At 45.0% G+C, this 57,671-nt stretch carries 57 protein-coding genes (2 of these 57 cut by a window edge); 20 read left to right on the top strand and 37 right to left on the bottom strand.

Annotated elements, in window-relative coordinates; translation table 11 throughout:
- Positions 1-32, top strand: partial view of a M15 family metallopeptidase gene (locus tag J4N40_RS04390; RefSeq protein WP_239939073.1) — the final stretch only. The gene continues 667 nt to the left of window position 1, outside the view; 32 of the gene's 699 nt are visible here — the last part of the coding sequence; its start codon lies off the left edge, out of view; the stop codon is at positions 30-32.
- Complete coding sequence (locus J4N40_RS04385) at positions 29-232, top strand: DUF2897 family protein (protein ID WP_005380425.1); 204 nt, start codon at positions 29-31, stop codon at positions 230-232. The genes J4N40_RS04390 and J4N40_RS04385 overlap by 4 nt, the downstream gene beginning before the upstream one ends.
- A gap of 106 nt (positions 233-338) precedes the next feature.
- On the opposite strand, the gene bamC is transcribed toward J4N40_RS04385, so the two are convergent.
- Positions 339-1,358 (bottom strand): outer membrane protein assembly factor BamC, encoded by a 1,020-nt coding sequence (gene bamC, locus J4N40_RS04380; protein ID WP_005380424.1) that lies wholly within the window; start codon positions 1,356-1,358, stop codon positions 339-341.
- An 80-nt stretch (positions 1,359-1,438) separates the two neighbouring features.
- Positions 1,439-2,317 carry a 4-hydroxy-tetrahydrodipicolinate synthase gene (dapA, locus tag J4N40_RS04375; RefSeq protein ID WP_047102853.1) on the bottom strand — a complete coding sequence of 293 codons (879 nt, stop codon included), beginning with the start codon at positions 2,315-2,317 and terminating at the stop codon, positions 1,439-1,441.
- Between the two features lie 474 nt (positions 2,318-2,791).
- Between dapA and J4N40_RS04370 the strand changes: the two genes are divergently transcribed.
- Together J4N40_RS04370 and bcp are read left to right on the top strand one after the other, a co-directional pair.
- On the top strand, positions 2,792-3,334 hold the full coding sequence (locus tag J4N40_RS04370) for a glycine cleavage system transcriptional repressor (RefSeq protein WP_005380420.1): 543 nt from the start codon (positions 2,792-2,794) through the stop codon (positions 3,332-3,334).
- 16 nt (positions 3,335-3,350) lie between these two features.
- The gene (gene bcp, locus J4N40_RS04365; RefSeq protein WP_005380418.1) at positions 3,351-3,821 is read left to right on the top strand and encodes a thioredoxin-dependent thiol peroxidase; all 471 of its coding nucleotides are present in this window, start codon (positions 3,351-3,353) and stop codon (positions 3,819-3,821) included.
- 77 nt (positions 3,822-3,898) lie between these two features.
- On the opposite strand, the gene J4N40_RS04360 is transcribed toward bcp, so the two are convergent.
- The gene (locus tag J4N40_RS04360; protein WP_005380416.1) at positions 3,899-4,972 is read right to left on the bottom strand and encodes an AI-2E family transporter; all 1,074 of its coding nucleotides are present in this window, start codon (positions 4,970-4,972) and stop codon (positions 3,899-3,901) included.
- Position 4,973: 1 nt separating this feature from the next.
- Positions 4,974-5,210: a sulfurtransferase TusA family protein gene (locus J4N40_RS04355; protein ID WP_005380414.1), complete on the bottom strand. Its 237-nt coding sequence runs from the start codon at positions 5,208-5,210 to the stop codon at positions 4,974-4,976.
- Positions 5,211-5,467: 257 nt separating this feature from the next.
- On the opposite strand from J4N40_RS04355, the gene bepA reads away from it, so the two are divergent.
- From bepA to J4N40_RS04335, 4 genes are read left to right on the top strand one after another with little or no spacing between them, the layout of a single operon-like run.
- The gene (gene bepA / locus J4N40_RS04350; protein ID WP_250654382.1) at positions 5,468-6,919 is read left to right on the top strand and encodes a beta-barrel assembly-enhancing protease; all 1,452 of its coding nucleotides are present in this window, start codon (positions 5,468-5,470) and stop codon (positions 6,917-6,919) included.
- 16 nt (positions 6,920-6,935) lie between these two features.
- Positions 6,936-7,286 (top strand): arsenate reductase (glutaredoxin), encoded by a 351-nt coding sequence (gene arsC / locus J4N40_RS04345; protein ID WP_005380410.1) that lies wholly within the window; start codon positions 6,936-6,938, stop codon positions 7,284-7,286.
- Positions 7,287-7,856 (top strand): NAD(P)H:quinone oxidoreductase, encoded by a 570-nt coding sequence (gene wrbA / locus J4N40_RS04340; protein ID WP_005380409.1) that lies wholly within the window; start codon positions 7,287-7,289, stop codon positions 7,854-7,856.
- Positions 7,857-7,878: 22 nt separating this feature from the next.
- Entirely contained in the window at positions 7,879-8,319 is a 441-nt protein-coding gene (locus tag J4N40_RS04335; RefSeq protein ID WP_005380407.1) for a DUF2069 domain-containing protein, read from the top strand.
- Positions 8,320-8,459: 140 nt separating this feature from the next.
- On the opposite strand, the gene J4N40_RS04330 is transcribed toward J4N40_RS04335, so the two are convergent.
- Positions 8,460-9,668 (bottom strand): DUF2066 domain-containing protein, encoded by a 1,209-nt coding sequence (locus J4N40_RS04330; protein WP_171346123.1) that lies wholly within the window; start codon positions 9,666-9,668, stop codon positions 8,460-8,462.
- A gap of 365 nt (positions 9,669-10,033) precedes the next feature.
- On the opposite strand from J4N40_RS04330, the gene J4N40_RS04325 reads away from it, so the two are divergent.
- A complete protein-coding gene (locus J4N40_RS04325) occupies positions 10,034-11,287 on the top strand; it encodes a uracil-xanthine permease family protein (RefSeq protein ID WP_005389855.1) in 1,254 nt (417 codons plus the stop codon).
- A gap of 116 nt (positions 11,288-11,403) precedes the next feature.
- On the opposite strand, the gene upp is transcribed toward J4N40_RS04325, so the two are convergent.
- Positions 11,404-12,030, bottom strand: coding sequence for a uracil phosphoribosyltransferase (upp, locus tag J4N40_RS04320; protein ID WP_005380401.1), 627 nt, complete (start codon positions 12,028-12,030; stop codon positions 11,404-11,406).
- Between the two features lie 179 nt (positions 12,031-12,209).
- Here upp and purM point away from each other — a divergent pair, with 179 nt between their 5' ends.
- Complete coding sequence (gene purM, locus J4N40_RS04315) at positions 12,210-13,250, top strand: phosphoribosylformylglycinamidine cyclo-ligase (RefSeq protein ID WP_005389861.1); 1,041 nt, start codon at positions 12,210-12,212, stop codon at positions 13,248-13,250.
- A 151-nt stretch (positions 13,251-13,401) separates the two neighbouring features.
- Positions 13,402-14,058: a phosphoribosylglycinamide formyltransferase gene (gene purN / locus J4N40_RS04310; protein ID WP_005394347.1), complete on the top strand. Its 657-nt coding sequence runs from the start codon at positions 13,402-13,404 to the stop codon at positions 14,056-14,058.
- A gap of 389 nt (positions 14,059-14,447) precedes the next feature.
- Here purN and J4N40_RS04305 read toward each other — a convergent pair whose 3' ends face one another.
- Positions 14,448-15,293 (bottom strand): class II glutamine amidotransferase, encoded by an 846-nt coding sequence (locus tag J4N40_RS04305; protein WP_005380394.1) that lies wholly within the window; start codon positions 15,291-15,293, stop codon positions 14,448-14,450.
- A gap of 50 nt (positions 15,294-15,343) precedes the next feature.
- Positions 15,344-15,919, bottom strand: coding sequence for a D-sedoheptulose 7-phosphate isomerase (lpcA, locus tag J4N40_RS04300; RefSeq protein WP_005380392.1), 576 nt, complete (start codon positions 15,917-15,919; stop codon positions 15,344-15,346).
- A gap of 376 nt (positions 15,920-16,295) precedes the next feature.
- Between lpcA and fadE the strand changes: the two genes are divergently transcribed.
- Both fadE and J4N40_RS04290 read left to right on the top strand, forming a co-directional pair.
- Positions 16,296-18,740, top strand: a complete 2,445-nt coding sequence (fadE, locus tag J4N40_RS04295; RefSeq protein ID WP_005385392.1) for an acyl-CoA dehydrogenase FadE — start codon at positions 16,296-16,298, stop codon at positions 18,738-18,740.
- Between the two features lie 202 nt (positions 18,741-18,942).
- The gene (locus tag J4N40_RS04290) at positions 18,943-20,718 is read left to right on the top strand and encodes a SulP family inorganic anion transporter (RefSeq protein ID WP_005380390.1); all 1,776 of its coding nucleotides are present in this window, start codon (positions 18,943-18,945) and stop codon (positions 20,716-20,718) included.
- Between the two features lie 73 nt (positions 20,719-20,791).
- Here the strand turns inward: J4N40_RS04290 and J4N40_RS04285 are convergent, their stop codons facing one another.
- The 5 genes from J4N40_RS04285 to dnaQ all read right to left on the bottom strand — a co-directional run bounded on the left by J4N40_RS04285 (position 20,792) and on the right by dnaQ (position 24,605).
- The gene (locus J4N40_RS04285; RefSeq protein ID WP_017633770.1) at positions 20,792-21,202 is read right to left on the bottom strand and encodes a GNAT family N-acetyltransferase; all 411 of its coding nucleotides are present in this window, start codon (positions 21,200-21,202) and stop codon (positions 20,792-20,794) included.
- Between the two features lie 84 nt (positions 21,203-21,286).
- Positions 21,287-21,679 carry a DUF1353 domain-containing protein gene (locus J4N40_RS04280; RefSeq protein WP_137282304.1) on the bottom strand — a complete coding sequence of 131 codons (393 nt, stop codon included), beginning with the start codon at positions 21,677-21,679 and terminating at the stop codon, positions 21,287-21,289.
- 191 nt (positions 21,680-21,870) lie between these two features.
- Positions 21,871-22,401: a hypothetical protein gene (locus tag J4N40_RS04275; protein ID WP_005380387.1), complete on the bottom strand. Its 531-nt coding sequence runs from the start codon at positions 22,399-22,401 to the stop codon at positions 21,871-21,873.
- A 222-nt stretch (positions 22,402-22,623) separates the two neighbouring features.
- Entirely contained in the window at positions 22,624-23,874 is a 1,251-nt protein-coding gene (locus J4N40_RS04270) for a TIGR03503 family protein (RefSeq protein ID WP_250654381.1), read from the bottom strand.
- An 8-nt stretch (positions 23,875-23,882) separates the two neighbouring features.
- Positions 23,883-24,605, bottom strand: a complete 723-nt coding sequence (gene dnaQ, locus J4N40_RS04265) for a DNA polymerase III subunit epsilon (RefSeq protein ID WP_005380385.1) — start codon at positions 24,603-24,605, stop codon at positions 23,883-23,885.
- 59 nt (positions 24,606-24,664) lie between these two features.
- Here dnaQ and rnhA point away from each other — a divergent pair, with 59 nt between their 5' ends.
- Positions 24,665-25,129: a ribonuclease HI gene (gene rnhA / locus J4N40_RS04260; protein WP_005380384.1), complete on the top strand. Its 465-nt coding sequence runs from the start codon at positions 24,665-24,667 to the stop codon at positions 25,127-25,129.
- On the opposite strand, the gene J4N40_RS04255 is transcribed toward rnhA, so the two are convergent.
- Entirely contained in the window at positions 25,126-25,872 is a 747-nt protein-coding gene (locus J4N40_RS04255; RefSeq protein ID WP_017636046.1) for a class I SAM-dependent methyltransferase, read from the bottom strand. The genes rnhA and J4N40_RS04255 overlap by 4 nt on opposite strands.
- 37 nt (positions 25,873-25,909) lie before the next feature.
- On the opposite strand from J4N40_RS04255, the gene gloB reads away from it, so the two are divergent.
- The 3 genes from gloB (at position 25,910) to J4N40_RS04240 (ending at position 29,189) form a co-directional block, all read left to right on the top strand.
- Positions 25,910-26,668, top strand: a complete 759-nt coding sequence (gloB, locus tag J4N40_RS04250; RefSeq protein ID WP_017636045.1) for a hydroxyacylglutathione hydrolase — start codon at positions 25,910-25,912, stop codon at positions 26,666-26,668.
- A 254-nt stretch (positions 26,669-26,922) separates the two neighbouring features.
- The gene (locus tag J4N40_RS04245) at positions 26,923-28,506 is read left to right on the top strand and encodes a lytic transglycosylase (protein WP_017820746.1); all 1,584 of its coding nucleotides are present in this window, start codon (positions 26,923-26,925) and stop codon (positions 28,504-28,506) included.
- Positions 28,503-29,189, top strand: a complete 687-nt coding sequence (locus J4N40_RS04240) for a YIP1 family protein (RefSeq protein ID WP_005380375.1) — start codon at positions 28,503-28,505, stop codon at positions 29,187-29,189. Before J4N40_RS04245 ends, J4N40_RS04240 begins: the two co-directional genes overlap by 4 nt.
- 1 nt (position 29,190) lies before the next feature.
- On the opposite strand, the gene J4N40_RS04235 is transcribed toward J4N40_RS04240, so the two are convergent.
- The 21 genes from J4N40_RS04235 to rpsB form a co-directional block, all read right to left on the bottom strand.
- Positions 29,191-30,036: an endonuclease/exonuclease/phosphatase family protein gene (locus J4N40_RS04235; protein WP_017636044.1), complete on the bottom strand. Its 846-nt coding sequence runs from the start codon at positions 30,034-30,036 to the stop codon at positions 29,191-29,193.
- A gap of 140 nt (positions 30,037-30,176) precedes the next feature.
- The gene (gene glnB / locus J4N40_RS04230; protein ID WP_005380372.1) at positions 30,177-30,515 is read right to left on the bottom strand and encodes a nitrogen regulatory protein P-II; all 339 of its coding nucleotides are present in this window, start codon (positions 30,513-30,515) and stop codon (positions 30,177-30,179) included.
- 189 nt (positions 30,516-30,704) lie between these two features.
- Positions 30,705-31,019 (bottom strand): c-type cytochrome, encoded by a 315-nt coding sequence (locus tag J4N40_RS04225; protein ID WP_033905507.1) that lies wholly within the window; start codon positions 31,017-31,019, stop codon positions 30,705-30,707.
- A gap of 70 nt (positions 31,020-31,089) precedes the next feature.
- Positions 31,090-32,400, bottom strand: coding sequence for a tRNA lysidine(34) synthetase TilS (gene tilS, locus J4N40_RS04220; RefSeq protein WP_053349817.1), 1,311 nt, complete (start codon positions 32,398-32,400; stop codon positions 31,090-31,092).
- A 107-nt stretch (positions 32,401-32,507) separates the two neighbouring features.
- The gene (gene accA, locus J4N40_RS04215; protein WP_005380365.1) at positions 32,508-33,467 is read right to left on the bottom strand and encodes an acetyl-CoA carboxylase carboxyl transferase subunit alpha; all 960 of its coding nucleotides are present in this window, start codon (positions 33,465-33,467) and stop codon (positions 32,508-32,510) included.
- Positions 33,468-33,513: 46 nt separating this feature from the next.
- On the bottom strand, positions 33,514-36,993 hold the full coding sequence (gene dnaE / locus J4N40_RS04210) for a DNA polymerase III subunit alpha (protein WP_005391811.1): 3,480 nt from the start codon (positions 36,991-36,993) through the stop codon (positions 33,514-33,516).
- A gap of 81 nt (positions 36,994-37,074) precedes the next feature.
- On the bottom strand, positions 37,075-37,710 hold the full coding sequence (gene rnhB, locus J4N40_RS04205) for a ribonuclease HII (protein WP_033905509.1): 636 nt from the start codon (positions 37,708-37,710) through the stop codon (positions 37,075-37,077).
- Positions 37,711-37,719: 9 nt separating this feature from the next.
- A complete protein-coding gene (gene lpxB, locus J4N40_RS04200) occupies positions 37,720-38,859 on the bottom strand; it encodes a lipid-A-disaccharide synthase (protein WP_033905511.1) in 1,140 nt (379 codons plus the stop codon).
- Positions 38,860-38,978: 119 nt separating this feature from the next.
- On the bottom strand, positions 38,979-39,767 hold the full coding sequence (gene lpxA, locus J4N40_RS04195) for an acyl-ACP--UDP-N-acetylglucosamine O-acyltransferase (protein ID WP_005380357.1): 789 nt from the start codon (positions 39,765-39,767) through the stop codon (positions 38,979-38,981).
- A gap of 1 nt (position 39,768) precedes the next feature.
- Positions 39,769-40,221 (bottom strand): 3-hydroxyacyl-ACP dehydratase FabZ, encoded by a 453-nt coding sequence (fabZ, locus tag J4N40_RS04190; RefSeq protein ID WP_005380349.1) that lies wholly within the window; start codon positions 40,219-40,221, stop codon positions 39,769-39,771.
- A gap of 232 nt (positions 40,222-40,453) precedes the next feature.
- A complete protein-coding gene (gene lpxD, locus J4N40_RS04185; RefSeq protein WP_171343218.1) occupies positions 40,454-41,485 on the bottom strand; it encodes a UDP-3-O-(3-hydroxymyristoyl)glucosamine N-acyltransferase in 1,032 nt (343 codons plus the stop codon).
- 6 nt (positions 41,486-41,491) lie between these two features.
- Entirely contained in the window at positions 41,492-42,001 is a 510-nt protein-coding gene (locus J4N40_RS04180) for an OmpH family outer membrane protein (protein ID WP_005391804.1), read from the bottom strand.
- Positions 42,002-42,014: 13 nt separating this feature from the next.
- On the bottom strand, positions 42,015-44,429 hold the full coding sequence (gene bamA, locus J4N40_RS04175; RefSeq protein WP_042521413.1) for an outer membrane protein assembly factor BamA: 2,415 nt from the start codon (positions 44,427-44,429) through the stop codon (positions 42,015-42,017).
- A gap of 44 nt (positions 44,430-44,473) precedes the next feature.
- Positions 44,474-45,832, bottom strand: coding sequence for a sigma E protease regulator RseP (gene rseP, locus J4N40_RS04170; RefSeq protein ID WP_005380334.1), 1,359 nt, complete (start codon positions 45,830-45,832; stop codon positions 44,474-44,476).
- The gene (ispC, locus tag J4N40_RS04165) at positions 45,832-47,037 is read right to left on the bottom strand and encodes a 1-deoxy-D-xylulose-5-phosphate reductoisomerase (protein WP_005385353.1); all 1,206 of its coding nucleotides are present in this window, start codon (positions 47,035-47,037) and stop codon (positions 45,832-45,834) included. The genes rseP and ispC overlap by 1 nt, the downstream gene beginning before the upstream one ends.
- Before the next feature lie 50 nt (positions 47,038-47,087).
- On the bottom strand, positions 47,088-47,930 hold the full coding sequence (locus J4N40_RS04160; protein WP_005385351.1) for a phosphatidate cytidylyltransferase: 843 nt from the start codon (positions 47,928-47,930) through the stop codon (positions 47,088-47,090).
- A gap of 12 nt (positions 47,931-47,942) precedes the next feature.
- The gene (uppS, locus tag J4N40_RS04155; RefSeq protein ID WP_005380331.1) at positions 47,943-48,698 is read right to left on the bottom strand and encodes an undecaprenyl pyrophosphate synthase; all 756 of its coding nucleotides are present in this window, start codon (positions 48,696-48,698) and stop codon (positions 47,943-47,945) included.
- A 96-nt stretch (positions 48,699-48,794) separates the two neighbouring features.
- Positions 48,795-49,352, bottom strand: coding sequence for a ribosome recycling factor (gene frr / locus J4N40_RS04150; protein ID WP_005380330.1), 558 nt, complete (start codon positions 49,350-49,352; stop codon positions 48,795-48,797).
- Between the two features lie 100 nt (positions 49,353-49,452).
- Positions 49,453-50,178, bottom strand: coding sequence for a UMP kinase (pyrH, locus tag J4N40_RS04145; RefSeq protein WP_005380329.1), 726 nt, complete (start codon positions 50,176-50,178; stop codon positions 49,453-49,455).
- 147 nt (positions 50,179-50,325) lie between these two features.
- A complete protein-coding gene (gene tsf, locus J4N40_RS04140) occupies positions 50,326-51,171 on the bottom strand; it encodes a translation elongation factor Ts (RefSeq protein ID WP_005380328.1) in 846 nt (281 codons plus the stop codon).
- 132 nt (positions 51,172-51,303) lie between these two features.
- Complete coding sequence (gene rpsB / locus J4N40_RS04135) at positions 51,304-52,032, bottom strand: 30S ribosomal protein S2 (protein WP_005380327.1); 729 nt, start codon at positions 52,030-52,032, stop codon at positions 51,304-51,306.
- Positions 52,033-52,416: 384 nt separating this feature from the next.
- On the opposite strand from rpsB, the gene map reads away from it, so the two are divergent.
- From map to J4N40_RS04120, 3 genes are all read left to right on the top strand, one after another.
- A complete protein-coding gene (map, locus tag J4N40_RS04130) occupies positions 52,417-53,295 on the top strand; it encodes a type I methionyl aminopeptidase (RefSeq protein ID WP_005380326.1) in 879 nt (292 codons plus the stop codon).
- A gap of 108 nt (positions 53,296-53,403) precedes the next feature.
- Entirely contained in the window at positions 53,404-56,028 is a 2,625-nt protein-coding gene (glnD, locus tag J4N40_RS04125) for a bifunctional uridylyltransferase/uridylyl-removing protein GlnD (protein ID WP_005380324.1), read from the top strand.
- Positions 56,029-56,170: 142 nt separating this feature from the next.
- The gene (locus J4N40_RS04120; protein ID WP_005380322.1) at positions 56,171-56,554 is read left to right on the top strand and encodes a DUF3461 family protein; all 384 of its coding nucleotides are present in this window, start codon (positions 56,171-56,173) and stop codon (positions 56,552-56,554) included.
- Between the two features lie 67 nt (positions 56,555-56,621).
- Here J4N40_RS04120 and truC read toward each other — a convergent pair whose 3' ends face one another.
- Both truC and J4N40_RS04110 read right to left on the bottom strand, forming a co-directional pair.
- Complete coding sequence (truC, locus tag J4N40_RS04115; protein ID WP_115386245.1) at positions 56,622-57,404, bottom strand: tRNA pseudouridine(65) synthase TruC; 783 nt, start codon at positions 57,402-57,404, stop codon at positions 56,622-56,624.
- A gap of 4 nt (positions 57,405-57,408) precedes the next feature.
- Positions 57,409-57,671: the 3' portion of a YqcC family protein gene (locus tag J4N40_RS04110; protein WP_042521408.1), read on the bottom strand. It continues 52 nt past the right edge of the window; 263 of the gene's 315 nt are visible here — the last part of the coding sequence; its start codon lies off the right edge, out of view — the gene reads right to left on this strand; the stop codon is at positions 57,409-57,411.

Here is a 57,671-nt window from a genome sequence, read left to right as displayed (position 1 = left end):
TTCACAATATCACGCCGCCGGAGGCTCTATGATAGAAATACTAACCAATCCTTGGGTCATTATTATTGTAGTGTTGAGCGTGGTCATTGGTAATATTGCCGCACTCAAATATACCGCAAAAATGAAGTTTGGTCAGATGGATAAAAGCCGTAAGAACGATTTAGATAAGCTGAACACATTGGATAAACAGCGCTACGCTGAAGAAGATAAAAACAAAAACGAGCCTCGTTAGTTACTCACCAGCTTCATCTCGACACATTTAATCTAAACATCAAAAAAGGGACCACTAGGTCCCTTTTCTATCATTAAGTAAACACGCCGCGTTAAGCTCGCTTTGTTTACTGCTTCACTGTTGCAGCCAATACAGGCGCTAGTGATTTCAAAAACTCTTCTTCTACTGGCTTGCCAGAGGAGTCGGTGATATTGATAGACGTACGGTTGCCTAAATCACCAAGTAAGAATGTGTACTTACCAGCGGCTAACTCCACTGGTTTAACGCCGATATCGTTCCAGAATTCATCATCCGGAGATGCATATTTCGCAGTGATTGTGCCCTGAGACTGGCTACGCTCTTCAATCTTAAAGCCCATCTTAGGTAGAATATTAGGCAGACGTTGCCAAAGCATGTTGTATTGCGCACGCGCGATAATCACTGGAAGTCCGCTGCGGTCTTTACCCATTGTGATTGGGATCTGTTTAACCAACTCTTGCGCTTTACGCTGTGCTTCTTCACGCACTTCTTGATCGTAGCGAGCGGTGACCAAGTTCGTCATGAACACATTGTAGCGCTCACGGTTGGTCGCCGTTACTTCTTTCACTTGATTGCCTTCACGCCAGTCAATAAGGCTCACCTTAAAGCCGTGTCGACCGTTTGCTTCAGCGCGTACGATTTCATATCGGCTGCCAATTTCTAGCTCTTCATCTGGCGAATCCCAAGTCACCCACCCTGTCTCGATGCGAGAGTCTGTTTGGCTTTCAACTGGAATCTCGTTAGCCGCGACCATGTTTTGCACCGTTTGCCAAACTTTATCTAGTTCATCTTTACGAAGTAGCCAAAGTGTCACTTCACCATCACTGCTGCGGTCCAAACGTGCACCGGGAATAAGCTCTAGGACTTGTTGAGGTGGACGAATGTCGACATCTTTACCGACACCACCAGCGTAGTTACCCTGAGGGATCTCGTAGTTAGGGTAAAACTGAGGCTGTGCACCCTGTGGGACATTCCACTCACCCAAATTTGGGGAGTTCAAATACTCGAAGTCATCTTTTGCTTGACGACGTTGATTGGCACCACCTGAACAGGCAGTCAATACGAATACAGCTAATGAACTTAACACTAACTGGCTTGAAAGCTTCATCTATACTCCTAAAACACCGAGGGCGCTTTGGCCCCCAGTATGAACTTCAATCCTAGTAACTCAATCTTAATAGCTCAATCTTAATAAATATGGGCGTCTGTTAGCGACTGCTCGACGATCGGCTGCGATTTTTCAGAAAGCGTAGTTAAAGGAAGACGCAAACCACCTTCTTCAATCAAACCAAGCTTTTGCGCTGCCCATTTTACTGGGATAGGGCTTGCTTCGATGAAAAGGTTTTTGTGTAGAGTCATCAAGCGTTGGTTAATCGCTTCTGCTTCTTCGTACTTACCTTCACTTGCCAAATGGAACATGTCTGCCATGTCTTTAGCTGCAATATTGTTCGTTACCGAGATAACACCATTGCCGCCAAGTTTCACAAAATCCAGCCCTGTCGCATCATCGCCACTTAGTAAGATAAAATCTTCGCCACAAAGTTCACGATGAATTGCAATTCGTTCCAAATCGCCCGTTGCATCTTTTAGAGCTACGATATTATCAAGCTTTGACAAGCGTGCCACTGTTTCTGGCTGCATATCAACAGCAGTACGGCCTGGTACGTTGTACAAAATTAGAGGCACATCACTCGCTTCGGCAATTGCCTTGTAATGTAGAAACAAACCCTCTTGAGTTGGTTTGTTGTAATACGGTGTCACACTCAGGAAGCCAGCAATACCAGAATCAGCCAGTAATTTGCTAAATGTTACTGCCTCATGGGTTGCATTTGCACCCGTGCCAGCAATCACAGGGATGCGACCGTCGGCAAACTCAACAGTTTTATTAACGACCTTTACATGCTCTTCAATGGTCAGTGTCGCTGACTCACCTGTTGTGCCTACTGCCACAATACCGTCTGTACCCGCTTCAACGTGGTACTCTACTAGCTTTTGCAGACCGTCAAAGTCTACTTCGCCATCTGCTTTGAATGGCGTAATCAGCGCTACGATACTTCCTGAAAACATGTTTATCTCCCTCATTTAACTCTTTCTGCATGGTACTGTAATGCGATTGAAAAACACAAGAGCGTAAACTCGCTTACAAAGTACAAATGAATGAATAATTACCAGTTGTTAGAGGTCTAGCAACTTAATTGCTCTATTTGGTTTGATTAACGGCAATATTGATAATCGTGTTGGGCTTTCGAGTGACTTTAGAATCTATCAGTGATTTGGAAAATACTGAAGAGCACAAGCAAGGAAAATATACTCTTTGGTCTTGTTAGCCAAGTCAGATCTAAGTGAATAAAACGGCCAGACAATAGGCAAGCACATCATGCAAACGTTTTGTTTATCCTACAGCCTGCATTTACTGTTTATTTCCCACCACTCCCCTCAACATCCTCCTGCTTTTTATAGACTAAAAAGAACTGGCTCGATATTTCTTCGCAATATCTGTGCTAACATCTCTCTATTGAAGAAAGGACAAGAAGCTCATTTATGAAGCAACATCTGGTACTTACAGCAGTTGGAACGGACCGTCCAGGCATTTGTAACCAAGTCGTACAGCTCGTTACTCAAGCTGGTTGTAACATAGTCGATAGCCGTATCGCTATCTTTGGCAGCGAATTTACGCTGATCATGCTCCTGACTGGGAACGCCAGCAGCGTGACTCGAGTTGAAACGCAATTGCCCCTGCTTGGCCAAGAACATGACCTTATTACGATCATGAAACGCACAGCGGCGCACGAACTGCTCGATAACAGCTACACCATGGAAGTGTTTATTGAGTCTGAAGACCGCCCTGGGCTAACTGAAAAATTTACTAAGTTCTTCGCTGATCAGCAGATTGGTTTAGACTCTCTTAGCGCGCAAACCATCAGCAAGTCGAAAATTCAACTCGATTCTGACCAGTTTCATATTGCGATTACTGCATCTGTAAGCGCGGATTTTAATTTGATGCAGTTACAAGAAGACTTCGATGAACTTTGTAAGTCGCTCAACGTACAAGGTTCTCTGAATTTCATTAAAAACACACTATAAAGTAAAGGAAATCAAAATGAATACGCTGACAGCAGGCTCGCCAGCGCCAGCCTTCTCTTTGCTCGACCAAGACGGAAATACCGTTTCTCTTGAAGACTTTAAAGGCAAGAAAGTACTTTTCTACTTTTACCCTAAGGCGATGACGCCGGGTTGTACTACACAAGCAAAAGGCCTTCGTGACATCAAAGCTGAACTCGATGCACATAACGTGGTGGTACTCGGCGTAAGCATCGACCCTGTAAAGCGCCTAGGCAAGTTCATCGAGCGCGATGATTTAAACTTCACTCTGCTTTCAGATGAAGATCATGCCGTTGCAGACCAGTTCGGCGTTTGGGGCGAAAAGAAATTCATGGGCAAAGTATACGACGGTCTTCACCGCATTAGCTTTCTGATCAATGAAGAAGGCGTGATCGAACATGTGTTCAACAAGTTCAAAACCAAAGATCACCACGAAGTCGTATTAAACTACTTAAACGAAAACGCTTAAACGCTATTGTTTTTCTACAAACAAAAAGCCCAGCAAACTGCTGGGCTTTCTTTTAACCATCGTACCTTTGGTAACAACTACTCTTGTTCGACAGGTTCGTTTTCTTCCGTGCTTGGTAATGCATGCCATACGGCTTTGACTAATGTCGCTAAAGGAATGGCGAAGAACACCCCCCAAAAGCCCCAGAGCCCACCAAAGACTAATACAGCCACAATGATAGCAACTGGGTGTAAGTTTACTGCCTCGGAAAACAGAACAGGAACCAAGACGTTACCATCAAGCGCCTGGATAATACCGTAAGCAAGCAACAACCAATAAAACGGAGGCGTTAAACCCCATTGGAACAAACCAACGATAGCAACAGGTACAGTAACAGCCGCCGCACCGATATAAGGAATCAAAACCGACAGACCAACGGCTACGGCAAGCAATGCCGAGTAACGAAGGTCTAGAAGGGCAAAAGTCACGTAGCTCACACCGCCCACGATTAAAATCTCTAACACTTTACCGCGAATGTAATTTGATATCTGCTCGTTCATCTCATGCCAAACTTTATTCGCCAATTTACGGTTTTTCGGCAGAATACCGCTTGCGATTCGCAGCATTTCTTCTTTGTCTTTAAGCAAAAAGAAGATCAGAAGTGGCACTAAGATCAAATATACCGCTAGCGTTGCAATGCTAACTAATGAAGCAAGCGACCCTTTGACGACACTTTCACCCAGCCCCAATGCTTGGTTTTTGGCGTTCGTCACCACGGTTTCTACTATTTCTAAATTGGCTAGTTCAGGGTGGCGCTCTGGCAATGTGACAATAAACTTTTGTAGCCCGTTGTACATGTTCGGAATATCGTTAATTAGATTACCGACCTGAGTCCAAATCGTCGGAACCAAGCCAAACAAAGCAATTAACATCAACCCGACAAAGACCAAGATCACGATAATAACCGACAAGGTGCGCGGCACGCCTATACGACACATTTTGACAACTGGCCATTCAAGTAGATAAGCCAAAACGATCGCGACAAGTAATGGCGCAATCAAGTGTCCAAAGAAGTAAATGGTGATAAAGCCAAACAGCAAGATCGCGACGAGACTTACTGCGTGAGGGTCAGAGAAACGTCGTTTATACCAACGACTAACCATTTCAAACATCTTATGCGGATTCCTTATTGAAGACAGTCAATGTGTAGTGCTCTGATGTAGATTGGCAATCAACCGAGTACCCTTGGGCACTAAGATAGTTCACAATGTCTCGTTTAGAGCTGTTGTCCACCACTTGAATGACAAGTTGATGATACTGCTTTGCTTCTCCTTGAAAGACCTCAGCAGCATGACGCTTTGCAAGTAACAGTGCCATAGGACAACGTTGCTCACGCAAATCAAGTAACATGGATTCCATTGTATTGCTCTGCACTTATGATAGGGTTGTATTGTAACGGCTTTTTGAGCTGGTGCTAGCACTTCTGACATGATTTAACCACATGCTGAAATAGCTCGGATATAAAATAATTTACGAAACCAATTCATTTATTTCCGGTCTTACTGTTAGCTTATATCCTCACGGATAACCAAAACGTATGTGGCGCTGTTAATAGGCTCTCGACCTGTAACCACATGCTTATGTATTTTGGAGAACCTTTTAAACGTATGTTAAAACGCACTCGCTCGCTAGTTTGCTTATGTCTTGCTGCTGCCATCAGTTCGCCGACAACTTATGCCAATAGCATTGACTTGCCAGACATTGGCACAGCTGCTGGTGGCACGCTTTCAATAGACCAAGAGTTGATTTATGGCGACGCCTATATGCGTATGCTCAGAGCCAGTAAACCTATCGTTAATGACCCTGTCATCAATGAATATATTGACTCTCTTGGGCACAAATTAGTGGCCAATGCGAATGATGTAAAAACGCCGTTCCACTTCTTTATGATTCGCGACCGTAATATCAACGCGTTCGCGTTTTTTGGTGGCTATGTAGCGCTGCATTCTGGGTTGTTTCTTCATGCTCGTTCAGAAAGTGAGCTGGCCTCTGTTGTCGCTCACGAGATAGCGCACGTCACACAACGTCATCTTGCTCGGAGTATGGAAGAACAAGCACGCCGCTCTCCGGCCACATTAGCCGCACTTGCGGGGGCACTACTGCTTTCAATTGCCTCACCCGAAGCGGGGATGGCTGCAATTACAGCAGCAACCGCGGGCAACATGCAAAGTCAAATCAACTACACTCGTGCAAACGAAAAAGAAGCGGATCGCTTTGGTATTTCGACACTAGCAAAAGCCGGTTTTGATGTTCAAGCAATGCCAAGGTTTTTTGGCCGTCTTGCTGATGAGTATCGTTACGCGAGTAAACCGCCACCAATGCTCCTGACTCACCCTCTGCCTGAAGATCGAATTACCGATAGCCGTGCGCGAGCAAGAACCTATCCTCCAATGCGTGTTGTGCCTTCAATAGACTATCATCTAGCTCGCGCGCGCATTGTGGCTCGTTACGCTGGCATTGATGGACAAGCCGCCCTGAGCTGGTTTGAGAGAACCCAAAAGAAAGCCTCTGCGGACATTACACCTGCTTTTGATTATGGTCGAGCACTCGTGCATTTAGACAATAAACGCTTATCTCAAGCGGAACCAATTTTGAAAAAGTTACTGGAACAAGACCCAAGTAACCCGTTTTACTTGGACGCTATGACGGATTTATACATCGAGAAGAAGCAGCCAGAAAAAGCAACCGAGATGCTCCGCAAAGCGTTATCTCGTAACCCTAAAAATAAAGTATTGACCATTAACTACGCCAATGCGCTACTTGAGGACAATAAAAACGATCAAGCCACGCGAGTTCTTCAAAGATACACTCATGACTATCCTGAAGATACAAATGGCTGGCACCTAATATCGAAGAGCTACCACGCGCTGGGGCGTAGCGATGAAGAGTTGGCTGCTCGAGCAGAAATTTTGGCATTGCGAGCAAATTGGAATAAAGCGATTCAATATTATAGTGAAGCAAGTAAAATGGCCAAGTTGGGCAGCTTAGAGCAAGCACGATACGATGCCCGTATCGACCAACTCATGATCCAAAGAGATCGATTCATGGCATTACAATAACGAAATGGAGAAAACCATGTCAGTCGTGATTTATCACAACCCTCGTTGCTCAAAGAGCCGTCAAACACTTGAACTGCTTGAGCAAAATGGTGTTACACCGGAAGTCGTCAAATACCTAGACACACCACTTAACGTGGATGAACTAAAAGCGCTGTACGCCCAGCTTGGCTTTTCATCTGTACGTGAAATGATGCGCACTAAAGAAAGTGAATATAAAGAGCTTGGCTTAGGCGAAGACTCCGTCAGCGATGAGCAATTATTCGAAGCAATGGCGAAGAATCCAAAGTTGTTTGAGCGTCCGGTTGTCGTTGCTAACGGCAAAGCAAAAATTGGTCGCCCACCAGAGCAAGTGTTGGATATTTTATAAATGGATTGCCAGATCCTTATTTTGTATTTCAGCCGTCATGGCTCGACAAAACAACTGGCAAGACAAATAGCAAGAGGAGTCGAATCGACTCCTCAATGCCAAGCAATTTTGCGTACAGTTGAAGAATTGTCACCTCACTCACACTCCCCTTCTGATCCAATTGTTACTCTAGAGGAACTAAAAACGTGCGACGGTCTAGCGTTTGGCAGTCCCGTCTGGTTTGGCAACATGGCTGCGCCTTTAAAGCACTTCTGGGATCAGACTACATCTTTATGGGTCAGTGGTGACTTAATCGATAAGCCTGCTTGTGTCTTTACCTCTTCGTCCTCGATGCATGGTGGTCAAGAAACAACGTTACAAAGCATGATGACCCCTTTATTGCATCACGGGATGATGGTTTTGGGCATTCCTTATTCCGAGCCAGAGTTACACACTACGCAGTCCGGAGGCACTCCGTATGGCGCCAGCAGTGTAGGCCATGAGGCAACCCTAAGCAGTGAAGAGATTCGCCTGGCACAACAATTAGGCAAAAGGCTGGCAACTGCAGCGTTAAAACTAAAAGTCTGTTAGTAAAATCAAGGATAGTTAATCGATGTCTGACTCTTTAGACCAAACACCACTCGGTACACAGGCTAAAACCTATCGTTACCTGGCTTTATTTGGCAACTTAGCCTTATTAGCCTGGGTCGCTATTTGGCAGCTTGCGTTATCCCCTCATCCCCACCTCAGCAGCACAACACTTGCTATTGCTTGGTGTATTCCGCTACTACTTCCGTTGCCTGGTATTTTAGCTGGTAAGCCTTACACTCATGCTTGGGCTAACTTTGTTCTTATGCTGTATTTCTTGCATGCGCTGACCATCCTTTATGTGGATGGGGGTGAACGCTGGCTTGCGGCAGTGGAACTGATACTGACTTCACTCGGTTTCGCTGGCAATATTTTGTTTGCTAGAGCGAGAGGCAAAGAGCTAGGTCTTAAGTTGAAACGCCTCTCTCAAGTAGAAAAAGAAGAAAAAGCGAAATTCAATAAATAACGCCAATTGCAGTCAATCACTGATCATTGGTTCGAATACGAATTTAGAAAACAAAAAGAGTCGCTATTGCGACTCTTTTTTATGCTTACCACATTGGTCTTTGATCCTTGCGTTTCACGCCTGGAACGCTACCAAGGAGATTACGATGCCGAGCGCCACTCGTAGATCAAGTCATACTGTTCTCGGGCAGGCTCCATAATCATCGGCTGAGTTGGCTGTGTTTCGTCACTTGCTTCTGCCACAATATCTACTGGTACTTCAGGCTGCGCTTCTTTTGGCGTCGCGGCGTCTTTTGCTTCATTACTCTGAACCAATGGCTCTTCTTCTTGAGTTGAAGCTGGGGCATCAACTTCACCTAAAGGATCTTCAAAAACCATTAATTGAGAAATAGAAGAAGCTTCTTTCTCAAAAGCTTGTTGTGATGCCAAAAGGTGGATGTTGAGCGTTAACTCGTCCCCTTGAACACGCTTAATCTCTGTACCCGCAACCGAATTAAGTTGTTTTAACGCATTCTCTAAACGGAAGAAGTCCGTGGCAGAGGTTACATTAAGGACTTTCACTGCTAGCGCTTTTGAAGACTTTCCTGAAACCACAACTGCACTCTTACTTGCATAGTAGTCTGCGATGCCATCCACCATTTCTGCAATAGCATTAGCACCTGATACAGACCCGCTACGCGGAGAACGTTGCGCTTCTACAATTCTCGTTGGCGACTGGTCGTAGAGTGTCCAACGAATTTGTTCACCTTGAGCCCGTACAACCAAAACGGCGTCAGCTGGGTAGCGCTGGCTGGCTTGACCAATTGGCTCAATAAAGCCGCCCCAAAGATCAGAGACATTAACACCGGTTACATCATCAAAATCCCCAACCGGGATAGTGATTGGTAGGCCTCTTAATTTCGCTGCGCTACGAAGTGCTGCAACATTTGAAGATTCAGAATGTTCCCACGCAATGTTACGATCGTAACCCTGTTCTTCAACCATCCAAACTAAAATATTGGCACGATTTGGCGACCAAGATGGCAATTGTGCTTGTGTTAAAAGAGAGCTGATTTGGTCGTTGTTAAACAACATTTTTAAGCTCGCTTTTCCATCAACCTGCCCATAGCTTAGTTGAGAAATGTAACGCGCACTTGAGCTAAGTGCCTTTTTAATCACTGGATTGCTTAAAGAGGATTGAGAACCGGTCGCTCGAACAATCACATCCTGCATACCTTGTTGACGAGCCAAAGACTCACCGTCGTTCTGCTCACTGTCGATAACCACTTCGGCACGATAGATATCCACCTGAGTTAATGCATATACTGGTAGGGACAACCAACCTATCAGTAAGAGAGCTAAATAGCGCATAGTTTTTATAATCCTCTGAACAAGAACCCGAATAATAAGCAACTATCAAATCTTGAGCAAGGCAAGTACTGAGTAAATTGTCTGTATTATGACCAGCTTTGTTAACTCGGGCCTCAACCAGCACTTCAGTGCTATTTTTTATAATAAACTCATTGCTTATTAAGCTATCTCAACAAGTTAGGCTGTCCATTTTTCATCTTCACGCAAGACACGTAAAAGAGGACAATTTGCAAGCAAGCAACTCTCAAAAGTGCTATTTATGGGAAAAATTCAATCGAAAGTTTGATCTATGCAACATTGCAAACGATTGCAGGATGATAGTATTCGCCGGATTTGTCTGCGTATCTTGAAAATAGGGAATTATTATGAAAAACGCGTTACAAGGCGCTCAAATGCTCTTTGTCGCTTTTGGTGCTTTGGTGCTTGTGCCGCTCCTAACTGGCCTTGATCCAAACGTAGCCCTCTTTGGTGCCGGTGTCGGTACCCTCCTCTTCCAATTAATGACTAAACGTTCTGTTCCCATCTTCCTTGCCTCTTCTTTTGCGTTTATTGCTCCTATTATGTTCGGTATCCAAACTTGGGGTATCGGTGCAACGATGGGCGGCTTGATGGCAGCTGGCTTAGTTTATGTGGCTCTAGGGGCGATGATCAAAGTGCGTGGTGTTGGATTTATCCATAAAATTCTCCCGCCCGTTGTCGTTGGCCCTGTGATCATGGTTATCGGCCTTGGCCTTGCCCCAACGGCAGTGAACATGGCGGTAGGTAAAACTGGTGATGGAGCTGCACAGCTAGTTAATGGTGATGCTGCGATCATTATCTCGGCGGTCTCACTGCTCACAACCATTGTACTCAGCGTTTTTGCAAAAGGCTTTTTGAAGCTCGTTCCTATTGTTGGTGGTATTCTTGCTGGTTACTCTGTTTCTCTATTCTACGGTGTGGTTGATTTCACTCCCGTAGAGCAAGCGGCTTGGCTAGCCATGCCAAACTTCACCGCGCCAGAGTTCAATATCAACGCAATTTTGTTCATGATTCCTGTCGCTATCGCACCTGCGGTTGAGCACGTAGGTGACATGCTTGCTATCTCAAACGTTACAGGAAAAAACTACCTGAAAAAACCAGGCCTTCACCGCACAATCGCAGGTGACGGGGTGGCAACTATCGCAGCTTCAATGGTGGGTGCTCCACCAAACACCACTTACAGTGAAGTAACAGGAGCGGTAATGCTAACCAAAGCATTTAACCCTGTGATCATGACTTGGGCAGCAATCACCGCAATCGTACTTGCATTGGTAGGTAAGCTAGGTGCGGTTCTTCAAACGATTCCAGTTCCTGTTATGGGCGGCATCATGATTCTGCTGTTCGGCTCCATCGCAACGGTAGGCCTCAACACACTGATCAAGAATAACGTTGATTTACATAAGTCTCGTAACCTAGTGATTGTTGCCGTAACACTTGTGTTTGGCATTGGTGGTATGGCTTTCGGTATTGGTGAGTTCAGTCTACAAGGTGTGAGCCTATGCGGTATCGTGGCAATTATTCTTAACCTTGTGCTACCAAACGATTTAGGTGAAAACCACGTTGTGGATAACGCACAAATGGAAGAAGAAAGCGCGAAATAGTTCGTTTGCGCCGCTTTATTAGTTGGCGTGTCTTACTCTTCTCCTCTTGTAGATACAAAAAAGGCTTGGTTTTCACCAAGCCTTTTTCTGTTCAGTCATAGTAATACATCAAAGAATTACTTAGTACCGAAGATCTTATCACCTGCATCGCCTAGACCCGGAACGATGTAGCCTTTGTCATTAAGCTTCTCATCGATTGCCGCAGTGTATAGCTCAACATCTGGGTGTGCTTTTTCTAGCGCTTCAATACCTTCTGGTGCAGCAACAAGTACCAGCACTTTGATTTGGTTACAACCTTTCTCTTTTAGGAGATCGATCGTAGCAATCATAGAACCACCTGTTGCAAGCATTGGGTCAACAACAAGCGCAATACGCTCCTCGATGTTTGAAGCAAGCTTGTTGAAGTAAGGAACTGGCTCAAGCGTTTCTTCATCACGGTAAATACCCACAACACTGATACGTGCGCTTGGCATGTGCTCAAGAACTCCATCCATCATGCCTAGACCTGCACGTAGGATTGGCACTACGGTTACTTTTTTACCTTTAATCTGGTCTACTTCTACCGGACCGTTCCAACCATCAATGGTCACTTTTTCTGTTTCAAAGTCTGACGTTGCTTCGTAAGTAAGTAGGCTACCGACCTCAGTCGCTAACTCACGAAAACGTTTTGTGCTGATGTCACCTTCTCTCATTAGACCAATTTTATGTTTTACTAGAGGGTGCTTTACTTCAACAACTTTCATGTCCATCTCCGGCTATAGTTGGCAATATTTAAACAAACCTTCAGATTATACATGATTTTCACAGGGATATCAGGATAAATCACTAAAGAAAAAAACAGACGCAAACGTTTGCTATCTATGTTTAAGCACTGTTAGAATAGCGCCGTTTTCATATCCAACTTAATACCGAGGACTTCCCTGTGAGTGGTAACAACTCTTCTCTTAGCTATAAAGACGCTGGTGTAGATATTGATGCAGGCAACGCGCTTGTGGATCGTATTAAGGGTGCGGTAAAACGTACTCGTCGCCCTGAAGTTATGGGTGGTATCGGTGGTTTTGGCGCGCTATGCGAATTGCCAACTAAATACAAACAACCTGTACTGGTTTCTGGTACTGATGGCGTTGGCACAAAACTTCGCCTAGCACTGGATATGAACAAGCACGACACGATTGGCATCGACCTAGTGGCAATGTGTGTAAATGATCTTATCGTGCAAGGCGCAGAGCCACTGTTTTTCCTAGATTACTACGCAACAGGCAAACTAGACGTTGATACCGCAGCGGATGTTGTTTCAGGTATCGCAGAAGGGTGTGTTCAAGCAGGTTGTGCCCTAATTGGTGGCGAAACTGCGGAGATGCCTGGCATGTATGAAGGCGAAGACTACGACGTAGCTGGTTTCTGTGTTGGCGTAGTAGAAAAAGAAGACGTGATTGACGGCACGAAAGTCGCTGCTGGTGATGCACTTATCGCTGTTGGTTCAAGCGGCCCACACTCAAACGGTTACTCCCTTATCCGTAAGATCCTAGAAGTATCTGGTGCAGATAAGAGCGAAGAGCTAGCAGGCCGCACTATTGGTGAGCACCTACTAGAACCAACAAAAATTTACATCAAGTCAGCACTTAAGATGATTGAGAAACACGACATCCATGCGATTTCTCATATCACTGGTGGTGGTTTCTGGGAAAACATCCCACGCGTACTGCCTGAAGGCACGAAAGCAGTTATCGATGGTAACAGTTGGGAATGGCCAGTTATCTTCAAGTGGCTACAAGAGAAAGGCAACGTCGACACACACGAAATGTACCGCACATTCAACTGTGGTGTAGGTCTAATCGTCGCACTACCGAAAGACCAGGCAGATGCAGCAGTTGCTCTTCTTAAAGAAGAAGGCGAAAACGCGTGGGTGATTGGTCAAATCGCACAAGCAGACGCGAACGAAGAGCAAGTTGAAATCCAATAATTTGCAAATCGAGCTCAAAAGATAAGAAGAATGAGGACACTAGATGACTAGGTCCTCATTTTGCTATCTAGAACACTAAAAACCATTCTATTAGTAGGTAGTTTAGAAACTACATAACTCCAACCTACAATACCAAGGCGCTCTCGACATCATGAAAAACCATACCCTAAAAAACATTGTGGTCCTCATCTCGGGTAACGGAAGTAACCTGCAAGCTATCTTGGAAGCTTGCGAAGACAGCATGCCAAACGCACGAGTGGCAGCCGTGTTCTCTAACAAAGCAGATGCTTTTGGTTTAGAACGTGCAAAAAAGTTTGATGTGGACGGTCACTTTGTCGACCCTAAAGCATTCAGCTCGCGTGAAAGCTTTGATGCAGAGCTAATGAGTCAAATAGATGAATACCAACCAGACGTGATTATTCTTGCTGGTTACATGCGCATTCTGAGCAGCGCATTTGTTTCTCATTACATGGGTAAGATGATCAATATCCACCCTTCTCTTCTACCAAAATATCCTGGGCTACACACACACCAGAGAGCAATTGATGCTGGCGATAAAGAACATGGTACGAGTGTGCACTTTGTAACGGAAGAGCTTGATGGTGGCCCTGTCATACTGCAAGCAAAAGTTCCTGTGTTCGAAGACGATGATGCTAGTGTACTTGCGGCACGTGTTCAGGCGCAGGAGCACCGAATCTACCCTATGGTGGCTAAGTGGCTGGTAGACGAGCGGTTGATCATGAAGGATGGTAAAGCCTATTTAGATGGCGCAGAGCTTGGCGTACATGGGTACGCCTCAGATGAGTAGCCCTGAATAATAAACTCCAAGCACAAAAGAGCAGCCTGAGGGCTGCTCTTGGTTGTTTTAATACTTATAAACTTGATTCAAGAAAACCATGGTGAGACTAGAAACCTAAAACCCAACATTCTAAAAAATCCCATAACCACTTGAGTAACATAACACTCGGAAAGTAGATTCTGAATCTGGTTCGTTCTTCACCGTTCAGACTGACGAGGTGTTTTATGAGAAATTTCTATCAGTTACGTCTTTACAGCAAGCCTTAGCGAGACTAGGACTCTACTACCAGCACTCTAGAAAGTAAGAATGCTCATCCGTATCCGCCCTCGGTTTAAAACGCATAAAAATAAAGCTCGCGATTAAGCGAGCTTTATTTTTATATTCAGAGTAAGAGACCATCACTCTAACGGTTCGGTTGGCGCTTGATTGCCCGGCTTAGCCGCCGCAAACGGCACATTTACCAGTTCAGAGGCATTATTTTTGACTAGTTCACCTAGGTGAAACAAGCCGTATTCGCCAGGTTTCATACGCTGCCAAGCTTCGTTGCCCGTCAAAGGTTGAGTTGCAATCACAGAAACGATGTCGTGTGGCGTTGTTTCTTCTTGGAAGTTAATTTCCACATCTTCATCAAGCAACGCGGCTTTTCCAAACGGTGCGCGTCTTGTGATCCAATACAAATGATTGGTGCAATACGTCATTACATACTCACCATCACTCAGAAGCATGTTAAATACACCCTTCTCTCTTAGCTCATCACAACATTTAGCAACATATAAGAATACCGACTCCATATCCTTTGGTGGCTCAGGATATCGATCTTCCATTTGCTTCAATAACCAGCAAAATGCCAGTTCACTATCTGTTTCACCGACAGGTCGATGTCGACCTGTATGCAAGTCTTGATAGCCAGAGAGCTGACCGTTATGCGCAAACGTCCAATACCTACCCCACAGCTCACGTGTAAAGGGATGAGTATTTTCTAAATTAACACCACCACGATTCGCCTGTCGGATATGACTAACGACCGCACGACTTTTGATGGGATAATTTTGTACCAACTCTGCTATTTTAGACTCACAACTTGGCTTGGGATCTTTGAAGGTTCGAAAGCCCTTCCCTTCGTAGAAGGTGATCCCCCATCCGTCACGGTGTGGGCCGGTTCGGCCTCCACGCTGCATGAGCCCAGTAAAACTGAAACAAATATCCGTTGGAACATTAGCGCTCATACCGAGCAATTCACACATGGTTTAAAAAACTCCCTAACAACACAGCTCGAAACGGTGGCCGTAAACGATTATTCCATCTCTTTTTCGATCAACTGAATGATGATATGAATAATCTTAATATGAATTTCCTGAATGCGGTCTGCATAACCAAAGTGTGGCACGCGGATTTCAATATCTGCAAGGCCTGCCATTTTGCCGCCATCTTTACCTGTTAGCGCAATCGTCTTCATGCCTTTCGCTTGTGCTGCTTCAATCGCTTTCAGGATGTTACCTGAGTTACCTGAAGTCGACAGACCAAACAGTACGTCACCTTTTCGACCAACCGCTTCTACATAACGTGAAAACACGAAGTCATAACCAAAGTCATTACTCACACAAGAAAGGTGGCTTGGATCTGAAATAGCAATACCAGCATAGCCAGGACGATTTTCTCGGTAACGGCCTGTTAGCTCTTCGGCAAAGTGCATTGAATCACAGTGAGAACCACCGTTACCACATGACAATACTTTACCATCTTGTTTGAATGAGTCAGCAATCATTTTCGCCGCTGCTTCGATTTGCGCAATGTTATGGTCATCGCTTAAAAATTTGTTGAGCACTTCAGCAGCTTCGTTTAATTCACTTCTAATCAGATCATGGTACATAAGACGTTCTCTTTATTATTTCGGCTTCAGTCAGCTCTTGACTCACTGAGCAAATTGTTCTGATACCAATTTGGTATCGGACATTTCATAAACCTGAACTCGGGTTTGATTACTCTGAGTTTACCCACAAACGAGAATTAGTGTCGATAGTGAACCAACAGATTTAGATTAGTGATGGTAATAAACTTGTCAACTTGCTCATGAAACCATCACTCAAATCTCAACTTTAGAATTTTAACTCTACTTAGATCACTTTTTATCCAATCTTATGTTTTACATTTCCTTAATATTTTGATTACACTTAAACCAACTGGTTAGACCTCTTACCTAACATACAGACGTACAAAACTTATAAAGTCTGAAAAGGAAAATATATATGGACATCTTGCTCTCAATCATCACGATGGCGATCGTGCTAGGCATTACGCTCTACCACCGCATGTCTCTCGTGAAATCTATTAGCTTACTCACCGCGGCCATGCTGGCTCTTACAGTAGCAGGAACTGTCGGCGTTATTGGTTGGGCTATTTACGTTCTCGCCGCAGCTGTGCTCGCGGTTCCTGGCGTACGTCAGTCTTTAATTAGCCGCAAAGCGTTAGTGCTTTTCAAGAAAGTGCTGCCAGCTATGTCTCAAACCGAAAAAGAAGCGTTAGACGCAGGTACCGTCTGGTGGGAAGCCGAACTGTTTAAAGGCAAACCAGAGTGGCAAAAGCTACACGCGATTCAAGCACCTAAGTTAAGTGCGGAAGAACAAGCCTTTTTAGACGGCCCTGTGAATGAAGTGTGCGCCATGGTGAGTGATTTCCAAGTGACCCATGAACTCGCGGACTTACCGCCAGAAGTTTGGCAATACCTGAAAGATCATAAGTTCTTCGCCATGATCATTAAGAAAAAGTACGGTGGTCTGGAATTCTCAGCATACGCGCAATCACTAGTACTACAAAAACTAACGGGTGTTTCTGGCGTTCTATCGTCTACCGTTGGTGTTCCTAACTCTTTGGGCCCAGGTGAGCTACTGCAACACTACGGTACTGAAGATCAAAAAAATCATTACTTACCGCGTCTAGCTGAAGGTAAGGAAATCCCTTGTTTCGCCCTAACAAGTCCAGAAGCGGGTTCTGACGCAGGCTCTATTCCAGATTACGGTGTGGTCTGTAAAGGCGAATGGGAAGGAAAAGAAGTACTGGGTATGCGCCTGACTTGGAACAAGCGCTACATCACCCTAGCGCCAGTCGCAACGGTACTAGGCTTAGCATTTAAACTTCGCGATCCTGAAGGTTTGCTAGGCGACAAAGAAGATCTTGGCATCACTTGTGCGCTTATCCCAACTGATGTCAAAGGTGTTGAGATTGGTAACCGACACTTCCCGCTCAATGTACCATTCCAAAATGGTCCAACGCGCGGTAAAGACATCTTTGTTCCTATCGATTTCATTATCGGTGGTGAAAAAATGGCGGGCCAAGGTTGGCGTATGCTGGTTGAGTGTCTGTCGGTTGGACGTGGTATCACGCTACCTTCAAACTCAACAGGTGGCATCAAAACTGCGGCAATGGCAACCGGTGCTTACTCACGTATTCGCCGTCAGTTCAAACAGCCGATCGGCCATATGGAAGGAGTTGAAGAACCATTAGCACGCTTGGGTGGTAATGCTTACGTGATGGATGCAGCAAGCAACTTAACCGTTGCGGGTATCGACTTAGGTGAAAAACCTTCAGTTATCTCAGCTATCGTGAAGTATCACTGTACGCACCGCGGCCAGCAAAGCATCATCGATGCAATGGACATCGTAGGCGGTAAAGGTATCTGTATGGGACCTTCTAACTTCCTAGCTCGTGGTTACCAAGGTGCGCCAATCGCAGTAACGGTTGAGGGTGCTAACATTCTAACACGCTCAATGATCATCTTTGGCCAAGGCGCAATCCGTTGCCATCCGTACGTTCTTGAAGAAATGAACGCGGCGTATTCTGAAGCAAGTAATGCTGTCGAGAAATTTGATAAAGCGCTTGCTGGTCACGTGAGCTTTACAATGAGTAACCTAGTGCGCAGTATCTGGTTTGGTTTGAGCGACGGTCTGGGCTCTTCATCGCCAACCAAAGATGCAACCAAGCGTTACTACCAACAATTGAACCGCTACAGTGCAAACCTTGCCTTACTATCGGATATCTCGATGGCAGTGCTAGGTGGCTCTTTGAAGCGTAAAGAGCGTCTATCAGCGCGTCTTGGTGACATTCTAAGCCAGCTATATTTAAGCTCTGCGACGTTGAAACGTTTTGAGCAAGATGGACGCCCAGTCGAAGATTTACCATTAGTACACTGGGGTCTACAAGACAGTTTGAAACAAGCGGAAGTGGCGGTAGACGAATTCTTAGCAAACTTCCCGAACAAAGTGATTGGTCGTGCACTGCGCGTGTTAATCATGCCATTCGGTCGTGTACGCAAAGCGCCAAGCGATAAACTAGACAGTAAAGTGGCGCGCATTCTACAAACGCCAAGTGCAACGCGCTCACGCATTGGTCGCGGTCAATACCTTGAACCAACCGAGCACAACGCAGCAGGTAAGATTGAGCTTGCGCTGTCAGTCATTCTTCAAGCTGAACCTGTGTTTGACAAAGTATGTAAAGCGCAAGGTAAGCGTCGCCCATTCTTACGTTTGGATATGATTGCTCAGGAAGGGCTAGAGCAAGGCTTTATCACGCAAGAAGAAGCCGATCTACTCAGAGAAGCGGAACAGCATCGTCTAGATACAATCAACGTTGACGATTTTGAGCCGGAACTGCTTGCCGCAAAGCCGCTATACCCTCAGATGGATAGTGTCGCGTAACTCTAGAATCTGAGACCACAAACGGGAGTATCAGCTCCCGTTTTTTATTGCTTCCAGAATCGGATTCATAACACCTCACACTACAAAGCCCCCCTGCGCAATAAAATCCTCGCACTCCAATCTTTTCCCCGATTTCCAGTGATAACTAACTCACAGACGTTCCAACTAAGCGGTGTATACTTTAAGTAACTCACTCACATATATGGTAAATCCGTTGGCTAAAATATTACTCGCACAGTGGTTCCCAGGGCTTGTTCAGCTTAAGCATTATCAAAAAGAATGGTTTGTTAACGACTTTAGAGCCGCCTTTTCTGTTGTCGCGGTTGCACTGCCAGTTGCCATAGCTTACGCACAATTAACTGGTGTATCCGCAATTGTCGGTCTGTATTCGTGTGTACTGCCAATGTTGGTTTACGCCATGATGGGCACATCTCGGCAACTCATTGTCGGACCCGATGCAGCAACCTGTGCAGTGATCGCAGCTGTTGTGACACCACTTGCCGCAGGTGACCCCACAAAACATTGGCAGTTGGTTATGACCATGACAGCGATGACGGGAATTTGGTGTGTACTGGCAAGTCGTTTCAAGCTAGGGGTATTTGCAGATTTCCTTTCTCGTCCGATTCTTTTGGGTCTACTCAACGGTGTTGCTCTCACAATTATCGTTGGTCAGTTTGCGAAAGTAGTCGGTTTGAAATACGAGCAACGTTATTTACTGGAACGTTTATGGGAAGCTCCACAACGATTAACCGATCTTCATTGGCCTACTGTAACTCTGAGTATCGTGACGGTTGTCGTTTATTTGCTCACCAAACGCTACCGACCAACTTGGCCTGCTGCCATGCTGGCGATCCTCGTAACTACTGCGTCAGTTTGGTTTTTCCATTTACAAGAGATGGGCGTATCGGTTGTCGGACTCACTCAAGGTGGCTTCCCTCAGTTTCAAACACCGGAGTTTGAGCTAGGTGAAGTCCGTGAACTAGTGGTCCCGGCGCTCAACCTTGCGATTGTCAGTTTTGTTAGCATGATGCTCACCGCCCGCAGTTTCGCTGCTAAAAACGGTTATGATATTGATGCTAATAAAGAGTTTCAGGCGTTGGGTTTTGCCAACATTGCCTCAGCGTTTTCGCAAGGTTTCGCGATAAGCGGCGCTGACTCACGCACAGCCGTCAATGATGCAAATGGCGGTAAATCTCAATTAGTTTCGATTGTCGCCGCAATCACCATTGCCATTATTGCGGTATTTATTTACGAGCCTTTACAGTTCATCCCTATCGCTTCACTTGGTGTTGTATTGATCATTGCGTCCCTATCGCTGCTCGATCTTAAAGCAATTTGGAAATTAAAATCTCGTGACAAAGATGCATTTTATCTGGCCATCATTACTTTTATTTCTGTGTTGATCGTGGGTGTAATACCGGGGATCACTTTGGCGGTACTGTTAGGGCTGTTTCAATTTTTACGGATTGTCATGCGACCGAGTGATCAGCTACTTGGCTTGGATGAAAAAGGTACCATTCGGACCATCGACGACTCAGGAAAAGCTTCGCCTATTCCTGGAATGGTGATTTACCGCTTTAACTCACCGCTAACTTACTTCAATGCTCCTTACTTTAAACGTAGAGTGTTAGAGCAGGCAGAGCATCACAAAGACGCAAGTTGCGTTGTCATCGACGCCGTGTCGAGCTTTACTCACTTGGATCTCAGTGTGATGGCAACACTGGCAGATATTCACAATACTTTGAAAAAGAGAGGCGTACGCTTAATCCTCGCAGGAAGGAAACGACGTCTTCGTCAATGGTGTGAGCTTACTGGTATCAGCACCAGTGAAGGAGGCATCTTACTGCGAGCTGATATGTACCTTGCCATTAAACTTAGTGGCTGTTACATCAGTGCTGTGGGTGAGGGACAAATTCCTACTGTTCAAAAAGAGCCTGATTTAGAGCAGCCACCCAAACCAATTCCAGAAGTGGCTTAAATAGAAATTTAATATAGAAAACAGGAAATTAAACTCCTGTTTTCTAGTGCTTATCTTCACAGCTGAATACGTGTTATGCCTTTGGCTTAAACTTTTTTGTCATCCCTTGGCTTTTAGGAGCCACCAGCCTATAACCAAGCTTTTCGTAAAAGACCGGTTCATCAGCAATCATAGAAACGTAAGAGCCTTCAAGTGCAACAGAAGAAAGATAACCGTCGATGTATTCCATGACTTTTCTACCTAAACCGTTACCTTGATAATCAGAATCAACGGCAACGTCGACAATTTCGAAGTTACACGCCCCGTCACCAACAACCCGACCCATTGCAATGAGCTTTCCTTCATCCCGAACAGATACGCCATATAACGAATTGGGTAGACCAATTTCAGCAGCTTTCAACGATTTGGGTGATAGCCCGGCTTTGACACGCATATCACAGTATTCTTTCGGGCTTGGAACATGCTCTTCATATCTTATTGTCATTATGTACTACTCCTTTGTATCACCTTGGAGCTTACATAACTAAACTGTATAAATAAACAGTTAAACGTTGGAAAGATGTTCCCATTAAGCACACAAAGTATCGGGTCTAGAAAAGAACCCGCCGACAACTCTGACGCCATAATAGATATAAGTTGCTCTGAAGCTAGACATTCCTTTTTCTAAACATGTTTCTCTCAACAACGTATCCGCATGCTTTCGAGCACTTTGAGGCAACACCTCTTCCCTCATGAGTTGGTAAAGAGCATCATGTACTAAAGAAGCTTTCATAATGTTTTTTGTGTCTAACGCTGGCCCACTCGCTCCATCCCATGCATAGCCCTTTTTAATCGTTAACACGCCTTGTTTGGACAAACTAAGAAAAGGGCTGTCATACGCCTGACTCACTGAAATGTGAGTCTCAATCTTTTCTTCAGAATGGAGAGTGTATTTGTACTTCTGACGCTTTTTGTATTTCATCAGAGACCTCGCGTTTACTTATTCTTATTTATCACGCACAGCTGAATATTTATCCAGAAACCCTACAAGATCGGCTCTTGTTATTATGGCGTACTACCTATTACAAAGCCCAAATCAATATGAATAGAACTCCATGCAATCAATAAAGCCAGAACCCCTGACTTTATTGATCAAAATTCAACCAGAAACCCTTATTCTGAAGGAAGTCTACTCAATTTTTTATGGATATCTTCTACAAAATTGGCTTGTTCACTTGGAGAAACCTCTAGAACATAATGAAAAAACGGACTTGTATGCTCAGTAATTTTATACTCTTCACTTAACAGCTTAATTACTTGTTCATGATTAAATCGTGCGGAGACTAAGCCACTCTCGGTTTCTTGAGTTATAACTATATAGTGAGCGGTTGGAAAAACCGTAAACCTTCCTTCGACAGGAAACCAGGGAGCAAAAGAAATAATCTCGTCATCAATTATGTATGCTTGAGGTTTACTGACATAAGTGTAAGGGTACTTTTCATCTAAATAGGGTCTTGCTGTATCAAACAAGCCATCATAATAAGTTGGTATTTCTACTTTTTGGATTTTACTTAAGGGATCGAAAGTGAAGGTATCAAGTGATTTTAAATTATTACTTCCCGAATCTGGATTATTAACACCATTATCAATAGAAGAACAACCTACAATTATCACTGCACAAAAAAAAGCTAAAATTTTATTCATTATTTCTTTTATCTTTAATTGATTGTTTTGAAAGTTAGTCACATTAAAAATGCAACCAATTTAGAAAGTAAAAATGATATATTATTTATATAAAATCCCAAACATATATTTGAATACAGTAAACTTAAATATTCATAATTTATCCATTTTTCTTCTTCCAACTTGGTAACTTGATAAAAAAACGGAGCCGATTGGCTCCGTTTCTCGCTTTATGTGTTACTACTATTTCTTTGGTACTTCTAATTGCATCTCTGGCATGGCATCGCGCTTCGCTTTAATTTTGCGCCAGACTATCCATGCAATGATCACAATCAGCAGCATTATCAAATTACCCACCGCGATAATAATCATGCTGCGCTTACGCTCAGCCTCTCGCTCAGCGATAATTTGCTTTTCCATTTCAATACGGCGCTGTTCGGCTAATTCAGCTTCTTTTGCAATTCGAGCAGCTTCTAGATCAACTTCATCAACAACACTGAAGGTTTGCTCTGGGATAGGAAACACCAACGAGCGCTGGGTTGCAAAATCAGTGGCAAAGATCTCGCCGCGCCATGCGTACTTACCAAGCTCAGCATCGTTATTGAGGTTCAACGTAACTCTCATTCCATCTTTAGAGACCTGTCCTTGGCTGTAACCAATGAAACCATCGGGAGCGTCCTTTTTCACTGTGACTGCAATAGAGCCTGGTGCAATCATACCTTGCTCGCCACTCACCACTAATTGGTGTGGCTTATCGTGATTACGAGCCTGAATAAAAATACGAGAGATTGGGTTCGGATAAACCAAGATGACTTGTTCTTGCGCTCGTAAGAATACGCCATTGCCAGACGTGATGCGAGCGCGGTACTTACCAGGCTCAACGTCTATTGGGAGCTGAACCGTGAACACTCCATCCCCTGCTTTTTCATCCAAGCCGCGGCCGTCATCAGAAAACTCACCCACAACCATCGGCACTGGACGAGCTTCTTTGATCAGCTCATCTTCATTTTCGACAAACTTGGTAAATGTCACGCGCAGATTCACGCGATCAAGGAAGTCGCGCAATACAAGAGGTTTGCCGTCGGAGGTCAGGCGAGCTGTAAACTTAAGCGCTTCCCCATTATATAATCGGTTTGGGAACAGATCCGTACTGAGCTTTAGGTGAGAAATTAAGCGGATGTTATTTTTAGGCGTAACTTTCCCCACAGCCTGCCATGGACCTGGCATAGGGTTATCAACGGAAATAATATCGAGAGAGGCTTCTTGATACCAACGTACATTGTCGTAAGAGCCCCAAGCATAGTATTTTTTACCGTCAGGACGGACTAAAACAACTGGCTGAGAACTTTGCTCACGATAAACCAAAAACGTGATCTGCTCGATGGTTGGATCAACTCGAAAGCGATTGTCTAACAAAGACATTGTAGATTCACTCGCAGCACTCGAGAGACTACTCCATATCGCTAAAAACGCGACCAACAAAGCCCTCAACATAGCTTCTCCTATTGATGCCAAATACAGTCGTTCACCAACTCTAATCTTTTTTGGTGAGCTTCTAGTTCATCGGCACTTGCGCGCAAAACCTTTAGCGCTTTTCTTCCTTCAATACGACGAATGGTTTCTACTCCACCCTCTTGTTTATTCGCGTTAAATTCTAGACTCGTTTGACCACCCGTCATAAAGAGGTAAACGTCGGCTAGAATCTCCGCATCGAGCAAAGCTCCGTGGAGAGTACGGTGCGAGTTATCAATACCGTAACGTTCACATAAGATATCAAGGTTGTTTCGCTTACCAGGGAAGATTTTCTTCGCCATAGCAAGGGTGTCGGTCACCTTGCAGTAGTCGTCCGTTTTGCCGATGTTAGGATCGAGCATGCCAAACTCGTAATCCATAAAGCCGGTATCGAAGGGCGCGTTGTGGGCAACAAGTTCTGCGCCTTTAATAAACTCAAGAAACTCTTGGTGCACGCTCGCGTATTCCGGTTTATCAACCAAGAATTCATCCGTAATACCGTGAACTTCAACCGCTTCTGGTTGGATTTCACGATCGGGTTTTAAATAAACGTGGAAGTGACGACCAGTCAGCTTACGGTTGATGATCTCCACGGCACCGATTTCAATAATGCGGTGTCCCATGTAGTGAGGACCACCCTCGCGGTTCATACCTGTGGTTTCGGTATCGAGAACGACAATGCGGTTATATTCAGAATTGCTGCTGGTATTCATAAGGTTATGTATGTCAGACTATGCTTTATTAAATGTTTCGGCTAATAGTACCAAAAAATATGACCAAACACGTTGAGATTTTCACTGACGGTTCTTGTTTAGGTAACCCAGGACCAGGTGGTTACGGCATAGTATTGCGTTACAAAGACGTAGAAAAGACACTTTCCAAAGGCTATACGTTAACTACCAACAACCGCATGGAAATGTTGGCGGCTGTCGTCGCGCTGCAGACGTTAAAACAACCTTGCAAAGTCACTTTAACGACTGACAGCCAATATGTGCGCCAAGGTATTACTCAGTGGATCCATAACTGGAAGAAGCGTGGTTGGAAAACAGCGGATAAAAAACCCGTGAAGAATGCCGATTTATGGCAAGCTCTAGACAAAGAAACCGCACGCCATCAAGTTGAATGGCATTGGGTAAAAGGCCACGCAGGCCATCGTGAGAACGAAATGTGTGATGAGCTAGCCCGGACTGCTGCAGAAAACCCAACTGAGGAAGATACAGGTTACCAACCCTCTTAGCGAGATTCTTTCCTCATAGTGTTACCCTCTCGATTCATCACCCCAAGTGGTGTGAGCTTTTTCTTCAAGCGCCAATGCGGTTTGATAGGCTTGAGAGGGTATGTCCGTTTCCGCGCGACTATGTAATACAAACTCCCAGCGGGTGATGCCCAATCACCAAGACTATTTTCCAACCATGTCCACATCGTACGGTAACGTTTCATCGGAAACAGCGCATAACGATCACAATGAATCACTTGATAATTAAGTAACCCTAACCAGTCTTTGATGCGGTTTGACGTAAACATTCGTCCACTCCAAGGCAAATTATGTTTACGCCATGGAAGCAAACTCGCTAATCCAGTCAAGCTTAATGGGTTGAATCCAGTAATAATTACATAGCCATCATCCATCATCACTCTATCGACTTCACGCAACAAACGGTGTGGATCGCTTGCATAGTCGAGCTGATGAGCGAGTATCACAACATCAAAGCTTTTTTCCAAAAAGGGTAATTCGTAACCATCTGCAATCACATTATGCAACGGGTTCTGGATATCTACGTTGACTTGGTGTTGAATGTTACAATTACAGCTGGTTAGCTCACAGCTCAACCCGCCCAGTTTGAGCATATGGTAGCCGAAGAGTTTCGGGCACCATTCATCAAGTCGGGTCTGGATTGACTCAAGCACCCACGGACCGTTGTTCATTGCTGACCAAGTCGACGGGTGTGGTATAGTTTTGTTGCTGAGTGCTGGTTTCATTAACCACCTGACTAAAATGGGTGACGGAGAACGAATCGTGTTAGAGATCAAAAGCATACCCGCATTTAATGATAATTACATCTGGCTGATACAAAATAGCGATAAGCGCTGCGCAGTCGTTGATCCGGGCGATGCGAAGCCAGTATTAGAATTTCTGCAGGCTAACGAATTAACTTTAGAAGCGATTTTAATTACGCACCACCACAACGATCACATTGGTGGCGTTCCAGACTTAGTGCGTGCATTTCCTGACGTCGCCGTTGTGGGCCCAAAATCAGAGCCAATTCCAACCCTAACGACACCAATGGAAGAAGGCGACAAGCTGGAGTTGTTTGGTGAGATTTTCTTAGTACTTGGGTTACCCGGCCATACTTTGGGCCATATCGGTTACGTTGGGGACGGAAAACTGTTTTGCGGTGATGTGCTCTTTTCTGCTGGCTGCGGTCGTATTTTTGAAGGTACGCCTGAGCAAATGTTTGAATCACTGAGCAAACTAACGTCTCTACCAGAAGAAACTCAAGTCTTCTGCGCGCATGAATACACCGCGAGTAACGTGGCGTTTGCTCTAGCGGTTGAACCTGACAATGAGCAACTTCGCCAATATCGCGACGATGTAAACCGACTGCGAGCACTCAACATTCCGACACTTCCAACAACAATACGCAAAGAAAAGTGGATTAATCCGTTCTTGCGAACCTCTAACCCTGACGTGGTTCAATCTGTTGCTAGTCGCATTAAAAATAGCGATCCATGCTCGGTTTTTACTGCTTTACGCGAGTGGAAGAACGAATTTTAACCATTTTCTGCTTGTAAGTTTGCAAGACCCCAGTATTATCAGGGACTGATTTTTCGAGAAGCGCCACTGGCGCTTCTCTTACGTTTGGGGTTGATATAAATCTATTTGAATTTCTCCCCATTGCATAATTAGAAGCTCTTTGCCTCTATAAATTAGTTAGTGTTTAAAAGATGTCTATTATCTTGCGACTGCCACGCACATTACGTTGCGCGACAGGCAGGTGAAGATAAACAGGCCCTAAATAGGCTGAATCCATGCGTTTGAAGTATACTTGGGCGTTGGCGTTGTTATTATCTGGCTGTCAATTGACTCAGTCAGATTCAACGTCTTCTACACCAGAAACCAATAAATCTGAGCAGACTGCAAAGCAAAATGCAGTAAAAGCTCAACCGGGCAATAAATCGTCACTAGCAAAAAAATCCGCTAACGACGCGCCTAAAGTTCTCTCCCCCCAAGAACAAGAAGATGTGTGGCAACGTATCGCCATGCAGCTGGACATGGATATCCCAAACCACAAGAAAGTGGACTACTACCGTACGTGGTATTTAAAGCACCCAAATCACCTTTACACGGTATCTAAGCGTGCGACTCCTTTTCTATACATGATCACAAAACGTATCGAAGAGCGCGGACTCCCAATGGAGCTTGCATTACTTCCTGTAGTGGAAAGTTCATTCGATGCCTTTGCCTACTCACATGGTAGCGCGGCTGGGTTGTGGCAATTTGTCCCAGGCACCGGAAAAATGATGGGATTAGAGCAAAACTACTGGTATGACGGTCGCAGAGATGTGGCAGCAGCAACGGATGCAGCGCTGGACTACCTAGTACAACTAAACGAGCGTTTTGATGGTAACTGGGAACATGCAATCGCCGCTTATAACAGCGGTGGAGGCCGAGTTTCTAGCGCAATTCGTAAGAATAAAAAGCTCGGTAAACCTATCGATTTCTTCTCATTAGACTTACCAAAAGAGACCAGCAGTTACGTTCCTAAGCTATTGGCCTTGGCTGACGTTATCGCAAACCAAGACAAGTACGGACTTAATATTCCTGCAATTCCAAACAAGCCTGTTCTAACGCTTGTTGATCCAGAAGAGCAGTTAGATCTGGCTATTGCCGCAGATTATGCCGGCATTAGCGTAAAAGAGTTGCAGAGTTACAACCCAGCATACAACCAGTGGTCGACAGCGCCTGAGGGGCCGCACCAACTTTTGATTCCCGTAGAGAAAAAAGAGACTTTTCTCACCAAGGTGGAGAAAAATCGCGGTAAAGGGATGAAGGTCGCTCGCTACAAGGTGAAATCTGGTGACTCTTTAAGCGTGCTAGCTAATAAATACGGCACAACCACGAAAGTCATTCGACGTGCCAACGGCCTATCGAATAACAACATTCGTATTGGTCAATACCTATTGATTCCGACATCAACAAAAGACGATGCAAAATATGCATTAACGGCACAAAACCGATTAAACAAGACTCAATCTCGTGCTCGTGGTCAACTCAAGCTCACCCATGTCGTTCAGTCTGGAGAAAGTTTGTGGTCAATCGCACGTAACAATAAAGTGTCGTATAAATCGTTAGCTAAATGGAATGGTATGGGCCCTAAAGATCCATTGCGTGTGGGTCAAAAGCTAGTGATTTGGAAAGACTCAGACAAAGGTTCTGTGATCCGTACCGTTTTCTACAACGTTCGCTCTGGCGACACCATTAGCGGCATTGCAAGCAAGTTCAAAGTAAAAACGAACGACATCGTGAAATGGAACTCGCTACACAAGAAAAAATACTTACAACCAGGTCAAAAGCTTAAGTTGTACGTTGACGTAACGAAGGTAAGTGTATGAACCCATCAAGCAATCCACTTGTGATGCTGTTGGACATTTTTCGTTCTCCAACATCTTGTTTTCTTGCGCTTTATCAACGCGGTGGATGGGGATGGCAACCGTTCATCTTCCTGATGCTTAGTCCGTTTTTATTCTGGGGTGCTTACTTTTCGAATGTCGATTTCACGTGGCTCAGTGACCAACTTGCTGCGCAATTTCAGCAAATCGACCCGAAGCAGATTGAGCTATTAGAACCAAACACGCTAATGGCAAGCGCGATCATCAATGATGTATTCAACCGCTTTGCCACCTTACTATTGCTCGCGCTTTGGTTCTTTCTTGCAACAAAGGCAAGCAAACAACAATACGGTTACTGGAAATGGTTTGCCGCATCGTGTGCTATCTTATTCCCAGCAGTATTGGGCGATGTAGCAAGCTACGCGAGCTTGCTACTCAAGCATGGTCAGGTAATGACTTACGCTGCCGATTTAAATAGCCTCAATGGTCTATTAAAGCTGCCTCTTACTAACGAATGGTCTCATTTCGCTAGCTCGTTACCTTTGCTTCTGCCTTGGTACATTGTGCTCGGCTACGGCGTTGTACTGACGTGGACGGAGTTTGAACGTGGCCAAGCTTTGGTGATAGCAAGCCTGCCATGGGTATTCTTCTACGTTATTTGGGCACTTTATATTGTGGTAACCTAAGCTAGTTATTTAACGTAAATGACAATAACAATGGGTTATGATCGGAAGCGTCGCTCTGCGGCGCTTTTGCGTACTTAAGCGTCAGACCTCGGTAAAACACATGGTCCAGTGGTAACCCTGTTATAAATTGGACTCGATGATCCGGCAAGAACGTCACCTCTTGTAAGTCCGCAGCCTTTAAGGCCTGCCTCATCGCATTAACGCGAGATTCACTCCAGCTATTGAAGTCTCCAGCAAATAGAATTGGCCCCACATGATGCTTTAAAAGCATTTCAACCGCCGTTAACTGAGATACATACTCTTTTGTACCCACGGTGAAGTTAATTGCATGTACATTCACCACTGCGAGTTTCTCGCCATTACTCAAGTGATACTGGCTATATAATGCAGACTTAGGTAAGCGAAGCCACGGCTCTTTAGAGGTGTAAGCGCAGGCTTTTTCTGGTTGCCCTTGAGCAATACTAATTACACCGGCACCGCTACCCAGCGCCTTAAAAGCACTCACTTGATTACTAACCCAGCGACCATCCACCAACCACTGTTTAAATGATGGTGTCATGCTGGCTTCTTGCAATAACAGTAACTGCTTATCAGCAGAAAACTCATCGAGTGCTCGTTGCCAATTAGCCCGGTTCTGTTTGTAGATATTCCAGACAAGCACATTGATTTTGCCGTCATGATCGAGAGCTTTTGAATCGCTAAATTCGATGCACCTGATATCTTGTGTCAGCTCGGTACCTGTTTGAGTAATAATTTGCGGCTGATCTGGTACGGTGAAAATAACCTGGAAGCCAACCAATACCGCCATTACGAGAAAAGCTAACGCCAGAAAAAAACGCTTAAACATACGACAAACCTGAATGTAGGCACCCGAAATCTAGAACAACAAATCTCGGGTTAAATGATTTCACTAATAAGCAAACAACAAAAAAGGAGCCACTTGGCTCCCTTTTAGCATAATAAATACGAAACAGGTGACAAGAAACCTTAGATCGCGTCTTCGTCTTCTTCACCAGTACGAATACGAACCACACGCTCAATATCAGTGACGAATATTTTACCATCACCAATCTTACCAGTTTGCGCGGTTTCAATGATTGTCTCTACGCATTTATCAGCCACATCTTCCGTTACAACGATTTCGAGCTTCACTTTAGGTAGAAAGTCCACCATGTACTCTGCACCACGGTAAAGCTCTGTGTGACCTTTTTGGCGACCAAAACCTTTCACTTCAGAGACGGTCATCCCTGTAATGCCAACTTCAGCTAGCGCTTCTCGAACATCATCCAGTTTAAATGGCTTGATAATCGCTTCAATTTTTTTCATGTTCATCCCTTAAGCTTCAATCGATTGCGCTTATTATCGTTTAGCGTTTCGCAACATTCAATGTTTGTCTCTGATCCACCAGCGAAAATCCAGATTGAGCAAATTAACATAGCGAATATCGTGAGTTGATAAAACCCCAGTGAGGACTGCTCAATGCCCAATCGTCCAAGCTTTACTTCAGACTCGCGTTTACTTCAAACTTGCGTAGTAAGCCGCTAGGTTAGCGATGTCTTCATCAGACAACAATGAAGCTTGAGCTTGCATCACAGCAGCAAGCCCACCTGTTCGCTCTTTATTTTTATAAGCTTTAATTGAACTGATAATATATTGCTCATTTTGCCCTTTCAGATTTGGGTAACCCGGAATGACAGCAATACCATCAGCGCCATGACACGCCGCGCATACTCCCGACTTTGCTTGACCTGCTGCGACATCTCCCGCAGCTAGAGCTTGCCCACTGAACATGGTTAACGCCACCATTGCACCCATGATTGTTTTCTTCATTGCTTCACCTAATCAATTATTATTTAAGGATTTTTATATTTTATAATCGACATTGTGGCATGAATATTCATTACCTGCGCCAAATAAGTTCACAATCTTGACCATTAAATGCCTGATCAACGAACAGATCTGCCACAGCAACGACTCGGTCTTGATACATCAAAATCGGAATTTGACGACGCAGCCAGCTTGGCACATTGTATTCTTGGAACAACTTCTTCAGTTTTCGACTGTGATTACGCGTGGTTGGATGCGCTGATAAGCCTTCCGGATTAAAGGTCACGCGAAGCAATTCTGGCTGACTCGGAAGCGCAATCGTTGCGTTGCTAGAACTCGTCGTTAAGGTCAGCTCCCCTAGCCGCTCTGGCAGCGACAAAGTCGCATCAACTTGAATCGTACTTTGCCACTCAGTGACGTCAGCCGTTTCCGTTACCCAATAGAGACAATTTCGAAAACGGCGCACTTCACCTTGTTTAAGTTGTAGTTTGGGGTTGGCATCTTGCTGAGCTAATGCGACTTCATTCCAGATGAGATTGAGTTGTACCTGAGTCGGCATACTAGTATTAAGCTTAGACAGCCACATACGAATCAAGCGCGCACGCGCTAATCCACTGTGCTTAGCCAGTTCTTCAATACTCAAACTTAGATCCGTTTGTAAAGCGCGTTCAAACACCGCGCTCAATAGTTCATCCAATAGCGCTTCTTGTTGAGCACATAAACTTGCACTGCGCTGAACCGCTTGATGGATACTCGGCCAGCGACCAGACAATTCAGGAATAACACAATGACGAAGAAAGTTACGATCATAACGGGTATCTTGATTGCTTTCGTCTTCCACCCACTCCAAGCCTAATTTAGTAGCGGCTTCTTCGATGGTCTTCCGCTTGATAGTAAGCAATGGTCGAACTAGAGATCCGCAAGAAAACGGCATACTCTCCGCCATCGAAGATAACCCTTTAGGCCCGCTGCCGCGCTTAAGCGCAAGGAGAAAAGTCTCTATTTGATCGTCGGCATGTTGACCAGTCAACAGTATATCACCTTCTTGAATGTACTTAGTTAAGGCTTGGTAGCGAGCTTCACGAGCAAGAAGTTCAATACTTTCACCATTGCTGATGTCTAAGCTCACTCGCTCGATCGAGCACGATATCCCCACTTGTTGTGCCCAAAGTAAGCATTTATCGGCCCAATTATCGGCATTCGAGCTTAAACCATGGTGCACATACACAGCGTGACACTCTACAGAGTGCGCTTGTTGGTAGCGACTGAGTAATTCGAGTAAAAGACGTGAATCCACTCCTCCGCTAAACGCCAAGACAACCTTAGTGCCTAATTGATAGTAGCGGCCGAGAACTTGAGCAAAATGCGGGTAAAGCGATTCCATAAGCGATCCGATAGGTACAAAAAAAGGGCTGGACTCTCATCCAACCCTTTCTATTTTAACTGTTATCACTTGAGATATCAGCTAACGCTTAATAGCAATCACCGAAATTAACAGTAACCGTAGCTCATTAGACGCTGGTAACGACGCTCACGTAGCGTCTCTTCATCCAATTGTTCTAGATCTTCTAGCTGACGAAGTAGTGTCGCTTTCATATTCGCTGCCATTTGAACATGATCGCGATGAGCGCCGCCTAGTGGCTCTTCAATGATTTCGTCGATCAGTTCAAGCTCTTTAAGACGCGGAGCAGTTAGACCCATTGCCTCTGCCGCTTGTGGCGCTTTGTCTGAATCACGCCATAAGATTGAAGCACAACCCTCAGGAGAAATTACTGAGTACGTAGAGTACTGAAGCATGTTCACGTAGTCGCCTACACCGATTGCTAGTGCACCACCAGAACCGCCTTCACCAACAACGTTACAGATTACTGGCACTTTAAGACCAGACATCACTTTTAGGTTTTTCGCGATAGCTTCAGATTGACCACGCTCTTCTGCGCCCACACCTGGATACGCGCCAGCCGTGTCGATAAATGTGATAATCGGCATGTTGAAACGCTCTGCCATTTCCATCAAACGTAGCGCTTTACGGTAACCTTCTGGTTTCGGCATACCAAAGTTACGTTTCACCTTTTCTTTGGTCTCACGACCTTTTTGGTGACCAATGATCATCACAGGGCGGCCTTCAAGGCGAGCCATGCCACCCACAATCGCTTTGTCGTCTGCAAACGCGCGGTCACCCGCTAATTCATCAAACTCCTCAAAAGCGTGTTGGATGTAATCCAGCGTGTAAGGACGTAGTGGGTGACGAGCCAGTTGAGCTGTTTCCCATGCACCTAGGTCACTGAAGGTTTTTTTCTTCAGCTCTAAGCTTTTCTTCTCAAGCTGTTCGATTTCTTTATCCAGGTCAATCGCAGAATCACCACCGTGACGAGAGACATCACGTAATGCTTCAATTTTCGCTTCTAGTTCTGCAATTGGCTTTTCAAATTCAAGAAAGTTTAGGCTCATCTATGAATCCTTGTTTACTCAGCGTCTAACATATTGCGCTGAATTTTTAGTTAAATTCGAGTTCTACCTGGCTTTTGCCAAGCAACTGTTTTAAATCGTCGAGTAATGTATCACTTGGCGTAACTCGCCACTCGGTGCCCAATGTTAACCGCGCTCTGGCGTCGGCACGCTGGTAGTATACATTGACGGGTACGGTTCCGGCTTTGTGCGGTTCTAAAATACGGCTGAACTGCTCAAAAAACTGATCGTTGATCTGATTTGCATCTATCGATACCGACAAACCACGAGCGTATTTCTCGCGCGCACTGCCGAGATCCATAACTTCACGCGCCGACATTTTAAGGCCACCGTTGAAGTCATCAAAGCTGACCTGTCCAGAAACGACCAAAATTCTGTCTTTTTCGAGAAGTTCAGCGTATCGATCCAGCGCATCTGAGAACAACATCACTTCCATGCGACCACTTCGGTCATCCAGTGTCATAATACCAATTCGTGTACCACGTTTGGTCGTCATTACACGAGCGGCAATAACCAGGCCGGCTACCGTGACAGATTGATCGCGGCGAGTGGGCGTTGCGTCTTTTAGTCGACAACTGGTGTATTTGTTTAGTTCCTTTACGTAGGCGTTAATTGGGTGCCCTGTCAAATATAGACCTAGGGTATCACGCTCGCCCTCTAACCACACTTTTTCTGGCCAAGGCGGAACCTGCGTATACTTATGCTCTACTTCTTCAGGTGCATCCGTTAGCACACCAAACATATCCGTTTGACCAAACGCCTCAGCTTGGTGATGTTGACTTGCTGCTTTTACCGCATCATTGAGTGACGCCATCATCGCCGCGCGGTGTGGGCCTAGTCGATCCAACGCACCCGCGTAAATCAGCTTCTCTATCACTCGTTTATTGACGCGTTTTAGATCAACTCGAGCACAGAAATCAAATAGGTCTTTAAAGTGACCACCTTTATTTCTCGCCTCAAGAATCGCATCGATAGGGCCCTCACCAACCCCTTTTATCGCACCAATACCGTAAACAATTGCGCCATTTTCATCAACATTAAAGCGATATAGGCCAGAGTTGATGTCTGGTGGCAGCACGGTAAGCTTCATACGGAAACACTCATCGACCAAGCCAACGACTTTTTCCGTGTTATCCATATCGGCTGTCATTACCGCAGCCATAAATTCGGCAGGATAATGTGTTTTCAGCCAAAGAGTTTGATAAGAAACCAATGCATAAGCAGCAGAGTGCGATTTGTTAAAACCATAACCGGCGAACTTCTCTACCAAGTCGAAGATTTTCATCGCCAACTCGCCATCGATACCGTTCTTTATCGCACCTTCTTCAAAGATAGCACGTTGTTTTGCCATCTCTTCTGGCTTTTTCTTACCCATTGCACGACGGAGCATGTCCGCACCACCTAGCGTATAACCCGCTAAGATCTGCGCAATCTGCATTACCTGCTCTTGGTACAGGATGATGCCGTAGGTTGGATCAAGCGTCTCTTTTAGCGACTCGTGTTGCCACTTTTCATCTGGATAAGAGATCGCTTCTCGACCATGTTTACGGTCGATAAAGTTATCTACCATGCCCGATTGCAAAGGACCCGGACGGAAGAGTGCTACCAATGCGATAATGTCTTCGAAACAGTCTGGCTGAAGTCGTTTGATCAGCTCTTTCATGCCTCGAGATTCAAGCTGGAATACTGCTGTCGTTTCAGAGTTTTGCAACAAACGGAAAGAGGCAGGGTCTTCTAACGGTATGGATTCAATTTGAACCGGTTCTTTCCCTTCTCGCTCTAGGCGTGGGTTAATCAGTCCTAACGCCCAGTCAATAATGGTTAAGGTACGTAAACCCAAGAAGTCAAACTTAACTAGGCCAGCGGTCTCAACATCGTTTTTATCAAATTGAGTAACCGGAAAGTGACCTTCAGCGTCTGCATAAATTGGCGCAAAATCGGTAATTGTTGTAGGTGAAATTACAACACCACCAGCGTGTTTACCGGCGTTTCGCGTACAGCCTTCCAAAATATGACACATGTCGATGAGTTCTTTAACTTCCTCATCGGCCTCATACAATTCAGGTAGTGCAGGTTCAGCTTTAAACGCTTTATCTAGCGTCATGCCTGGATCGGGCGGGATCAGCTTTGAAATACGATCAACAAAACCAAATGGGTGGCCCAATACGCGGCCAACGTCACGGATTACCGCTTTTGCCGCCATGGTACCAAACGTGATGATCTGAGATACCGCGTCGCGACCGTACATTTCCGCAACGTGGTCAATAACCTGGTCACGTTTATCCATACAGAAATCGACGTCGAAATCGGGCATCGAAACACGTTCTGGGTTCAAGAAACGTTCGAACAGCAAGTCGTATTCTAGTGGATCCAGATCGGTGATTTTTAGTGCGTAAGCCACCAAAGAACCAGCACCGGAACCACGTCCAGGACCGACAGGAATTCCATTATCTTTTGACCACTGGATGAACTCCATTACGATCAAGAAGTAACCAGGAAATCCCATTTGGTTGATAACATCTAGCTCTATCTGAAGACGTTCATCATATTCAGGGCGGCGACGTTTTCTCTCTTCCTCATCTGGAAATAGAAACTCTAAACGCTCTTCCAACCCCTCTCGGGATTTCATGACTAGGAACTCAGTCTCTTTCATCCCTTCGGTTGGGAAGGCTGGTAGGAAGTACTCCCCTAAGCGCACAGTCACGTTACAACGCTTCGCTATCTCGACACTGTTTTCTAACGCTTCAGGAATATCAGCAAACAGCTCGCACATTTCTTCTTCTGTACGAAGATATTGCTGCGGACTGTAGTTTTTTGGCCTGCGCGGATCTTCTAATGTGTAACCATCGTGAATCGCTACGCGTATTTCATGAGCATCAAATAGGTCTGGACTCAGGAATACAACTTCATTGGTCGCCACTACTGGCAAGTCTTGCTGCTCTGCCAATTCAACCGCAAAGTGAAGATAAGTTTCTTCATCTGGACGACCGGTACGAAGTAGCTCAAGATAAAAGCGATCTGGAAAATGCTGTTTATAGAAATCAACACACCCTTGCACCATTTGACGGTTGCCTTTCAAAAGGCCGCGACCAATTTCTCCGCTTTTACCGCCGGATAATACAATCAAGCCTTCAGACATTTCAGCCAACCAGGCTTTATCAATCACTGGGTGGTGTTGAACATGTCCACGTAAGTACGCTTTTGATATCAATAACGTCAGGTTCTTATAACCTACATTATCCGCCGCAAGCAAAGTCACTTGTGTCAGCTCTTCACCAAACTCGTCCGACTGCATTTTAAAGTCAGCACCAATGATCGGTTTAACACCACTGCCATGCGCCGTACCGTAAAACTTCACCAAACCACATAGGTTGGTAAAGTCGGTCAACGCCATTGCGGGCATACCGAGCTCAGCAACTTTCTTTACAATTGGCGGAACTTTGTTGAGGCCATCCACCATCGAGAAGTCACTATGAACACGCAGGTGGATGAATTTGGGATCTGACATTAACAGGTACCGTGTAACTCTATTTTGTTGGGGATTCTAACCTAAAGAGGTTGGGTTTATAACACCAATTAGATCGTTTGATTATTCTATGCCTAACGCTTTTTTTACTGGCTTGAAACTCTTGCGGTGTTCACTGATCACTCCGTGTTGCTCAATCGCTTCAAAGTGCACTTTAGTTGGGTAACCTTTGTGCTTCGCGAAGCCAAATTGTGGATGAAGTTTATCCAACTCTTCCATCTCTTGGTCACGCACGACTTTGGCAATAATTGAAGCCGCACTGATTTCGGCAACACGTAGATCGCCTTTTACTACAGCTTGAGCATCCATTGGCAGCTCCGGACAACGGTTACCATCAATCAACACCAAATCAGGTTGAACCTGTAACCCCGCCACTGCACGCTGCATCGCAACCATAGTCGCCTGCAAAATATTCAGTTGATCGATTTCTTCAGGAGAACAACGCCCGACCGCCCACGCCAATGCTTTTTCTTTGATCTCAGGAAGCAACGCCATGCGTTTCTTTTCGGTCAATTTTTTCGAATCGTTCAACCCTTCAATAGGATTGTTAGGATCAAGGATAACCGCAGCGGTGACGACGTCTCCCACCAAAGGGCCACGTCCTACCTCGTCGACTCCGGCCACAAGCTGGTAACCTTGCGGATATTCAAACGGAGGGAGTTCAACTTTGGTTTTGGTCGCTTTTGGTTTAACAGCCATGATAAATCTCTATTTTTCAATCAGTTTTAGAACCGCGTTTGCGGCTTGTTGATCCGCATCTTTACGGATCCAATGATGCATTTCCGTAAACTTATCTAACATCGGTTTATTGTCGCTTTCCAATAAGCGAGAAACCTCAGTAAACAAATTGTCTGGTGTGCACTCATCTTGTAGATATTCTTTGACGAGCTCATCATCCGCCAAGATATTCGGCAATGACACATACTTCGTTTTCAATAGACGTTTAGCTAAAAAAGCAGTAAATGCATTCACACGATAACCCACCACCATTGGACGCTTGAGAAGCATACACTCCAACGCTACGGTACCGGAGGCCAACATCACGGCATCGGATGCGGTGATGACGTTGCGTGCGGTGTCATCAACTAACTTGAAGTCCAACTCTGGCGCTAGCTCTTTCCATGCTTGTTCAAACTGCTCACGGCGTTTTTGATTAACAAGCGCGACAACAAACCCCAGTTCTGGAAATTTTTTATGGAGTAACTTGCAGGTTTCAATAAATGGCTCTGAGAGCATTTTTAACTCGCTACCACGACTGCCTGGCAGGACAGCAAGCCACTTTTTATCTTGTTCTAAACAAAGCAACTCACGTGCAGGCGCTTGTTCTGATTCTAGTGGGATGGCATCAGCCAAGGTATGACCAATGAACTCGCAAGGTACATTAAATTTGTCGTAGAACGCTTTCTCAAACGGAAGAAATGCTAGCACCAAGTTCGTTGCCGCTTCTATTTTAAAGATGCGCTTCTGACGCCAAGCCCAAACAGACGGACTCACGTAATGAACGGTTTTAATGCCCGCTTGCTTGAGGTCAAGCTCCAAGCGTAAGTTGAAGTCAGGAGCATCGATCCCTATGAAAACATCAGGCGGATTCTGAGTAAAATACTGAACGAGCTCAGCTTTCACTTTAAGAAGTCTCGGTAAGCGGCCTAAAACCTCGACTAATCCCATCACCGCAAGCTCTTCCATATCAAACAGAGACTCGCAACCTTGGGCTATCATTTTCGGACCGCCAATGCCTACGAACTCTGCGTCCGGATATTGCTGCTTTACTGCTTTGATAAAGCCTTCACCTAGCGTATCGCCAGACAATTCTCCGGCAATGATGCCAATACGTAATGGTCTTTCCATATCTACTTCGCTATTTTTCCTGTGCGCTATGGATAACGGTTTGCCTTATCCATAAAACACAAAAAGATCGTAACCTCAAATTCGGTCACGATCTTTTTATTTATTGGTTCATTCGCCAATTAACGAATAATGCCACGTTCCGTCGTTTCCAGAATATCTGAGAAACGCTTCACTGCTGGCCACTCTTGAGCCATTTCAGCTAGAATAGGCTTCACTTCTTCTAGCGTCTTACCTGAACGGTAGATTTCTTTATACGCTTTTTGTAGCGCACGAATCTCTGGTTTCTCAAAGCCATTACGCTTCAAGCCAACAAGGTTCAAGCCGAAAGGTGTGGCGTGGTTACCTTGCGCGAGTACGTAAGCTGGGACATCTTGCACCACTGCTGAACAGCCGCCAATGTACGCGTAAGCGCCCACTGTACAAAACGGATGAATCGCAGACAGTGCCATCACACCGGCATAATCATCAACAGTAACGTGACCACCAAGAATCGAGTTATTACCGATATGAGTGTGGTTACCAATAACAACATCATGCGCAACGTGTGCATTTACACACAATAAGTTGTCATCACCAATGATCGTGGTTGCTTTGTCTTGCACTGTGCCGCGGTGAACTTGGACCGCTTCACGAATGACGTTACGGTCACCGATAACCACAGTTGTGTCTTCACCACCGTATTTTTTGTCTTGGTTTTCTTCACCAATGACAGCATGTGGGAAAATACGGTTATCTTTGCCAATAGTTGTGTGACCTTTGATCACAACGTGAGACATCACTTCTGTGCCTTCACCAATTTCAACCGTAGAGGTGATGTACGTAAAAGGACCTACTGTTACGTTAGCACCAATTTTGGCGCCCTCTTCTACCACCGCTGCCGGGTGGATTTTAGCGGTTTCATGAATCATATTAAAACTCTCGACGAGCACACTTCAGTTCTGCAGAACATACCACTTCGCCGTCAACTTTTGCTACACCGCTAAATGCAGCAATGCCGCGACGTTCTTTCAGAAATTCTACCTCAATAACCAATTGGTCGCCCGGAACCACTGGTTTACGGAATTTCGCGCCGTCTACGCTTGCAAAGTAGTACAGTTCATTTTCTGTTGGTGCACCAAATGATTTAAATGCAAGTAAGCCTGTTGCCTGAGCCATTGCTTCTAAAATCAAAACACCTGGGAATACTGGTAGTTGAGGAAAGTGACCTGTGAACTGAGGTTCGTTAACCGACACGTTTTTAATCGCGTGAAGGTACTTCTCTTCTTGGAAGTCTATCACTCGGTCGATCAATAAGAATGGGTAGCGATGAGGTAGTAGCTCTTGAATTTCAGAGATGTTCATCGTTTTCTTTTCAGTAGTCAAAGTCGTCTTCCTATATCAATTTTTTGCCGCCAAGATGGCAAACGTGGCAACAGGTCGTAAAGCCGAATCGCTTTGCAATATACTAGCAAAATACGCACCATCTTGGAGTTAAATCTACTTAGAGCGCGTCATTATAGAAGAAAAAGACCCGCATTTCGCGAGTCTTCGTACAGAATATGGAACTAGAGCTTGTTAGCCTTCGTGTTAAATACAGAGCGAAAGATAACTTGTTCTAAATTTCTTCTTTCTGTTCCAGCTGTTTTTCAACCGCTTTTAGGCGCTTATTCATCTCATCAATACGGTGAACTCGAGTTGCGGTCTTACGCCACTCTCTGTTCGTTTGTAGTGGAATACCTGATGAGTAAAGGCCTTTTTCTTCGATACTGCGCATTACCATGCCCATACCTGTAATCGCCACACCATCTGCGATAGTGATATGGCCATTCAGAACAGACGCGCCGCCAATCTGGCAGTACTTACCAATTTTTGTACTGCCTGCGACAATAGTACCACCAGGCATCACGGTACCATATCCGATCTGCACGTTGTGCGCGATTTGAAGTTGGTTATCCAGAATGACATTGTCTTCAATGATAGTATCTTCGAGTGCACCGCGGTCAATCGTAGTACAAGCACCAATCTCAACGCGGTTACCGATACGCACTGAACCAAGCTGAGGAATTTTAATCCACTCGCCTTTGTCATTAGCGTAACCAAAGCCATCAGAGCCAATGACGGTACCCGATTGAACGAGACAGTCATCACCCAATGACACTTCATGGTAGATAGTGACATTAGCCCAAAGCTTGGTGTTATTCCCTAGCTTGGCGTTCTTACCGATAAAACAACCAGCGCCAACGCTTACGTTATCGCCGAGTTCTACGCCCGTTTCAATCACAGCATTAGCGCCGATTGTAACGTTCTCACCCATCTTAACGTCAGCGGCAATCACAGCACTTGGTGCAATATCGTCTGCCGGTGTTGGTGTGGTATCCATCGCTTGGACCACACGAGCAAATGCGACATAAGGGTCTGAAACCACTAGCGCACTTCCAACGCATTGATCTTTATGCTCAGCCTTTACCATAACAACGGTAGCTTGGCACTCAGAAAGGTGTTTTGCGTATTTTGGGTTAGACAAGAAGGTTACGTCACCTTCTTGTGCTTTATCCATTGGAGCAACACGGCTTACAACGAGAGACTCGTCACCAAACAGCTCACCCCCGGTAATTGTCGCCAATTCGGCTAATGTTAATGTCTTCATAACTTCTTATTTTAGAGCTTTAATTACGTCTTCAGAAATATTGTATTCTGGCTTGCCGTACTGCAAAGCAGAGATATCAATCACAAGATCGTAACCATTTTTGTCTGCGACTTTCTTAACTGCATCTTGAATCGTTTTGAAAAGCTTCGCTTTTTCTTCAGCTTCACGACGCGCACTTGCTTTTTCAAGTGCTTGTGCTTTCACTTTGTACTCGCTGTCTAGCTTCGCGATATCGATACGTAGCTTTTCAACTTCGTCTTGACCCAAAAGCTCGCCGTCACGTTGTAGCTTCTCAATCTTTGTTTTAGCTTGTGCTTGGATTGACTTCAGTTCATCAGCTTTGCTTTTGAAGTCTTTCTGCATTTTTTGTAGTACAACTTCACGTTGAGGAAGAGCTTGAAAAACTTGAGCTGTATTTACGTAAGCAATTTTCTGTGCAGCTTCTGCCGCATTTGCAAACATTGAAGAGCTCAGTACAAGAAGGCCAATCCCAGCCGCTTTGATCATTTTATTCAAAATATTTTCCTCTTTAGAAAGTTCTACCGATAGTGAATGTGAAGAACTCTTCATCATCGCCATCAAATTTCTTAATTGGTTTCGCTAGTGAGAAGACTAGTGGCCCCATTGGAGACATCCACTGCAACGCCGCACCGTAAGAAGAGCGGTAGTTGGTTGGATCTGAGTAATCGTAGTAGTAACGGTCACCATATTCCGCACCTGAATCGCGGTAGTCAAACTCCGTATCCCAAACACTTGCCATATCAAAGAAGATACTGGTACGAATTTGGTTTTGCACTTCTTCTGATGCAAATGGTGTTGGGACAATCAACTCAACACTTGCTAGCGCTACGGCGTTACCACCAACAGAGTCATCTGTTGCTGTATCTGCGCCATTGTTTGAACCAGATGTATCACGGTAAACCGCTTTAGGACCAACAGAGTTTGAGCCAAAGCCACGAAGCGATGTAAAGCCACCTGCGTAGTAGTTTTCGTAGAATGGGAACAAGTTATCGTTACCATCCGTTTGACCGTAACCATTACCGTAACCTAAGCGGCCACGGAACAAGAGGGTAAACTCGTGCTTTTTAGTCAATGGCACATACTGGCGAACATCGTACTGCATTTTGAAGTATTGAACGTCAGAGCCAGGTACGGTCATTTTATAGAATGCACGCTGATGGTTACCTGCCGTTGGGAAGTAACCACGGTTTAAGTTATTACGTGTCCAAGAGATATTGAAGTCGAAGTCGTTTGTGTTCAACGCCCCACTAGAATCAATGTTGTCTGCTTGTGCTCGTAAGAACTGCTCTACCTGCAAGTAAGGCGATAAGTTACCGATCTTGTTGTGCGTATAACCGACACCGAATTCAAAACGGTTCAACTCATCGAATGGGAAGCCCCACGTTAAGCTCGCGCCATAGCTTTCGTTGGTATAGTCAACGATATTGGCTTCTTTCGCTTCAAATTCGTTATAGAAAACCTTACCACCTAAGCTTACACCGTCTAAGTTCCAGTACGGATCACGGTAATCTAGACTGATGTTTTTCTGGTAGTCATTCATCATCGCATTGATACCAACACGGTTACCGCTACCAATAAAGTTATCTTGTTGCAGGCCAACCTGGAAGCTCACACCCGATTCTGTACCGTAGCCAACACCGAAGTTAACGCTACCAGAGTTCGCTTCTTTGACAGAGTAAACTAGGTCAACTTGATCATCACTACCAGGAACTCGAACCGTCTGTACTTCAACATTTTCAAAGTAGCCCAAACGATTTAGACGAGTTTTACCCGTTTCAATCGATTTCGAGTTCAACCAACTGCCTTCCATCTGACGCATTTCACGACGAAGGACTTCATCTTTGGTTGAGTTATTACCCGTGAAGCGAATATCACGAACATAAATTCGGTTACCCGGGTCTACGTTAACGACCAAAGAAACTTCTTGATTCTCGTCGTCAAACTCTGGAATGGTATTCACTTGAGGATAAGCATAACCAGACTCACCAAGCACACGCTTAATCCCTTCTTCCATTGAAGTAACCAACGAGCCGTTGTATGTCTCATTGTCTTCAAATGGCACAAGTCTTTCGAACGTCGCTTCCTCGCCAATCAAATCACCACGGAACTTCACGTTCTTAACGGTGTAAACCTCGCCCTCTTCTAGACCAAGAGTAATGTATACCCCTTTCTTGTCAGGAGAGATTGCAACTTGTGTCGAATCAACGTTAAATTTTAAGTAACCACGATCCAGGTAGAATGATTTGAGTGCTTCAATATCACCTGCAAGGACTTGCTTTTGATACTTTTCATCAGAAAGGAAATTCCACCACGGCACATCAACATTTAAGTTAAAGCGCGAAAGCAGTTCTTCATCACTGAACACTTCATTACCGATAAAGTTTATTTGCTGAATTTTTGCCGACACACCTTCAGTAAAGACAAACTTAAGGTCAGAACGATTACGTGGTAGTGGAGTAACCACCGCTTTTACTGTTGCGTTGTATTTACCTACGCTGTAGTAAAAGTCTTCTAAGCCTTTTTCAATGTTGCTTAGCGTGGTGCGGTCAAGCGCTTCACCTTCACGAACGCCAGACGCGTTCAGGTTTTCTTGTAGCTGCTCGTCCTTGATTGCTTTGTTACCTGAAAAAGAGATGCTTGCAATGGTAGGACGTTCTTTGACTTGAACCATCAGAACACCACCGTCACGCAACACTTTCACATCTTCAAAGTTACCAGATGCATACAGGGCGCGGATAATTTCTGCAACATCGCCTTGGCCAATGGTATCACCGACACGTACAGGCATTTTCAACAATGCAGCACCCAGTGCTACACGCTGCAATCCATCGATTTCAATATCTTGAACTACGAAGTTCTCTGCTCCATTTGCAGATACACTGGTCGCCAGTAAACTTGCAAATAGAATTCGCTTAATCGCCATACTTGTTCTAATTATTCCTTGCTACTGCTTTTGTCTCTGAACTATCACAGACGAGTAAAATCATTAAATAGCGCTAACGCCATGAGCGAGAAGATGATCGCACCACCAATTCTAAAGCCCATTTCCTGCACTTTCTCAGGAACAGGACGTCGAATGACTGCTTCAATTGCAAAAAACAACAAATGACCGCCATCCAACATTGGTAAAGGAACGAGATTAATAATACCTAGGTTAACACTAATTAGAGCGAGAAAACCTAAAAAGTAGACCAAACCATAATCTGCTGTCGCGCCTGCGCCTTTGGCTATTGATATTGGTCCACTCAGATTATTCAGACCAACGTCTCCAACAATCAGCTTCTTAAGCATGCTGATTGTCAAACCAATGACTTGGCCAGTTTTGTCTACTGCTTTACCTATTGACTCGAATACACCAAACTGAAGATCGAAGCGATAACTTTCTGGCCATTCTGCGACTTTAGGTGCAATACCTGCAAAACCAACGACTTCTTTGTTAGCTAGCTCACGGCTACCGGGCGTCAGCGTCAATGTTTGCTCATAACCCTGACGTAACACCGTCAATTCAAGCGGTGTATCAGGATTAGAACGAACCGCTTCAACCACTTGCTTCCATTCGGTTACGCGTTGTTGACCAATTGCGACAACCTCATCACCTGGAAGCACACCGGCTTTTTCCGCCGCTCCACCTTGCGAGACCTGCTCGATAACTCGATACACCTCCGGTGTATACGGAGCAAAACCTAACGACTGCATCGCTGACTGAGTTTCTGGGTCGAACTTCCACTCACGTAAATCGAGCGTTTTCGTTACTTCTGAACCAACTTCATTCGCTGACGTTAGTGTTACCGTCATCAAATCATCGCCAATATGAGAAATCAATCCCATATTTACTGATTCCCAATCCGGAGTTTTGATACCAGATATCGATTTAAGTTCCATTCCAGATTCAATTCCAGCTTCCGCAACAATCGAATTGGGCGTAACTTCACCAATTACAGGCTTAACAGCCGGGATACCAATTAGAAATACCAGCCAATAGGCAAAAATTGCGAAAAGAAAATTAAAGATGGGGCCAGCCGCAACAATAGAGGTTCGCTTCCATAACGGCTTCTTATCAAACGCTAGGTGCTTCTCATGTTCTGGCACCTCATCGACACGGCTATCAACCATTTTCACATAGCCGCCGAGAGGGATCATTGAGATGCTGTACTCCGTTCCGTCTTTGCCTACCTTACTCCAAATAGACTTGCCGAAACCGATTGAAAACTTTTCAACTTTAACGCCGCAACGGCGAGCAACCCAAAAATGCCCAAATTCGTGCACGGCAACAAGAATGCCCAGTGCGACGATAAAAGAAATGAGATTCCACAATATACCAGTCATCAGCTACGCTCGCGTATGGTTTCTAGGGCAATAGTTCGTGCCATTCTATCTAGCTCGAGCAAGCTTTCCAAGCTATTCGCATTCTCAGCCTTGCAGCTTGCGTTGATTTTATTCAACACAGACTCATTGATGCGAGCAATATCGGTAAAACCTAGTCTGTTGTTTAAAAATGCATCAACAGCGACTTCATTAGCTGCATTCAATGCCGTTGTTGCGTGTTGACCTTCATAACAAGCATCAATTGCGAGTTTTAAACATGGGTAACGAGCAAAGTCAGGCTGCAAAAACGTCAGCTCACCAACTTTCGTGAAGTCTAGCGGCTTAACCCCAGCTTCTACTCTTGACGGGTATGACATGGTGAGCGCAATTGGCGTCGCCATATCCGCTTCTCCCATTTGTGCCAAGACCGAACCATCACGATACTGAACCATAGAATGAATCACAGATTGAGGATGAATAACCACCTTCAGTTGTTCGCGAGCAGCATTAAATAGCCACTTAGCTTCGATATACTCAAGGCCTTTATTCATCATCGTGGCAGAATCAACAGAAATTTTTGGCCCCATCGACCAGTTTGGATGAGCGATCGCCTGAGCGGGTGTCACCTGCTCCAGTTCTGCGATGTCAGTGTAACGGAAAGGACCACCAGATCCAGTCAACAAAATATGAGAAATGCCATGTTCTTGTAAATTGCAACGACCTAGATTGGTTTGTACTTGCTGTGGTAAACATTGGAAAATGGCGTTGTGTTCACTGTCGACGGGAAGTAGCTCTGCGCCAAATTCTTCTACAGCATCAATAAATAGCTGGCCTGACATTACAAGTGCTTCTTTATTTGCCAACAAGACTCGCTTACCTGCTTTCACGGCAGCCATGGTAGGCAATAAGCCAGCGGCTCCTACAATAGCAGCCATTACACTGTCGACCTCGTCCAGCGAAGCAATATGGCATAGCGCATCAACACCACCTAGCACTTCGGTACCTGGCGAAACCGAGTGTAGCTCAGCTTGAAGTTGAGACGCCGCAGCTTTATCTGCCATGACCGCATACTTAGGTTGCCACTGACGACATAGACCGATCATCTTTTCAACGTTAGTGCTTGCCGCTAAGGCAACGACAGAAAACAGATCTGGGTTTTGTTCGACCACTTTAAGCGTGCTTGCACCAATTGATCCAGTAGCACCAAGAATCGTTAACTTTTGCATGTTGTAAGACCGTTAGAAAGCTCAGGAGCGACGACGCCGCTCCTGATAAATTAGAATACGTAGTAAAGAAGAGCAAAAACTGGGAATGCTGCGGTTAGGCTGTCGATACGATCTAGCACACCACCGTGCCCTGGGATAATGTTACTGCTGTCTTTAATGCCTGAGACACGTTTGAACATACTTTCAACCAGATCACCAAGCACTGAAATAACGACAGTAACCAGCGTAATCAGCACCATATGGACAGGGCTAGTGAACTGGATGTCGAACCAATCAGCAAATGCCCACGCTACGATTAATGCCGTGATAATGCCACCAATTAGCCCTTCAATGGTTTTATTGGGGCTTACATGAGGAGCCATCTTACGTTTGCCTAAGCTTTTGCCTGCAAAGTAGGCGCCGCTATCTGCAGCCCATACCAAGAAACAAACGTACAACACAAGCTTTGCGCCGTGGTATGGATCTACAGTGATGTCATACGCTCTGAGAATAATCACACTCCAAAGGAATGGGATTAATGTCAGAAAACCAAATACATGACGTAAAACAAAATTACTTTGCCAAGATTTCGTCGTTTTGGGGTAAGTAATCGCCATTAAGCTAGCAATAATCCACCAAACAAAACCAATACCCAAGACGACATAATGAGGTGTCGTTAAGTGATTGAGGCTATATGCATCAGGCGAGATGTATAGAAAACTAAGTCCGGTAATAATGATTGCCGGCACAAGGGCAGCAATGCGAGAGTTGCTTCCTGTAAACTGAGTCCACTCCCAAAAACCTAATAGCGTTATTGCAGTTAAAGCGGCAATAAAGCCCATTAGCGGTAATTTAAAAATGCCTAAAATAACCAGGGGAGCTAAAATTAGTGCTGTTATTATTCTCTGTTTCAAACTAACTAGTCCTTATTGAGCTGCCATCAATGCCTTTATTTGTTCACCTGTACAGCCAAAACGACGTTCTCGGTTGATAAACCAAGTTACAGCTTCTACCAAACTGTCTTCATCGAATTCTGGCCAGTACTCTGGTGTAAAGTACATTTCTGCATAAGCCATTTGCCACAACATAAAGTTGCTGATTCGGCACTCTCCACTGGTGCGAATTAAAAGATCCACTTCCGGTAGGTCTGCCATGGTCAAATGTTCAGTGATTAGCTGCTCATTGATATCCTCTACACGAATTTCACCGTTACGTGCTTTTAGCGCTAACGTTTTAGCAGCTTCTGTGATGTCCCATTTACCGCCATAGTTGGCTGCAATGTTGATCACCATACCCGTGTTATCTGCCGTTAGGTTTTCTGCTTCTACAATTTTCTTTTGTAGACGCTCACTAAATCGACTGGTATCACCGATCACGCGCAACCGTAAGTTATTTTTGTGTAGTTTTTTTACTTCACTAGACAGGACCGTGATAAACAGTTCCATCAAAAGACCCACTTCTTCCTCCGGACGACGCCAGTTTTCACTACTAAAAGCAAACAGCGTCATGGCTCTAATGCCTAGTTTTGAAGCAGCAGCCACGGTCTTACGAACGGCACTAACGCCTTTTTTATGACCAAATACGCGAGGTTTTCCTTTGGACTTAGCCCAACGGCCATTACCGTCCATAATGATGGCAATATGCTTAGGAAGGGAATCAGAGAAGGCTTGAGAATTTTGCATAGGGAGTTAATTGAGTTCCATCAGTTGGATAGACTAACATAAAAAAACGCTGAGCTGTGAGCACAGCGTTTTCCAACAGTGATGTGTGTGGGAGTATTAAACTTCCATCAACTCTTTTTCTTTTGCAGCAAGAACTTCATCGATCTTCTTAACTGCAACGTCAGTTAGCTTTTGAATTTCGTCTTGTGCTTTACGGTCTTCATCTTCAGAGATTTCTTTATCTTTTAGAAGCGCTTTAAGATCGTTGTTTGCGTCACGACGGATGTTACGAACAGCAACACGACCACCTTCAGCTTCACCACGGACGATCTTAACTAGGTCTTTACGACGTTCTTCCGTTAGCGGTGGAAGTGGAACGCGGATGATAGTGCCAGCTGACATAGGGTTTAGACCAAGGTCAGACGTCATGATCGCTTTTTCTACTTTCGGCGTCAGCTCTTTATCAAAAACCGTGATTGCAAGTGTACGTGCATCTTCAGCAATAACGTTTGCTACTTGGTTTAGAGGTGTTGCTGCACCGTAGTATTCTACAGAAATACCAGATAGTAGGCTTGGGTGTGCACGACCTGTACGAATTTTAGAAAGGTTGTTCTTAAGCGCTTCAACGCTTTTATCCATGCGCTCTTGCGCGTCTTTTTTGATTTCGTTAATCACAGTTTCACCTTAAAAATGTCATCTTTCCTGAAGAAAGCCTAAAACGGTTGAGCAAAGCAAGCACCACCCTAACGCTTTGGAGTGGCACCTTAAGCCAAGCTTATTCGTTGATGAGCGTGCCTTCTGCTTCGCCCATAACCACGCGACGTAGTGCGCCTGGCTTGTTCATATTAAATACGCGGATTGGCATTTTGTGGTCACGAGCTAGCGTAAACGCCGCCAAGTCCATAACTTTCAGCTCTTTATCCAGAACTTCCGCATAAGATAGCTTATCATACAGCTCTGCGTCTGGGTTTGCTACAGGGTCAGCAGTAAATACACCATCAACTTTCGTCGCTTTTAGTACGACATCCGCTTCAATTTCGATACCACGTAAACAAGCAGCAGAATCCGTTGTAAAGAACGGGTTACCAGTACCAGCAGAGAAGATGACAACTCGGCCTTGGCGAAGCTCACGGATCGCATCAGCCCAATTATAGTCGTCACATACGCCTTTTAGAGGGATTGCAGACATAACGCGCGCATTTACGTATGCACGGTGAAGAGCATCACGCATCGCTAGGCCATTCATTACTGTAGCAAGCATACCCATGTGGTCACCAACTACGCGGTTCATACCAGCTTCAGCTAGGCCTGCACCACGGAACAAGTTACCGCCACCGATAACTACACCAACCTGAACACCCAGTTCAACCAGTTCTTTAACTTCTTGTGCCATACGATCAAGGACCGCAGGATCAATACCAAAACCGTCTTCACCTTGAAGAGCTTCACCACTCAGTTTTAATAGAATACGTTGATACGCTGGTTTAGGGTTCGTAGTCATGGAGTTTACCTTCCAAAGAGAGTTGTTGATTAACAGTCATGAATAGACACAACTTCAGTTATGGCTATTCATCACGGCTAATCGTTCACTGCTCATAAAAAGACCGCAGCCTTGGCTACGGTCTAATCTTTATACAGTCTCTAAGGATTAACCTTTTTGAGCTGCTGCAACTTCTTCAGCGAAGCTCATTTCTTCTTTCTTCTCGATACCTTCACCTACTTCTAGGCGAACGAACGTAGAAACTGAAGCGCCTTTTTCTTTCAGCATTTCGCCTACAGTTTTCTTAGGCTCCATGATGAAAGCTTGACCTGTTAGAGAGATCTCGCCAGTGAATTTCTTCATGCGGCCAACAACCATCTTCTCAGCGATTTCAGCAGGCTTGCCTTCGTTCATTGCGATTTCAACTTGAACCGCTTTCTCTTTTTCTACTACGTCAGCTGGTACGTCTTCTGGGTTAACGAACTCAGGCTTAGAAGCAGCAACGTGCATTGCAACGTGCTTAAGAGTTTCTGCGTCGCCTTCACCAGCAACAACAACACCGATTTTCTCACCGTGACGGTAAGAAGCGATTGCAGTGCCTTGAACGTATTCTACGCGACGGATAGTGATGTTTTCACCGATTTTAGCTACTAGAGCTACACGTGCGTCTTCGAATTGTGCTTGTAGTTCTTCAACAGAAGCTTTTGAAGCTAGAGCTGCAGCTGCAACTTCTTCTGCGAATGCAGTGAAGTTACCGTCTTTAGCAACGAAGTCAGTTTGGCAGTTAACTTCAAGAAGAACAGCAACGCCGTTTTCTTCTTTGATGATGATTGCGCCTTCAGCTGCAACGTTACCAGCTTTCTTAGCTGCTTTCGCTGCGCCAGATTTACGCATGTTTTCAATTGCTAGTTCGATGTCAGCGTTTGCTTCTACAAGCGCTTTCTTACATTCCATCATGCCAGCGCCAGTACGCTCGCGAAGTTCTTTAACTAGAGCAGCAGTTACAGTTGCCATTCTGTCTTCCTCGTTTGATTCGAAATAAGGTAAAAAACAGGGGCCTAACATTGTCGGCCCCCATTGCTAACTATAACTTAGTTTATGCTACACAAAGGTTTCACATAGACCAAGTGTGACACAGAGCCGCTATTATTCAGCTTCTACGAAACCGTCTTTTTCAGCAACTGCAGCTACGTCTTTGTTACGACCTTCAGATACTGCTGAAGCAGCAGCGTTCAGGTATAGCTGTACAGCGCGGATCGCGTCGTCGTTACCTGGGATTACGTAGTCAACGCCGTCTGGGTTAGAGTTAGTATCTACCACAGCGTATACTGGAATACCTAGGTTGTTAGCTTCTTTAATTGCAATGTGTTCGTGATCAGCGTCGATTACGAATAGAGCGTCTGGTAGGCCGCCCATGTCTTTGATACCACCAAGAGATTTCTCTAGCTTCTCCATTTCGCGAGTACGCATTAGAGCTTCTTTCTTAGTTAGTTTGTCAAAAGTACCGTCTTGAGATTGAGTCTCTAGTTCTTTTAGACGCTTGATAGACTGACGAACTGTTTTGTAGTTTGTAAGCATACCGCCTAACCAGCGGTTGTTTACGTAAAACTGGTTGCTTGCGATTGCAGCTTCTTTAACAGCTTCAGATGCAGCGCGCTTAGTACCTACGAATAGAACCTTACCTTTCTTCTCGCCAACTTTAGCTAGTTCAGCTAGAGCGTCGTTGAACATTGGTACAGTTTTTTCTAGGTTGATGATATGAACTTTGTTACGAGCGCCAAAGATGAATGGCTTCATTTTTGGGTTCCAGTAACGAGTCTGGTGACCGAAGTGAACACCAGCTTTTAGCATATCGCGCATTGATACAGTTGCCATTTTAAAATCCTCTATGGGGTTAGGCCTCCACATTCCCCATAACTCCGACCAAGCTTCTGCTCAGCACCCCGGAATATGTGACGGAATGTGTGTGATTTAAAGATAAAAGGTTATTCGGATGAAGCTTGCTTCGCCGCTTAACTTTGCTAAACGAAGAGAACAGTCCTCTATTCCGGCGCGCTTTATACCATATTTTAGCTCACTGTGGCTAGTAAAAATTATTTCTTCACCGAGCCACTTTCTCCTATTTATAAGCAAAACTTTAAACATATGATCGAATTAAGAATGATGCATATTCCTATCTAACTTGGGTTAACGCCCCGATGTCTGATAGAATGCGGCCATTCGCACGTTTACGTGCTTAGGAATAAGTAGAGAAAGCCAATGTCAATCAAGATTAAAACTGCTGAAGAAATAGAACGCATGCGCATTGCGGGCAAGCTAGCCGCAGAGATTCTAGAAATGATCGAACCACACATCAAAGTTGGTGTGACGACAGAAGAGTTAAACAAAATCTGTCATGAGTACGCTCTAGAAAAAGGCGCATACTCTGCTCCGCTTGATTACCATGGTTTCCCTAAGTCGATCTGTACTTCAATCAACCATATCGTATGCCACGGTATTCCAGCGGAAAAAGACGAAATCGGTAGCAACGGCCAAATGAAGCCGGCGGTACTAAAAGATGGTGACATCTTAAACGTTGATATTACCGTAATCGTTCCAAATGATGAGAATGCCGATCTGAGCGTGCGTCCTCAGGGTTACCATGGTGACACTTCTAAGATGTTCCTAGTCGGTGATGTTTCGCCTGCAAACAAACGTCTGTGCATGGTAGCTCAAGAAGCACTGTACGTTGGTATGCGTACCGTTAAGCCAGGTTCAACGGTTGGTGACATCGGTACAGCTATCGAGAAGTACATCAAAGAGAATAACAAGAACAATCCTCGCAACAAGTTTTCTATTGTGAAAGACTTCTGTGGCCACGGTATCGGCGATGAGTTCCATGAAGAACCACAAGTGGTTCATTACAAGAACAAAGACCGCCGCGTATTAAAAGAAGGCATGTGCTTTACTATTGAGCCGATGATTAACGCAGGTAAATTTGGTTGCTCTGTTGATGCACAAGATGACTGGACTGTTTACACGGGCGACGGCAAGAACTCTGCGCAATGGGAACATACCATTGTTGTAACAAAAGAAGGTTGTGAAGTACTGACGCTTCGTAGCGACGATACGATTCCTCGCCTAATGAAAAACGCGTAAAGCTGACGACCACTCGTTGTTTACTATATCCCTGCTTCGGCGGGGATATTTTTTATCTGCCGCAAATTTGTTAGATTGTTATTAGATTAGCTTGCACGGATGGCAAATATGACACTTCAGTCCCCTCTTTCCTTTTCCGATGAACAAATCAATATCGGTGAACTCAAACGAGAATTAGAGAAGTTTAGCTCTAATCAAAACCAAGAGTTTCTCAATCATCATCCGGTAACAAGCTTGGTTTTAGCCAGAGCTGAATATATGGATCTGCTTCTCAATCGTTTGTGGCAACATTTTGGTTTCAAGGATATTTACAACATTTCCCTGGTTGCCGTTGGTGGCTACGGACGCGGTGAGCTGCATCCACTCTCCGATATCGATATTTTGATTCTGTCGAACAATAAACTGCCAACCGCGTTAGAAGCAAAAATCAGCGAATTCATTACGCTGTTGTGGGATTTAAAACTCGAGGTCGGACACGCTGTTCGCACCGTTACTGAATGTGCTGAAATTGGTAAAGCCGATCTAACGGTCGCGACAAACCTGCAAGAAGCGCGACTGCTGTGTGGAAGCGAGGACACCTTTCAGGCACTGAAGAAAGTCGTGTTATCAGACTCCTTCTGGCCAAGTGAGACGTTTTACCGCGCTAAAATTCAAGAGCAGCGCGAACGCCATGCACGTTACCACGACACGACCTACAACTTAGAACCGGACATTAAATCAACCCCTGGCGGGCTACGCGATATTCATACATTAAGCTGGGTCGCTCGACGTCACTTTGGTGCGACTTCATTGTTGGAAATGAGCCGATACGGATTTTTAACTGACGCAGAATACCGAGAATTGGTTGAATGTCAGGACTTCCTTTGGCGAGTACGTTTCGCTCTGCACATGGAGCTTCGCCGCTATGACAACCGCTTGACCTTTGCTCATCAAGCACAAGTTGCGGAAAATCTAGGCTACGTCGGAGAAGGCAATCGAGGCGTAGAAATGATGATGAAAGAGTTCTACCGCACGCTTCGTCGTGTGGCAGAGCTCAATAAAATGCTACTCAAACTCTTTGACCAAGCGATCATTAATGGTGGGGCAACAGAAAGTGCCGAGATTCTCGATACGGACTTTCAACGTCGCGGTTCTTTAATTGAAGCGCGGAAACCCGCATTGTTCCAAGCTCGCCCAGAAACTATTCTGGATATGTTCTTACATATTGCTAACGACTCGACTATTGAAGGGGTGAGCCCACCAACGCTGCGTCAACTGCGCACCGCTCGCCGTCGGCTCAACAAGTTTTTGCACACCATTCCTGCTGCGCGTGAAAAGTTCATGGCGTTATGTCGTCACCCTAATGCTCTGCACAAAGCATTCAGTCTCATGCACCGATTAGGGGTTATGGCGGCCTATTTACCGCAATGGAGTCAGATTGTTGGTCAAATGCAGTTTGACTTATTCCATGCCTACACAGTTGATGAACACAGTATTCGCTTACTTAAACACATCAACACTTTTAGTGACCCAGAAAATCATGCGAAGCACCCTATTTGCTGTGACGTCTACCCTCGAATGCAAAAGAAAGAGCTGCTGATTATTGCCGCTATTTTCCACGATATCGGGAAAGGTCGTGGCGGCGATCACTCAATTATCGGTGAAGGAGAAGCATACGACTTCTGCATTGAGCATGGCTTATCGAAGCCCGAAGCCAAACTTGTCGCTTGGTTGGTAAGACATCATCTATTAATGTCTGTCACCGCACAGCGCCGAGACATTTATGATCCTGATGTCATTACCGAATTTGCCAAAAAAGTCAGAGACGAAGAATCTCTCGATTATCTTGTATGCCTGACAGTTGCAGATATTTGTGCAACCAACCCAGAACTTTGGAATGCTTGGAAACGAACTTTACTTGCGGAGCTGTATTACTCCACACAACGTGCTTTACGTAGAGGCCTAGAGAACCCTGTCGATGTGCGTGAGCGAATTCGCCACAATCAACAAATGGCCTCCGCAATGCTGCGCAAAGAGGGGTTTGCCGCGCGCGAAATTGAAGTATTGTGGCAACGCTTTAAAGCTGACTACTTCCTTCGTCATACTCATACGCAAATCGCGTGGCACTGTGAACACTTACTTCGCATGGAAGATCCGACTAAGCCTTTGGTATTGATCAGTAAAAAAGCCACTCGTGGCGGCACTGAGGTGTTTGTATATACGAAAGACCAGCCTGCTTTATTTGCGACGGTCGTGGCGGAGTTAGATAGGCGTAATTTTAATGTACACGACGCGCAAATCATGACCAGCAAAGATGGGCACGTGATTGATACCTTTATGGTACTCGATCAACATGGCGAAGCGATCGATGAGTCTCGTCACGCGGCGGTGATTAAACACCTCACCCATGTACTGGAGGCGGGCCGACCAACCAAGATTAAAACGCGCCGTACTCCGAACAAACTTCAGCACTTTAACGTGAAAACCAAAGTCGACTTCTTACCAACCAAAGGTAAAAAACACACTTTAATGGAGTTTGTCGCGCTAGACACACCAGGGCTGTTGGCCAAAGTAGGCCGTACGTTTGCTGATTTAAATATCAACCTTCACGGTGCAAAAATCACCACCATTGGTGAGCGAGCAGAAGACTTGTTTATTTTAACCAGTGATGCTGGGGGGAGGTTAAGTGAAGAACAGCAAGATGAGCTAAGAGAGAGATTGATCGAAAAGTTATCTGATGAGGTCGCAGCTTAGATCAAACCTGCCAACCTTTTCGGTTCAGGGCGAGAGCGATCTTGCCCACAAGTTAAGCATTTTGGCTAAATATCAGCTATCTAGCTCATACATAGGCTGCTACAGTTATATCAATATCAATTCGATGTAATAGAGGTAGCCTATGTATCCCCACCTCACTGGTTTGGGTATTCACGACCCTAAGCAGATTGAACGTTATTCCCTACGCCAAGAAGCACACAAAGACGTACTCAAGATCTATTTCCACAAGCAAAAAGGCGAACTGTTCGCTAAAAGCGTTAAATTCAAATACCCGCGCCAAATCAAAAATGTTCTTGTGGACAGTGGCAGTCACAAATATAAAGAAGTAACGGAAATCAACCGTAACCTCACATTAGTCATTGATGAACTGAATAAAATCACTAAGCCAACGAAACAACCTGAGGTTGATGTAAAAGAGAAAATTCTTTCAGACCTTCGTCATTTAGAAAAAGTCGTTTCGAGCAAGATCGCAGAGATCGAAGCGGATCTTGAAAAACTAAAGTAAAACGTTAAGTCTTAAATATTAAAAAGGGTTAGCATTGATGCTAACCCTTTTTATTTGTACTCAATCATTATCTAGATCTAACTGCGCCGATTATCGGTTCATCCCACTCAAATCGAGTAAACAATTGCTGCCAAGTTTCATCAAGATTGGCCGTCATGACAATCTCTTGATCGGTAAATGGATGGACAAACCGTAACTCTGAAGCATGCAGTAGCAAACGATGAGAATCAAACTCTGTGCGATACAGCTTGTTGTGCTTTCCATCCCCGTGCGTTGTATCACCCACGATCGGATGGCGTAGATGTGCCATATGACGACGAAGTTGGTGCTTACGCCCCGTTTTAGGTTTCATCTCAACTAAGCAATAACGCGTTGTAGGAAATTTACCCGTCGAATAGGGAACCTCCACTTTAGCCAACGGCTTATATTCCGTCACCGCTTCTTGCGCTTCTTTTTCTTGTGAAGCGAACTTATCCGCAATCTTGTCTAACTCGACTTTGAGCGCGTAATCCAAGACGCCCTCTTCCTCAATCCAACCACGTACTATTGCGTGGTATGTCTTTTCCATTTTATGTTCAGCAAACATCGGCATGACTTGTGATGCGACTTCACTCGACAACGCAAACACGAGCACACCAGATGTTGGACGATCCAGACGATGCAATGGGAACACATGCTGACCAATTTGGTCGCGCAAAGTTTGCATGACAAACTGAGTTTCGTGTTTATCTAACCAACTGCGATGCACTAACATGCCTGCAGGCTTGTTGACCGCTACAAAATATTCATCCTGATAAACGATCTCCAGCTCAAGTGGTTCTGAAGATCGCGTTAGTTCTTGTTCTAGCATTCGTTTACTTACACAGTTCGTCAATGGTTCGGATTGTAACGAGCAGCTCTGCGAACTGCGGTTCCTGCTTCCACGCTTCTGAAAAATAGGGCTCGAGAGAAAACCCTCTTGGCAGTGGTTGGTTATTTTTCACTAGTGCGTGCATTCTGGCTATAAAAATCCACTGCAACCATTCATGAGGATGCAACGTATCAATCGCAAATGGCTCCGCACTCTGTAAGGCTTGCTCTGAAGGCATAGTGTATTGCCACAATTTATGCTCTCTAA

The organism is Vibrio sp. SCSIO 43097 (assembly GCF_023650755.1).
Classification (GTDB): Bacteria; Pseudomonadota; Gammaproteobacteria; order Enterobacterales; family Vibrionaceae; genus Vibrio; species Vibrio alginolyticus.
This window is presented reverse-complemented; position numbering and strand designations above follow the sequence as displayed.

Bases quoted from the DNA above. Each gene is read 5' to 3' on its own strand.
- J4N40_RS04385 (WP_005380425.1), top strand. From the start codon at position 29: ATGATAGAAATACTAACCAATCCTTGGGTCATTATTATTGTAGTGTTG.
- bamC (WP_005380424.1), bottom strand. From the start codon at position 1,358: ATGAAGCTTTCAAGCCAGTTAGTGTTAAGTTCATTAGCTGTATTCGTA.
- dapA (WP_047102853.1), bottom strand. From the start codon at position 2,317: ATGTTTTCAGGAAGTATCGTAGCGCTGATTACGCCATTCAAAGCAGAT.
- J4N40_RS04370 (WP_005380420.1), top strand. From the start codon at position 2,792: ATGAAGCAACATCTGGTACTTACAGCAGTTGGAACGGACCGTCCAGGC.
- bcp (WP_005380418.1), top strand. From the start codon at position 3,351: ATGAATACGCTGACAGCAGGCTCGCCAGCGCCAGCCTTCTCTTTGCTC.
- J4N40_RS04360 (WP_005380416.1), bottom strand. From the start codon at position 4,972: ATGTTTGAAATGGTTAGTCGTTGGTATAAACGACGTTTCTCTGACCCT.
- J4N40_RS04355 (WP_005380414.1), bottom strand. From the start codon at position 5,210: ATGTTACTTGATTTGCGTGAGCAACGTTGTCCTATGGCACTGTTACTT.
- bepA (WP_250654382.1), top strand. From the start codon at position 5,468: ATGTTAAAACGCACTCGCTCGCTAGTTTGCTTATGTCTTGCTGCTGCC.
- arsC (WP_005380410.1), top strand. From the start codon at position 6,936: ATGTCAGTCGTGATTTATCACAACCCTCGTTGCTCAAAGAGCCGTCAA.
- wrbA (WP_005380409.1), top strand. From the start codon at position 7,287: ATGGATTGCCAGATCCTTATTTTGTATTTCAGCCGTCATGGCTCGACA.
- J4N40_RS04335 (WP_005380407.1), top strand. From the start codon at position 7,879: ATGTCTGACTCTTTAGACCAAACACCACTCGGTACACAGGCTAAAACC.
- J4N40_RS04330 (WP_171346123.1), bottom strand. From the start codon at position 9,668: ATGCGCTATTTAGCTCTCTTACTGATAGGTTGGTTGTCCCTACCAGTA.
- J4N40_RS04325 (WP_005389855.1), top strand. From the start codon at position 10,034: ATGAAAAACGCGTTACAAGGCGCTCAAATGCTCTTTGTCGCTTTTGGT.
- upp (WP_005380401.1), bottom strand. From the start codon at position 12,030: ATGAAAGTTGTTGAAGTAAAGCACCCTCTAGTAAAACATAAAATTGGT.
- purN (WP_005394347.1), top strand. From the start codon at position 13,402: ATGAAAAACCATACCCTAAAAAACATTGTGGTCCTCATCTCGGGTAAC.
- J4N40_RS04305 (WP_005380394.1), bottom strand. From the start codon at position 15,293: ATGTGTGAATTGCTCGGTATGAGCGCTAATGTTCCAACGGATATTTGT.
- lpcA (WP_005380392.1), bottom strand. From the start codon at position 15,919: ATGTACCATGATCTGATTAGAAGTGAATTAAACGAAGCTGCTGAAGTG.
- fadE (WP_005385392.1), top strand. From the start codon at position 16,296: ATGGACATCTTGCTCTCAATCATCACGATGGCGATCGTGCTAGGCATT.
- J4N40_RS04290 (WP_005380390.1), top strand. From the start codon at position 18,943: ATGGTAAATCCGTTGGCTAAAATATTACTCGCACAGTGGTTCCCAGGG.
- J4N40_RS04285 (WP_017633770.1), bottom strand. From the start codon at position 21,202: ATGACAATAAGATATGAAGAGCATGTTCCAAGCCCGAAAGAATACTGT.
- J4N40_RS04280 (WP_137282304.1), bottom strand. From the start codon at position 21,679: ATGAAATACAAAAAGCGTCAGAAGTACAAATACACTCTCCATTCTGAA.
- J4N40_RS04275 (WP_005380387.1), bottom strand. From the start codon at position 22,401: ATGAATAAAATTTTAGCTTTTTTTTGTGCAGTGATAATTGTAGGTTGT.
- J4N40_RS04270 (WP_250654381.1), bottom strand. From the start codon at position 23,874: ATGTTGAGGGCTTTGTTGGTCGCGTTTTTAGCGATATGGAGTAGTCTC.
- dnaQ (WP_005380385.1), bottom strand. From the start codon at position 24,605: ATGAATACCAGCAGCAATTCTGAATATAACCGCATTGTCGTTCTCGAT.
- rnhA (WP_005380384.1), top strand. From the start codon at position 24,665: ATGACCAAACACGTTGAGATTTTCACTGACGGTTCTTGTTTAGGTAAC.
- J4N40_RS04255 (WP_017636046.1), bottom strand. From the start codon at position 25,872: ATGAAACCAGCACTCAGCAACAAAACTATACCACACCCGTCGACTTGG.
- J4N40_RS04245 (WP_017820746.1), top strand. From the start codon at position 26,923: ATGCGTTTGAAGTATACTTGGGCGTTGGCGTTGTTATTATCTGGCTGT.
- J4N40_RS04240 (WP_005380375.1), top strand. From the start codon at position 28,503: ATGAACCCATCAAGCAATCCACTTGTGATGCTGTTGGACATTTTTCGT.
- J4N40_RS04235 (WP_017636044.1), bottom strand. From the start codon at position 30,036: ATGTTTAAGCGTTTTTTTCTGGCGTTAGCTTTTCTCGTAATGGCGGTA.
- glnB (WP_005380372.1), bottom strand. From the start codon at position 30,515: ATGAAAAAAATTGAAGCGATTATCAAGCCATTTAAACTGGATGATGTT.
- J4N40_RS04225 (WP_033905507.1), bottom strand. From the start codon at position 31,019: ATGAAGAAAACAATCATGGGTGCAATGGTGGCGTTAACCATGTTCAGT.
- tilS (WP_053349817.1), bottom strand. From the start codon at position 32,400: ATGGAATCGCTTTACCCGCATTTTGCTCAAGTTCTCGGCCGCTACTAT.
- accA (WP_005380365.1), bottom strand. From the start codon at position 33,467: ATGAGCCTAAACTTTCTTGAATTTGAAAAGCCAATTGCAGAACTAGAA.
- dnaE (WP_005391811.1), bottom strand. From the start codon at position 36,993: ATGTCAGATCCCAAATTCATCCACCTGCGTGTTCATAGTGACTTCTCG.
- rnhB (WP_033905509.1), bottom strand. From the start codon at position 37,710: ATGGCTGTTAAACCAAAAGCGACCAAAACCAAAGTTGAACTCCCTCCG.
- lpxB (WP_033905511.1), bottom strand. From the start codon at position 38,859: ATGGAAAGACCATTACGTATTGGCATCATTGCCGGAGAATTGTCTGGC.
- lpxA (WP_005380357.1), bottom strand. From the start codon at position 39,767: ATGATTCATGAAACCGCTAAAATCCACCCGGCAGCGGTGGTAGAAGAG.
- lpxD (WP_171343218.1), bottom strand. From the start codon at position 41,485: ATGAAGACATTAACATTAGCCGAATTGGCGACAATTACCGGGGGTGAG.
- bamA (WP_042521413.1), bottom strand. From the start codon at position 44,429: ATGGCGATTAAGCGAATTCTATTTGCAAGTTTACTGGCGACCAGTGTA.
- rseP (WP_005380334.1), bottom strand. From the start codon at position 45,832: ATGACTGGTATATTGTGGAATCTCATTTCTTTTATCGTCGCACTGGGC.
- ispC (WP_005385353.1), bottom strand. From the start codon at position 47,037: ATGCAAAAGTTAACGATTCTTGGTGCTACTGGATCAATTGGTGCAAGC.
- uppS (WP_005380331.1), bottom strand. From the start codon at position 48,698: ATGCAAAATTCTCAAGCCTTCTCTGATTCCCTTCCTAAGCATATTGCC.
- pyrH (WP_005380329.1), bottom strand. From the start codon at position 50,178: ATGACTACGAACCCTAAACCAGCGTATCAACGTATTCTATTAAAACTG.
- tsf (WP_005380328.1), bottom strand. From the start codon at position 51,171: ATGGCAACTGTAACTGCTGCTCTAGTTAAAGAACTTCGCGAGCGTACT.
- rpsB (WP_005380327.1), bottom strand. From the start codon at position 52,032: ATGGCAACTGTATCAATGCGCGATATGCTAAAAGCTGGTGTTCACTTC.
- map (WP_005380326.1), top strand. From the start codon at position 52,417: ATGTCAATCAAGATTAAAACTGCTGAAGAAATAGAACGCATGCGCATT.
- glnD (WP_005380324.1), top strand. From the start codon at position 53,404: ATGACACTTCAGTCCCCTCTTTCCTTTTCCGATGAACAAATCAATATC.
- J4N40_RS04120 (WP_005380322.1), top strand. From the start codon at position 56,171: ATGTATCCCCACCTCACTGGTTTGGGTATTCACGACCCTAAGCAGATT.
- truC (WP_115386245.1), bottom strand. From the start codon at position 57,404: ATGCTAGAACAAGAACTAACGCGATCTTCAGAACCACTTGAGCTGGAG.